Annotated in this window: 55 protein-coding genes and 5 tRNA genes (1 of these 60 only partly in view); 30 read left to right on the top strand and 30 right to left on the bottom strand. The window is 60.1% G+C overall.

Annotated elements, in window-relative coordinates; translation table 11 throughout:
* Positions 1-92: 92 nt before the first annotated feature.
* The 7 genes from KVH01_RS27045 to rluD form a co-directional block, all read right to left on the bottom strand.
* Positions 93-169, bottom strand: a tRNA-Pro gene (locus KVH01_RS27045).
* A gap of 94 nt (positions 170-263) precedes the next feature.
* Positions 264-339: transfer RNA gene (locus KVH01_RS27040), tRNA-Lys, on the bottom strand.
* Positions 340-344: 5 nt separating this feature from the next.
* Positions 345-421, bottom strand: a tRNA-Pro gene (locus tag KVH01_RS27035).
* 9 nt (positions 422-430) lie between these two features.
* Positions 431-506 (bottom strand) — tRNA-Asn (locus tag KVH01_RS27030).
* A gap of 294 nt (positions 507-800) precedes the next feature.
* Positions 801-3,365 carry an ATP-dependent chaperone ClpB gene (gene clpB, locus KVH01_RS27025; protein WP_043049306.1) on the bottom strand — a complete coding sequence of 855 codons (2,565 nt, stop codon included), beginning with the start codon at positions 3,363-3,365 and terminating at the stop codon, positions 801-803.
* 135 nt (positions 3,366-3,500) lie between these two features.
* Positions 3,501-4,226: a peptidoglycan editing factor PgeF gene (gene pgeF, locus KVH01_RS27020; RefSeq protein WP_217883542.1), complete on the bottom strand. Its 726-nt coding sequence runs from the start codon at positions 4,224-4,226 to the stop codon at positions 3,501-3,503.
* Positions 4,223-5,185 (bottom strand): 23S rRNA pseudouridine(1911/1915/1917) synthase RluD, encoded by a 963-nt coding sequence (gene rluD, locus KVH01_RS27015; protein ID WP_043049304.1) that lies wholly within the window; start codon positions 5,183-5,185, stop codon positions 4,223-4,225. The genes pgeF and rluD overlap by 4 nt, the downstream gene beginning before the upstream one ends.
* A 149-nt stretch (positions 5,186-5,334) precedes the next feature.
* Here rluD and KVH01_RS27010 point away from each other — a divergent pair, with 149 nt between their 5' ends.
* Both KVH01_RS27010 and KVH01_RS27005 read left to right on the top strand, forming a co-directional pair.
* Positions 5,335-6,360 carry an outer membrane protein assembly factor BamD gene (locus KVH01_RS27010; RefSeq protein ID WP_005784660.1) on the top strand — a complete coding sequence of 342 codons (1,026 nt, stop codon included), beginning with the start codon at positions 5,335-5,337 and terminating at the stop codon, positions 6,358-6,360.
* A gap of 126 nt (positions 6,361-6,486) precedes the next feature.
* On the top strand, positions 6,487-6,720 hold the full coding sequence (locus tag KVH01_RS27005; protein WP_043049303.1) for a PP0621 family protein: 234 nt from the start codon (positions 6,487-6,489) through the stop codon (positions 6,718-6,720).
* Here KVH01_RS27005 and thiO read toward each other — a convergent pair.
* The 5 genes from thiO to pilV all read right to left on the bottom strand — a co-directional run bounded on the left by thiO (position 6,707) and on the right by pilV (position 10,017).
* Positions 6,707-7,816, bottom strand: a complete 1,110-nt coding sequence (gene thiO / locus KVH01_RS27000; protein WP_217883541.1) for a glycine oxidase ThiO — start codon at positions 7,814-7,816, stop codon at positions 6,707-6,709. The genes KVH01_RS27005 and thiO overlap by 14 nt on opposite strands.
* 62 nt (positions 7,817-7,878) lie before the next feature.
* Positions 7,879-8,280: a type IV pilin protein gene (locus KVH01_RS26995; RefSeq protein ID WP_217883540.1), complete on the bottom strand. Its 402-nt coding sequence runs from the start codon at positions 8,278-8,280 to the stop codon at positions 7,879-7,881.
* 11 nt (positions 8,281-8,291) lie between these two features.
* Complete coding sequence (locus KVH01_RS26990; protein WP_225924385.1) at positions 8,292-8,816, bottom strand: pilus assembly PilX family protein; 525 nt, start codon at positions 8,814-8,816, stop codon at positions 8,292-8,294.
* 11 nt (positions 8,817-8,827) lie between these two features.
* Positions 8,828-9,535, bottom strand: coding sequence for a prepilin-type N-terminal cleavage/methylation domain-containing protein (locus KVH01_RS26985; protein ID WP_217883539.1), 708 nt, complete (start codon positions 9,533-9,535; stop codon positions 8,828-8,830).
* Positions 9,532-10,017 (bottom strand): type IV pilus modification protein PilV, encoded by a 486-nt coding sequence (gene pilV / locus KVH01_RS26980; RefSeq protein ID WP_217883538.1) that lies wholly within the window; start codon positions 10,015-10,017, stop codon positions 9,532-9,534. The genes KVH01_RS26985 and pilV overlap by 4 nt, the downstream gene beginning before the upstream one ends.
* 204 nt (positions 10,018-10,221) lie before the next feature.
* On the opposite strand from pilV, the gene KVH01_RS26975 reads away from it, so the two are divergent.
* Positions 10,222-10,803, top strand: coding sequence for a GspH/FimT family pseudopilin (locus tag KVH01_RS26975; protein ID WP_217883537.1), 582 nt, complete (start codon positions 10,222-10,224; stop codon positions 10,801-10,803).
* Here the strand turns inward: KVH01_RS26975 and ispH are convergent.
* The 6 genes from ispH to murJ all read right to left on the bottom strand — a co-directional run bounded on the left by ispH (position 10,757) and on the right by murJ (position 18,275).
* Positions 10,757-11,704, bottom strand: a complete 948-nt coding sequence (gene ispH / locus KVH01_RS26970) for a 4-hydroxy-3-methylbut-2-enyl diphosphate reductase (protein WP_043049291.1) — start codon at positions 11,702-11,704, stop codon at positions 10,757-10,759. The genes KVH01_RS26975 and ispH overlap by 47 nt on opposite strands.
* A gap of 178 nt (positions 11,705-11,882) precedes the next feature.
* A complete protein-coding gene (locus KVH01_RS26965) occupies positions 11,883-12,320 on the bottom strand; it encodes an FKBP-type peptidyl-prolyl cis-trans isomerase (protein ID WP_200893576.1) in 438 nt (145 codons plus the stop codon).
* Between the two features lie 7 nt (positions 12,321-12,327).
* Positions 12,328-12,840, bottom strand: coding sequence for a signal peptidase II (lspA, locus tag KVH01_RS26960; RefSeq protein WP_043049287.1), 513 nt, complete (start codon positions 12,838-12,840; stop codon positions 12,328-12,330).
* Complete coding sequence (ileS, locus tag KVH01_RS26955) at positions 12,833-15,664, bottom strand: isoleucine--tRNA ligase (RefSeq protein ID WP_217883536.1); 2,832 nt, start codon at positions 15,662-15,664, stop codon at positions 12,833-12,835. Before ileS ends, lspA begins: the two co-directional genes overlap by 8 nt.
* Positions 15,665-15,678: 14 nt before the next feature.
* On the bottom strand, positions 15,679-16,617 hold the full coding sequence (ribF, locus tag KVH01_RS26950; protein ID WP_043049285.1) for a bifunctional riboflavin kinase/FAD synthetase: 939 nt from the start codon (positions 16,615-16,617) through the stop codon (positions 15,679-15,681).
* Between the two features lie 119 nt (positions 16,618-16,736).
* On the bottom strand, positions 16,737-18,275 hold the full coding sequence (gene murJ, locus KVH01_RS26945; protein ID WP_043049284.1) for a murein biosynthesis integral membrane protein MurJ: 1,539 nt from the start codon (positions 18,273-18,275) through the stop codon (positions 16,737-16,739).
* A gap of 253 nt (positions 18,276-18,528) precedes the next feature.
* On the opposite strand from murJ, the gene rpsT reads away from it, so the two are divergent.
* Positions 18,529-18,807, top strand: coding sequence for a 30S ribosomal protein S20 (gene rpsT / locus KVH01_RS26940; RefSeq protein ID WP_003188401.1), 279 nt, complete (start codon positions 18,529-18,531; stop codon positions 18,805-18,807).
* Between the two features lie 276 nt (positions 18,808-19,083).
* Here the strand turns inward: rpsT and KVH01_RS26935 are convergent, their stop codons facing one another.
* Entirely contained in the window at positions 19,084-19,569 is a 486-nt protein-coding gene (locus tag KVH01_RS26935) for an FKBP-type peptidyl-prolyl cis-trans isomerase (protein ID WP_043049282.1), read from the bottom strand.
* Here KVH01_RS26935 and KVH01_RS26930 point away from each other — a divergent pair.
* The 3 genes from KVH01_RS26930 to KVH01_RS26920 all read left to right on the top strand — a co-directional run bounded on the left by KVH01_RS26930 (position 19,538) and on the right by KVH01_RS26920 (position 22,937).
* The gene (locus KVH01_RS26930; protein ID WP_080889073.1) at positions 19,538-19,858 is read left to right on the top strand and encodes a DUF3565 domain-containing protein; all 321 of its coding nucleotides are present in this window, start codon (positions 19,538-19,540) and stop codon (positions 19,856-19,858) included. The two genes, KVH01_RS26935 and KVH01_RS26930, sit on opposite strands and share 32 nt — an antisense overlap.
* A gap of 79 nt (positions 19,859-19,937) precedes the next feature.
* Positions 19,938-22,037 (top strand): phosphate acetyltransferase, encoded by a 2,100-nt coding sequence (pta, locus tag KVH01_RS26925; protein WP_043049280.1) that lies wholly within the window; start codon positions 19,938-19,940, stop codon positions 22,035-22,037.
* Positions 22,038-22,937 carry an acyltransferase gene (locus KVH01_RS26920; RefSeq protein ID WP_217883535.1) on the top strand — a complete coding sequence of 300 codons (900 nt, stop codon included), beginning with the start codon at positions 22,038-22,040 and terminating at the stop codon, positions 22,935-22,937.
* Between the two features lie 176 nt (positions 22,938-23,113).
* Here the strand turns inward: KVH01_RS26920 and cysN are convergent, their stop codons facing one another.
* From cysN to KVH01_RS26905, 3 genes are all read right to left on the bottom strand, one after another.
* Positions 23,114-25,012 carry a sulfate adenylyltransferase subunit CysN gene (gene cysN / locus KVH01_RS26915; protein ID WP_217883534.1) on the bottom strand — a complete coding sequence of 633 codons (1,899 nt, stop codon included), beginning with the start codon at positions 25,010-25,012 and terminating at the stop codon, positions 23,114-23,116.
* A gap of 9 nt (positions 25,013-25,021) precedes the next feature.
* On the bottom strand, positions 25,022-25,939 hold the full coding sequence (cysD, locus tag KVH01_RS26910; RefSeq protein WP_043049276.1) for a sulfate adenylyltransferase subunit CysD: 918 nt from the start codon (positions 25,937-25,939) through the stop codon (positions 25,022-25,024).
* Positions 25,940-26,117: 178 nt separating this feature from the next.
* On the bottom strand, positions 26,118-26,876 hold the full coding sequence (locus KVH01_RS26905) for a Nif3-like dinuclear metal center hexameric protein (protein ID WP_043049274.1): 759 nt from the start codon (positions 26,874-26,876) through the stop codon (positions 26,118-26,120).
* 101 nt (positions 26,877-26,977) lie between these two features.
* Between KVH01_RS26905 and algW the strand changes: the two genes are divergently transcribed.
* Positions 26,978-28,138, top strand: a complete 1,161-nt coding sequence (gene algW, locus KVH01_RS26900; RefSeq protein ID WP_043049273.1) for a Do family serine endopeptidase AlgW — start codon at positions 26,978-26,980, stop codon at positions 28,136-28,138.
* 110 nt (positions 28,139-28,248) lie between these two features.
* The gene (locus KVH01_RS26895) at positions 28,249-30,345 is read left to right on the top strand and encodes a TonB-dependent siderophore receptor (RefSeq protein WP_217883533.1); all 2,097 of its coding nucleotides are present in this window, start codon (positions 28,249-28,251) and stop codon (positions 30,343-30,345) included.
* 127 nt (positions 30,346-30,472) lie between these two features.
* On the opposite strand, the gene hemH is transcribed toward KVH01_RS26895, so the two are convergent.
* Both hemH and KVH01_RS26885 read right to left on the bottom strand, forming a co-directional pair.
* Complete coding sequence (gene hemH / locus KVH01_RS26890; RefSeq protein ID WP_217883532.1) at positions 30,473-31,498, bottom strand: ferrochelatase; 1,026 nt, start codon at positions 31,496-31,498, stop codon at positions 30,473-30,475.
* Positions 31,499-31,512: 14 nt separating this feature from the next.
* Positions 31,513-32,412, bottom strand: a complete 900-nt coding sequence (locus tag KVH01_RS26885; RefSeq protein WP_217883531.1) for a TIGR01777 family oxidoreductase — start codon at positions 32,410-32,412, stop codon at positions 31,513-31,515.
* A gap of 213 nt (positions 32,413-32,625) precedes the next feature.
* On the opposite strand from KVH01_RS26885, the gene KVH01_RS26880 reads away from it, so the two are divergent.
* The 12 genes from KVH01_RS26880 to KVH01_RS26825 all read left to right on the top strand — a co-directional run bounded on the left by KVH01_RS26880 (position 32,626) and on the right by KVH01_RS26825 (position 42,616).
* Entirely contained in the window at positions 32,626-33,612 is a 987-nt protein-coding gene (locus KVH01_RS26880; RefSeq protein WP_217883530.1) for an NAD(P)/FAD-dependent oxidoreductase, read from the top strand.
* Positions 33,609-33,824 carry a TIGR02450 family Trp-rich protein gene (locus tag KVH01_RS26875; protein ID WP_217883529.1) on the top strand — a complete coding sequence of 72 codons (216 nt, stop codon included), beginning with the start codon at positions 33,609-33,611 and terminating at the stop codon, positions 33,822-33,824. The genes KVH01_RS26880 and KVH01_RS26875 overlap by 4 nt, the downstream gene beginning before the upstream one ends.
* Positions 33,825-33,937: 113 nt before the next feature.
* Complete coding sequence (locus tag KVH01_RS26870) at positions 33,938-34,897, top strand: YbgA family protein (RefSeq protein ID WP_217883528.1); 960 nt, start codon at positions 33,938-33,940, stop codon at positions 34,895-34,897.
* A gap of 3 nt (positions 34,898-34,900) precedes the next feature.
* Entirely contained in the window at positions 34,901-35,830 is a 930-nt protein-coding gene (locus KVH01_RS26865) for a MerR family transcriptional regulator (RefSeq protein ID WP_094775124.1), read from the top strand.
* Positions 35,831-37,273: a deoxyribodipyrimidine photo-lyase gene (phrB, locus tag KVH01_RS26860; protein ID WP_217883527.1), complete on the top strand. Its 1,443-nt coding sequence runs from the start codon at positions 35,831-35,833 to the stop codon at positions 37,271-37,273.
* Positions 37,266-37,688, top strand: a complete 423-nt coding sequence (locus tag KVH01_RS26855) for a nuclear transport factor 2 family protein (protein WP_217883526.1) — start codon at positions 37,266-37,268, stop codon at positions 37,686-37,688. The genes phrB and KVH01_RS26855 overlap by 8 nt, the downstream gene beginning before the upstream one ends.
* On the top strand, positions 37,685-38,467 hold the full coding sequence (locus tag KVH01_RS26850) for an SDR family NAD(P)-dependent oxidoreductase (RefSeq protein ID WP_217883525.1): 783 nt from the start codon (positions 37,685-37,687) through the stop codon (positions 38,465-38,467). Before KVH01_RS26855 ends, KVH01_RS26850 begins: the two co-directional genes overlap by 4 nt.
* Positions 38,464-39,711, top strand: a complete 1,248-nt coding sequence (locus tag KVH01_RS26845; protein WP_217883524.1) for an NAD(P)/FAD-dependent oxidoreductase — start codon at positions 38,464-38,466, stop codon at positions 39,709-39,711. Before KVH01_RS26850 ends, KVH01_RS26845 begins: the two co-directional genes overlap by 4 nt.
* Positions 39,708-40,517: a DUF1365 domain-containing protein gene (locus KVH01_RS26840; RefSeq protein WP_217883523.1), complete on the top strand. Its 810-nt coding sequence runs from the start codon at positions 39,708-39,710 to the stop codon at positions 40,515-40,517. Before KVH01_RS26845 ends, KVH01_RS26840 begins: the two co-directional genes overlap by 4 nt.
* Entirely contained in the window at positions 40,504-41,775 is a 1,272-nt protein-coding gene (locus KVH01_RS26835) for an SAM-dependent methyltransferase (protein WP_217883522.1), read from the top strand. The genes KVH01_RS26840 and KVH01_RS26835 overlap by 14 nt, the downstream gene beginning before the upstream one ends.
* Positions 41,768-42,259 carry a DUF2878 domain-containing protein gene (locus KVH01_RS26830; RefSeq protein WP_217883521.1) on the top strand — a complete coding sequence of 164 codons (492 nt, stop codon included), beginning with the start codon at positions 41,768-41,770 and terminating at the stop codon, positions 42,257-42,259. Before KVH01_RS26835 ends, KVH01_RS26830 begins: the two co-directional genes overlap by 8 nt.
* A 54-nt stretch (positions 42,260-42,313) precedes the next feature.
* Positions 42,314-42,616, top strand: a complete 303-nt coding sequence (locus KVH01_RS26825; protein WP_003188364.1) for a YkgJ family cysteine cluster protein — start codon at positions 42,314-42,316, stop codon at positions 42,614-42,616.
* A gap of 108 nt (positions 42,617-42,724) precedes the next feature.
* Here KVH01_RS26825 and KVH01_RS26820 read toward each other — a convergent pair whose 3' ends face one another.
* The 6 genes from KVH01_RS26820 to hemA form a co-directional block, all read right to left on the bottom strand.
* A complete protein-coding gene (locus tag KVH01_RS26820; RefSeq protein WP_043049248.1) occupies positions 42,725-43,243 on the bottom strand; it encodes an acyloxyacyl hydrolase in 519 nt (172 codons plus the stop codon).
* Positions 43,244-43,353: 110 nt separating this feature from the next.
* Positions 43,354-44,148, bottom strand: a complete 795-nt coding sequence (gene murI, locus KVH01_RS26815) for a glutamate racemase (protein WP_217883545.1) — start codon at positions 44,146-44,148, stop codon at positions 43,354-43,356.
* Positions 44,141-44,896 (bottom strand): molybdopterin-synthase adenylyltransferase MoeB, encoded by a 756-nt coding sequence (locus tag KVH01_RS26810; protein WP_217883520.1) that lies wholly within the window; start codon positions 44,894-44,896, stop codon positions 44,141-44,143. The genes murI and KVH01_RS26810 overlap by 8 nt, the downstream gene beginning before the upstream one ends.
* The gene (prmC, locus tag KVH01_RS26805; protein WP_217883519.1) at positions 44,890-45,720 is read right to left on the bottom strand and encodes a peptide chain release factor N(5)-glutamine methyltransferase; all 831 of its coding nucleotides are present in this window, start codon (positions 45,718-45,720) and stop codon (positions 44,890-44,892) included. The genes KVH01_RS26810 and prmC overlap by 7 nt, the downstream gene beginning before the upstream one ends.
* The gene (prfA, locus tag KVH01_RS26800) at positions 45,721-46,803 is read right to left on the bottom strand and encodes a peptide chain release factor 1 (RefSeq protein WP_043049242.1); all 1,083 of its coding nucleotides are present in this window, start codon (positions 46,801-46,803) and stop codon (positions 45,721-45,723) included.
* Positions 46,800-48,089, bottom strand: coding sequence for a glutamyl-tRNA reductase (gene hemA, locus KVH01_RS26795; protein ID WP_043049241.1), 1,290 nt, complete (start codon positions 48,087-48,089; stop codon positions 46,800-46,802). The genes prfA and hemA overlap by 4 nt, the downstream gene beginning before the upstream one ends.
* Positions 48,090-48,405: 316 nt before the next feature.
* Between hemA and KVH01_RS26790 the strand changes: the two genes are divergently transcribed.
* The 9 genes from KVH01_RS26790 to KVH01_RS26750 form a co-directional block, all read left to right on the top strand.
* Positions 48,406-50,130: a tetratricopeptide repeat protein gene (locus KVH01_RS26790; protein WP_217883518.1), complete on the top strand. Its 1,725-nt coding sequence runs from the start codon at positions 48,406-48,408 to the stop codon at positions 50,128-50,130.
* A gap of 4 nt (positions 50,131-50,134) precedes the next feature.
* Positions 50,135-50,752 carry a lipoprotein insertase outer membrane protein LolB gene (gene lolB / locus KVH01_RS26785; RefSeq protein ID WP_217883517.1) on the top strand — a complete coding sequence of 206 codons (618 nt, stop codon included), beginning with the start codon at positions 50,135-50,137 and terminating at the stop codon, positions 50,750-50,752.
* Between the two features lies 1 nt (position 50,753).
* Complete coding sequence (gene ispE, locus KVH01_RS26780) at positions 50,754-51,602, top strand: 4-(cytidine 5'-diphospho)-2-C-methyl-D-erythritol kinase (protein WP_217883516.1); 849 nt, start codon at positions 50,754-50,756, stop codon at positions 51,600-51,602.
* A 37-nt stretch (positions 51,603-51,639) separates the two neighbouring features.
* Positions 51,640-51,714, top strand: a tRNA-Gln gene (locus tag KVH01_RS26775).
* A gap of 46 nt (positions 51,715-51,760) precedes the next feature.
* Positions 51,761-52,702 (top strand): ribose-phosphate pyrophosphokinase, encoded by a 942-nt coding sequence (locus tag KVH01_RS26770; RefSeq protein WP_003208392.1) that lies wholly within the window; start codon positions 51,761-51,763, stop codon positions 52,700-52,702.
* 138 nt (positions 52,703-52,840) lie between these two features.
* Positions 52,841-53,446 carry a 50S ribosomal protein L25/general stress protein Ctc gene (locus KVH01_RS26765; RefSeq protein ID WP_043049236.1) on the top strand — a complete coding sequence of 202 codons (606 nt, stop codon included), beginning with the start codon at positions 52,841-52,843 and terminating at the stop codon, positions 53,444-53,446.
* Between the two features lie 167 nt (positions 53,447-53,613).
* Positions 53,614-54,198, top strand: a complete 585-nt coding sequence (gene pth / locus KVH01_RS26760; protein WP_217883515.1) for an aminoacyl-tRNA hydrolase — start codon at positions 53,614-53,616, stop codon at positions 54,196-54,198.
* A 22-nt stretch (positions 54,199-54,220) separates the two neighbouring features.
* Positions 54,221-55,321, top strand: a complete 1,101-nt coding sequence (gene ychF, locus KVH01_RS26755; protein WP_217883514.1) for a redox-regulated ATPase YchF — start codon at positions 54,221-54,223, stop codon at positions 55,319-55,321.
* 375 nt (positions 55,322-55,696) lie between these two features.
* Positions 55,697-55,896 carry the start of a sigma 54-interacting transcriptional regulator gene (locus KVH01_RS26750; RefSeq protein ID WP_217883513.1) on the top strand. The gene runs 718 nt beyond the window's last position, so the window shows 200 of its 918 coding nt (coding positions 1-200); the start codon lies at positions 55,697-55,699; its stop codon lies beyond the right edge, outside the window.

Raw genomic sequence — 55,896 nt, 5'->3', positions numbered from 1 at the left:
GCAACCCCCCTCCCACACTTGCTTTGCGGTGAACTCAGGATTCGCGCGCGCAAAAAAAATCCCCGTATCTTTCGATACGAGGATTTTTAATATGGTCGGGGTAAGGGGATTCGAACTCCTGACATCCTGCTCCCAAAGCAGGCGCGCTACCGGACTGCGCTATACCCCGGTAAAAAAAAGGCGACCTTTCAGTCGCCTTCTTCGATCAGCGCTTTTGGCCTCTGATCTTAAGATTCGATTCCAGCCTGGACTGGTCTCAAAAATGGTGGGTCGTGTGGGATTCGAACCTACGACCAATTGGTTAAAAGCCAACTGCTCTACCAACTGAGCTAACGACCCAAATATGGTCGGGGTAGGGGGATTCGAACTCCCGACATCCTGCTCCCAAAGCAGGCGCGCTACCGGACTGCGCTATACCCCGGTTTGAAATTGGCTCCGTGACCAGGACTCGAACCTGGGACCCAATGATTAACAGTCATTTGCTCTACCGACTGAGCTATCACGGAACTACATATTTCAAATTTACTGCTGTGTAACCTTCTCTTCGACTTGTCCGTATCGCTACGTTCATGTGTCTGAGGCGCGCTATTCTACAATCTTAAAAACCCCTGTCAACCCTTTAAATTGCTTTTAAGACAATGATTTGCGCTTGTTTCTGATTTCTTCTTGGGGAGAAGAAACCCGTGGGCTGACGTTGCTGCGGGGCGCACTTTACAAGCCTTTGCCTTACAGTTCAACGCCCTATCGAAAAAAAAGGCTCCGCAATGCGGAGCCTCCTCTTATAACACCGGGCGCCGGGCTCAGTGGAAGACGATTTCGTCGTCTTTCACCGTTGCCGTGACGCGGGTGCCAGGCATAAAGCTGCCCGACAGGATCAGTTGCGCCAGCGGGTTCTCGATCCAGCGCTGGATCGCACGCTTCAGAGGCCGTGCGCCATACACCGGGTCGTACCCCACCGCGATCAGCTTATCCAATGCCTCGCTGCTCAGCTCCAGGTCCAGCTCGCGTTCAGCCAGGCGGCTGCGCAGGCGGCCCAGTTGGATCTCGGTGATACCCGCGATCTGATCCCGTGCCAAAGGCTCGAAGATCACCACCTCATCCACCCGGTTGATAAACTCCGGACGGAAGTGCGAGGTCAGCGCATCCATGACCGCAGCACGCTGGGCTTCACGGTCGCCCACCAGTTCCTGGATCTGCGTCGAGCCCAGATTGGAGGTCATCACGATCACCGTATTACGGAAGTCCACGGTGCGCCCGTGACTGTCAGTCAGGCGACCATCCTCCAGCACCTGCAGCAAGATGTTGAACACATCCGGGTGAGCCTTCTCGACCTCGTCCAGCAGGATCACCGAGTAGGGCTTACGCCGCACGGCTTCGGTCAGGTAACCGCCTTCCTCGTAGCCCACGTAGCCTGGTGGTGCGCCGATCAGGCGGGCCACCGAGTGCTTCTCCATGAATTCGGACATATCGATCCGTACCATGGCCTCTTCAGTATCAAAGAGGAACTCGGCCAGCGCCTTGCACAACTCGGTCTTACCCACGCCGGTCGGGCCGAGGAACATGAACGAGCCGCTCGGGCGATTCGGATCGGACAAGCCGGCCCGCGAACGCCGCACCGCATTGGATACCGCCACCACGGCCTCTTCCTGGCCAATGACGCGCTGATGCAGCAGGCTTTCCATCTTCAGTAGCTTGTCGCGCTCGCCTTCGAGCATCTTCGACACCGGAATACCGGTCCACTTGGAGACTACTTCGGCAATTTCCTCCTCGGTCACCTTGCTGCGCAGCAACTGGTTCTCAGGCTTGCCATGCTGGTCAACCATCTGCAGGCTGCGTTCCAGATCAGGGATCACCCCGTATTGCAACTCGGCCATGCGGTTCAGGTCGCCTTTGCGGCGCGCCGCTTCCAGTTCCTGGCGGGACTGCTCGATCTTTTGCTGGATCTGCGCCGACCCCTGTACTTCGGCTTTTTCCGAGGTCCAGATTTCTTCGAGGTCCGAATACTCACGTTCCAGGCGGACGATTTCTTCCTGGAGTTTTTCCAGGCGCTTCTTCGCCGCCTCATCCTCTTCTTTTTTCAACGCCTGGGATTCGACCTTCAGTTGAATCAGGCGCCGATCCAGGCGGTCGAGCACTTCCGGCTTGGAGTCGATCTCCATGCGGATACGGCTGGCTGCCTCGTCGATCAGGTCGATGGCCTTGTCCGGCAACTGGCGATCAGTGATGTAGCGATGGCTCAACTTGGCCGCCGCAATAATCGCGCCGTCGGTGATCGCCACCTTATGGTGGACCTCATAGCGTTCTTTCAGGCCACGCAGGATCGCGATGGTGTCTTCTTCGCTTGGCTCTTCCACCAGGACTTTCTGGAAGCGACGCTCCAGTGCGGCGTCCTTTTCGATGTACTGGCGGTATTCGTTGAGCGTGGTCGCACCGACGCAGTGCAGTTCGCCCCGCGCCAAGGCTGGCTTGAGCATGTTGCCGGCGTCCATGGAACCTTCACCTTTACCGGCGCCGACCATGGTGTGCAGTTCGTCGATAAACAGAATGATCTGGCCTTCCTGCTTCGACAATTCATTGAGCAACGATTTCAGGCGCTCTTCGAACTCACCACGGAACTTGGCGCCGGCAATCAGCGAGCCCATGTCCAGGGACAACAGGCGCTTGCCTTTCAGGCCGTCCGGCACTTCACCATTAATGATGCGCTGGGCCAGGCCCTCGGCAATTGCGGTTTTACCCACACCAGGCTCACCGATCAGCACCGGGTTGTTCTTGGTACGACGTTGCAGGACCTGGATGGTGCGACGGATTTCGTCGTCACGACCGATCACCGGGTCGAGCTTGCCTTCTTCGGCGCGCTTGGTCAGGTCGACGGTGTATTTGTCCAGGGCCTGGCGCGACTCCTCATGGTTGGGGTCGTTCACCGCCTCGCCGCCACGCAGGTTGTTGATGGCGTTTTCCAGGGCTTTCTTGCTCACGCCCTGGCCCAGCAACAATTTGCCAAGCTTACTGTTGTCGTCCATGGCGGCGAGCAACACCAGCTCGCTGGAAATGAATTGGTCACCTTTCTGCTGGGCCAGGCGGTCGGCCTGGTTGAGCAGGCGCGCCAGATCCTGGGACATGTTCACGTCACCGGTAGGGTTCTGGATTTTCGGCAGTTGGTCGAGCTCTTTGCTCAACTCCTTGCGCAGGCTGTTGACGTCAAAGCCCACCTGCATCAGCAAGGGCTTGATGGAACCACCTTGCTGTTCCAGGAGCGCCTGCATCAGGTGCGCAGGCTCAATCGCCGGATGGTCGAGGCCGACCGCCAGGGATTGGGAATCCGATAAGGCCAACTGCAATTTGCTGGTTAAACGATCAATACGCATTAGTCACCTTCCTTTTGAGCAGGCCGGAGCTATGAACAAACACATCCTGAATGAAGAAACCTGCCAGATACCCTTATAGATGGGGTGGATTCTGGGGGTTTCAAGCGGCGAATGTTTGATACAGGTCAGGACAGTCTAGCGTTCAAGCCAGATAAGGGAGGCGAATCGGCCCGTACGCGGGCTGCGGCGATAAGAAAAGAAGCGCGGGTCGGTCACGGTGCACAAACCGCCACCATATACAGCGGTGACGCCGCGTATTGCCAGACGCAGGCGCGCCAGCTGGTAGATGTCAGCCATGACCCTGCCGGGATTGTGGCTGGGAACAAAGGCTTCAGCGGTGGCCGGCAGTTGCTGCATGAACGCCTCACGCACTTCCAGGCCGACCTCAAAGGCTTGCGGACCAATGGCAGGACCGAGCCAGACCAAGACGTCTTCGGGAGCGGTATCCAGGCTTTCGAACGCGGCCTCCAGCACGCCAGCCGCCAAGCCACGCCAACCGGCATGGGCTGCGGCAACCCGGGTACCCGCCCGATTACAGAACAGCGCAGGCAGGCAATCGGCTGTCATGGAGGTGCAGGCGATGCCAGGGGTGCTGGTCCAACTGCCATCTGCCTCGACAATACGGCCCGGATCAGCCTCAACCACGTTAGTACCGTGGACCTGGCGCAACCAGGCTGGCTGAATATTGAACGCGTGGGTCAGACGGCGGCGATTTTCAAGGACGGCCTCCAGGCTGTCCTCGACGTGATCGCCCAGGTTGAGGCTGTCGAACGGCGCCAGACTGACGCCGCCCGCTCGGGTGGTGACGCAGGCTTTCACCCCGGCCGGCGCGGGCCAGTCAGGAATCAGCCAGTCATTCATCCGACAAACGCCTCGCGATCCTGCTTGAGCAGCGACAACAACCAGACCAGATCGTCTGGCAGCGGCGATTCCCAGCTCATTCGCTTACCGCTCGTCGGATGATCCAGCTCCAGGAAACGGGCATGCAGTGCCTGGCGCGGGAAGGATTTCAGCGATTCAACCATGGTTTGGCTCGCCGCCGGCGGAATACGGAAGCGACCGCCGTAGGCAGGATCTCCGACCAACGGGAAGTTGATGTGCGCCATGTGCACGCGAATCTGGTGGGTGCGCCCGGTTTCCAGCTTGACCCGCACATGGGTGTGGGAACGGAAACGCTCCAGCACACGGTAGTGACTTACGGCCTGCTTGCCGCCTTCCATCACCGCCATACGCTGGCGCTGCTGGCCGTGGCGACCAATGGGTGCGTTGATCTTGCCCCCGGCCACCACCACGCCGATCACGATGCACTCGTAGATACGACTGACGCTGCGGCTCTGCAATTGAGTAACAAGCTGCGTCTGCGCCTGGATGGTCTTGGCCACCACCATCAGGCCGGTGGTGTCCTTGTCCAGGCGGTGCACGATGCCGCAGCGCGGGACATTGATAATGTCCGGCACGTGGTGCAACAGAGCATTGAGCAAGGTGCCATCAGCATGCCCGGCGGCCGGGTGAACCACCAGGCCTGCGGGTTTGTTGATGACCAGGATGTCGTCGTCTTCATAGACGATATCCAGCTCGATGTCCTGGGCGACCCATTCTCCCTGGGCTTCCTGCTCGGCAGTCAGCTCAAGAATCGCACCGCCATGGACTATGTCTCGCGGGCGGATAACCGCTCCATCCACAGTCAGGCGGCCGTCTTTGATCCAGGCGGAAAGGCGCGAGCGCGAGTGCTCAGCGAATAATTGTGCGGCGACTTGATCGAGGCGTTGGCCGCCCAATTCGGACGGCACCTCTGCGCGAAGTTCAATTTTATCGGACATGCTCAGACTAGGCGTGGCACAGCCTTTGGTTTCGGCTGCGCGCTTGTGGTTAAATACGGCGTCTTTTGCCCCGAGGCTTTCAACGGGGCGCTCATCATAACAGGACGGCCCCGCCCAAGACAGCGGCCGTCATAGGGACGCAAGCCGCCATGCAAGTGAAACACCTGCTGCTGATCGCCATCCTCGCCATGACTGCTGCTTGCTCGTCAACAAAGGACGTCGTCGACGAAAACCTGAGCGAAGTCGAGCTGTACCAGCAAGCTCAGACAGACCTGGACAATAATAGCTACACCAGCGCCACAGCGAAGCTGAAGGCCTTGGAGTCGCGTTACCCGTTCGGGCGCTATGCCGACCAGGCCCAGCTTGAGCTGATCTACGCCAACTACAAGAACGCCGAGCCGGAAGCTGCCAAGTCCGCGGCCGAGCGTTTTATCCGCCTGCACCCGCAGCACCCGAACGTGGACTACGCCTACTACATGAAGGGCCTGACCTCGTTCGACCAGGACGTTGGCCTGCTGGCGCGCTTCCTGCCGCTGGACATGACCAAGCGTGACCCGGGTGCTGCCCGCGACTCCTACAACGAGTTCGCCCAGCTGACCAGCCGCTACCCGAACAGCCGCTACGCGCCGGACGCCAAGCAGCGCATGATCTACCTGCGCAACCTGCTGGCGTCCTACGAGATTCACGTAGCCCACTACTACTTGACCCGCCAGGCGTACGTCGCGGCAGCCAACCGTGGCCGCTATGTAGTGGAGAACTTCCAGGAAACCCCATCCGTGGGCGACGGCCTGGCAGTCATGACCGAGGCTTACCAGCGTCTGCACCTCGATACCCTGGCAACCACCAGCCTGGAAACCTTGAAACTCAACTACCCTGACCACCCCAGCCTGAAAGACGGCCAGTTCGTGCCTCAGGTGGCCGAAGCCGACAACCGCTCGTGGCTGAGCAAGTACACCCTGGGCCTGATCGAATCCCGCCCACCGCTGCCGCCGGGCGAAACCCGCGCCAACCAGGACGTGATCAAGCAGTACCAGGACGCCAAGGACGCCATTCCTTCGGACCTCAAGCCTCACGACGAAAACGGCGACGTTATCGAAGAAGAGGAGCCGCAGGCCCTTGGCAACAACGAAGACCGTTCATGGTTCAGCTACATGACCTTCGGTGTGTTCGACTGATTGTTCGACGCAACGCAAAAGGGAGCTCTGAGGAGCTCCCTTTTTTATGAGCGAGTATTTATTGCGCTGTGCGCCCGTGGTCACCTTGGCTAAACTGACGCATTCCTTGCCGAGAAACTGCCCATTATGCTTCGTCTACTGTTCTGGATTGCCGTCATTGCTGCCGCGGTATGGTTCTGGCGCAAATTCAAAAACCCTACAGCTCGCCAGCAGCGGCCTGCTGAGCCGAATGCGGCGCTGATGGTGCGTTGCGCCCACTGCGGCGTGCATCTGCCGCAGGATCGCGCACTGAGTTCAAGCCAGGCGTGGTATTGCACCCAGGCACACCTGGAACAAGGGCCGAAGTCTATCCAGCGTTGAGGCGACCGGCGGGCGAGTAAGGCGCGGGATCGATGATCGGGGCCCGCGCCAACAGCAAGTCGGCGAATAACTGGCAGGAGGCCGGCGCTAGCACCAGGCCATTGCGGTAATGCCCGCAATTGAGCCACAACCCGTTGAACCCAGGAACCTCACCGATATACGGAATACCCTCCGGCGAGCCAGGCCGCAACCCTGCCCAATGCCCGACCACCTCGGCGGCCGCCAAAGCCGGAATCAGCTCCACCGCAGACGCCTTGAGGCTTTCCAGCGCGGTTTCGGTCGGTGTCTTGTTGAACCCCTCATGCTCCAATGTGCTTCCGATCAGGATGTGCCCATCACGTCGCGGGATCGCATACCGCCTCTTGGCCAAGACCATGCTGGATAAAAAGTCAGACGCACATTTGTACAGAATCATCTGGCCTTTGACCGGCTCTACGGGTAACGCCAAGCCCAGCGTGCCCAGCAATTGCCCACTCCAGGCACCGGCAGCGAGCACCACCTGATCACCTGGAACCTGCCCTGCAGCGGTATTGACGCCCACCACGCTGTCGCCCTCGCGGACAAATCCTTGTACTTCGCAATGCTCCTGTATTGTCACACCCGGCAACGCCAGCAGCGCAGCCCTCAGGGATTTGACCAGGCGTGGGTTGCGTACATTGGCCACGTCAGCCATGTAGATCGCCCGGGAATAGCCGCCTCCCAATACCGGCACTGCATCATGGGCCGCCGACACATCCACCTTGCTTAATGGCCGTCCTTCACGTGCAGCCCAGGCCAATGCTTGACCTTCATCATCCAGGTCAAGCCAGTACAGGCCCGTGGTATGCACCTCGGGATCCACGCCGGTAGCGGCAAACAAGCGCTGCGCCAGTTGCGGGTAAAAATCCTGGGACCAATGGGCCAAGGCGGTGACCGCCGGGCTGTAGCGCCAGGGATACAACGGCGAAACAATCCCGCCACCTGCCCAGGAAGACTCCTGCCCAAGCCCCGCACGCTCCAGCAGTATTACCGCCAGCCCTTCCCTGGCGAGGTTGTACGCGGTCAACAGCCCGATTACTCCGCCGCCGACAATCACCACTTGCTGTTGCTTAGCCATTATTCGATCCAGCCGATAAACAGGGAAAGACGCGCCCGGCGCCCACTCTTCAAGCACGCTCATCATTGCCCCCAGCAGAGCTTGCGCGACATATCAGGCGCCGCTCCCGGATTACTTCGCATACCGGTGCTGGTCAAGCTGAAGGCTGCACACGCATCACCCGCCATCAACGAATCCACAACAGGCGTAGCGAGCAGGTCAAAATCCTGAGGGTTTAAAACAACACTGATTCTATAGTGATCATTGCCCGCACTGACGCCGCTTGCATCAATAAAAGTGCCGTTTCTCGTATGAAAACGCTCCAAGTGTTGGGCTTGCTCGCTCAACAACGCGACGATTTGCGCTCGATAAACCTTTTTAACCTGGCCGGTATACCCAGGATAGGTAACCCCAGCCAGCAACGCGATGATCGCCACCACGATCAGTAACTCGATCAGGCTAAAGCCCCGGCTATCCATGCCCATTCTGTTGCTCCCTATTGAAGTTGCCGCCATAAGACCCGTCGAAACCTGACGCTGCCTCCCTCCTCCACCCGTGCGTAGACCGTCTCCAGCACCGTGCGTGATTGACCTGCAAGCCCGACAGCGGTTACCCGGAACAGTGCCGCCGGGGCATGAGCCGGTAGATGGACCACACCGGCCCCCATACCCAGCGCTTGAACGCCATAGAATCCACCCTTCAGCGCAACCCAAGAGACCGCAGATACAGGATTGGGGCCGGCGCGCACCAACGAAAAAGCTTCAACGGGCGGCGCACAGGTGATGACCGAGTGGCAGGTGGGCAACGCCCCGCCTGTCCTCTGTACCACCCATTCGCCCAACCTCAAGCCGCTTTCGGCATGTTGAAATGATTGATTGCGATGCCACAGGCTATTCGCGACTTTTTGCTGGGATACCGCCCCCTGCATGGATGACAACCCCACCAGCGACAACAGCAGCAGGAATACCAGACAGATCAGCAACACCATCCCGGCCTGCCGCAGATGAAGTCCGCCAAGCATGATCAACACGCCTAACCCAGCCGATTTCGCAGCGCGGCCACGACGCTGTAGCTCTGATCCTTCACCCGCCCTGAGGGGTCTTGCAACGTCATACTGATGCGCACGCTGCGTATCAACGATGGGTCAACGGGGTGGCTGTCGTAACGCACCACCACCGTTGATGCCGGCTGGGTCGTCATGCCAAAGCTGATGTCGAATGCCCGCACGTTATCCATCAGTACGGCTTTCGCAGGCGTTGCCGGCGTACTGATCTTCAACTGGCCTGTTTCGTAGGTGTAGGTGAGCTGGCGTATGCCAAAGCGGATCTGGCCAGGTGCGGCGGCAGGCGGTGCCCCGGCATAAGCCTGGGCCACCTCCTTGCAGTCGGACATTACCGTCCAATCGGGCTTGCCAACACCCTCACCGACGCTCGCCGTAACTAATGTGAGTGACTTTGCACTCGCCGAAGCCTCCCAACTTATCGGTCGGTCAAAAGCGGCAGGCGCGTTGTCGATGACGGCAGTGGCCAGGCACCCCAGCATGCCTGCCTGGCGTATGTCCTGGGTAATCTTGCTCAGGACAAACCGCGCGTCATCCTGCATCACCATTGCGGCCTGCTGGCTGGCATGGGTCAGTCGCGAGCTGATCAACACCTGGCCCGCACCCAGCACCAGCGCTAGCCCTACGGCGAGTGCCAGCAACAATTCCACCAGGCTGAAACCTCGAGCAAGACGATTCATTGCAACGCTCCCTGATCACTGGCGATACGACTGGTGAGGGTGAAGGTTTCCCGGGCTCCAGGCCTGTTTGCGACCCGAGCGTCCTGCCAGCTGATGCTGATGGTGACCTCGTGCCCACTCAAAGCCACTGACCCCTTAGCGTCTTCGCCAGCAAAACCAATGATATTGGCCTCGAAATCGTGCAGGTCCAAGTCACGCACACTCGCAGTCGAAGTGCTGCGCGGCGCGGGCTCGGCGCTGCCCCACGAGTAATCTGCACCGGCGTTGGCGCGAATGCGGTCAAGCATGTCGTAGGCGATAAAACTGGCTTGGCTGGTCATCCTGGCGCTGTCGGTGTACTTGAGCGCATTGAGCTGGAGCACTGCAGCGCCCATCAGACCAATGGCCAGGATCAGCAGCGCTACCAGCACCTCGATCAAGGTCATGCCGGATTGGCGCCGCTGGAAAGCGCGCAGGAAAAATCGATTCGGGCAGGCGGGCATTACCGTCGTCATCCATGTCGAAGGCCGAAAAAGCAGGCAAAACCTGCTGTGCGACCCAAGACTAGCGTCGGTTTTCGAGCGGCGCTGCTCCAGGAACAAAGGGAAATACTTTGGACATAAAGGCCATCATTCACCGGCAAGGACGCAGGGCTATACCTAGACCTGCAACTTGAAAACCCAATGGCGTCCACGGAGGGAACGCACATGAAACAACGAGGATTCACCCTGATCGAAATGCTGCTCGGGCTGATCGTGACCAGCTTTCTCGCACAACTGGCCGTACCAGGCTTCAAAGGGTTACTTGAATCACAGCAGCGACAAAGCTTGGCCCAATCACTCGCTGCTGGCCTGCGCTACGCACGCACCGAGGCCATCGCGCGCAATCAGGCGGTGGTCATTCACGCGCGGGACGAGGACTGGAGCCTGGGGTGGCGGGTGATACTGGACGTCAATGGGCGTGGTCACCTGGACGAAGATAACCCGGTATTGCTGGAACGACAGGACAGCGGGCATGTGCTTATCGCGGGCAATGGCCCGGTCACGAACCAGGTGCGTTTCAGTGGTTTGGGGGAGCCGGTCTTTGCCGGCGGGGGCTTCCGTGCCGGCACCGTGCATGTGTGCGACACAAGCCAGGCACAGAGCCTGTACCAGGTAGTGCTGGCGCCCAGCGGACGCATCAGCCTGCGCAGTGTGAAAACCGAGCAGGCATTATGCCGAGGCTATACCAGCACGTCGGGCGTCAGAGCAGCGAGCGGACCCGCAGTTCCTTGGGCATGGAGAACGTGATGTTCTCTTCACGACCAGCCAGCTCATCAGCACCCGTGGCTCCCCAGGCCTGCAACTGCTGGATCACGCCGCGCACCAGCACTTCCGGGGCCGAGGCGCCCGCGGTGATGCCAATCCGCTCGACACCCTCGAACCAACTACGCTGCATGTCTTCGGCGCCATCGATCAGGTATGCCGGTGTGGCCATGCGTTCGGCCAGCTCACGCAAGCGATTGGAGTTGGAGCTGTTGGGGCTGCCGACCACCAGCACCACATCGCACTCATCCGCCAGTTGCTTGACCGCATCCTGGCGGTTTTGCGTGGCGTAGCAGATGTCGTCCTTGCGGGGGCCGCCAATGGAGGGGAAACGCGTGCGCAGGGCATCGATTACGCGGCTGGTATCGTCCATGGACAAGGTGGTCTGGGTCACGAATGCCAGGCGATCCGGGTTGTGCACCTGCAAGTTGGCGACGTCTTTTTCGTCTTCAACCAGGTAGATGGCGCCGCCGTTACTGGCGTCGTACTGACCCATGGTGCCTTCGACTTCCGGGTGACCGGCATGGCCGATGAGGATGCATTCGCGGCCGTCACGGCTGTAGCGCGCCACCTCGATGTGCACCTTGGTCACCAGCGGGCAAGTGGCATCGAATACTTTAAGGCCACGGCCAGCCGCTTCGGTACGTACCGCCTGGGATACACCGTGGGCACTGAAGATGACGATAACGTCGTCGGGCACCTGGTCGAGCTCTTCGACAAAGATCGCGCCGCGTGCGCGCAGGTCTTCGACCACGAATTTGTTATGGACGACTTCATGGCGCACATAAATCGGCGGCCCGAAGACTTCCAGGGCGCGGTTGACGATTTCGATCGCCCGGTCCACGCCGGCGCAGAAGCCACGGGGGTTGGCGAGTTTGATTTGCATGCTGTGCCTCGTGTCTTGCAGCCACGTTGAGTCGAATTTAACGCTGACTCAACCGACAATGGAGATCAAAGGTGGGAGGGGCTTGCTCCCGATAACGGTATATCAATCTGCACATACTTAGCTGATACACCGCTATCGGGAGCAAGCCCCTCCCACATTTTAGACCGTGTACGGTCAGTTACAGCGCTTTGACGTTGATGATCTCGACGTCAAAGGTCAGCGTTTTGCCGGCCAACGGATGGTTGAAGTCGATGGTCACTTGCGCGTCATCGAAAGCTTTCACCACGCCAGGCAGTTCGGTATTCGCCGCATCATTGAAAATCACCAGCAAGCCTTCGGACAGGTCCATGCCTTCGAACTGCGAGCGCGGGATGATCTGCACGTTTTGCGGATTGGGCTGGCCAAAGGCGTTTTCCGGCAGGATCTGCAGGTTACGCTTGTCGCCAGCCTTAAAGCCGAACAGCGCCGCTTCAAAACCCGGCAACAGGTTACCGTCGCCCACCTTGAAAGTCGCCGGAGCTTTGTCGAAGGTGCTGTCGACCGTGTCGCCGTTCTCCAGGCGCAGTGCAAAATGCAGAGTGACTTCCGTGTTCTGGCCGATGCGTTGCTCAGCCAATACCTGATCAGTCATTGACGGTCTCTCCGGTTTTCTTGCTCTTGAACATATCCAGCGCCAGCATGATTGCACCGACGGTGATGGCGCTGTCAGCAAAGTTGAACGCCGGGAAATAATGGCGGTTCTGCCAATGCACCAGGATAAAGTCGATCACATGCCCCAGGGCAATGCGGTCATACAGGTTGCCCAGCGCGCCGCCCAGCACCAGGGCCAGGGCGATAGCCAGCCAGGTGTCGTCGCGACCCAGGCGCTTGAGCCAGATCACCAGCACTGCACTGACCACCACGGCGATCAGGGCAAACAACCAGCGCTGCCAGCCACCGCCGTCAGCCAGGAAGCTGAAGGCGGCGCCGGTGTTGTAGGCCAGGGTCCAGCTGAAGTAATCCGGGATCACCACGATTTGCTGGAACATCTCCAGGGAGCCCTCGAAGTGAGCCTTGCTGACCTGGTCAATGACCAGGACCAGCAAACTCAATACGAGCCAGCCCAGACGTCCAAAACGACTGGCTGAGTTAGGCATAGTGGCGAACCTCGCCAGCACCGCTGATGTTGTCTACACAACGGCCGCAGATTTCCGGGTGCTCAGGGTTCACGCCGACGTCTTCACGGCAGTGCCAGCAACGGGCGCACTTGGGGAAGGCCGACTTGACCACTTTGAGCTTGAGGCCCGGTACTTCGGTCGCTACGGCATCCGCCGGGGCCTGGGCGAAAGGTGCCAGGCTCGCGGTGGAGGTGATCAGCACGAAGCGCAGTTCGTTGCTCAGCTTGGCCAGGTCGGCAGTCAGGCCGTCCTCGGCAAACAAGGTGACTTCGGCTTGCAGGTTGCCGCCCACGGCCTTGGCCGCACGCTGGACTTCCAGCTCCTTGTTCACCGCAACCTTGACCGCCATGACGCCTTCCCAATACTCGCGGCCCAGTTCGAAGTCGGCCGGCAGTTCGGTCAGGCCTTCGTACCAGGTGTTGAGCATGACCGACTCGTTACGCTCGCCCGGCAGGTATTCCCACAGTTCATCGGCGGTGAATGCCAGGATCGGTGCGATCCAGCGCACCAGCGCTTCGCTGATGTGGTACAGCGCAGTCTGCGCCGAACGGCGCGCCTTGCTGTTGGCGCCGGTGGTGTACTGGCGGTCCTTGATGATGTCGAGGTAGAAACCGCCCAGCTCCTGCACGCAGAAGTTGTGGATCTTGGAGTAGACGTTCCAGAAGCGATACTCGCCGTAGTGCTCCTGCAGCTCACGCTGCAGCAACAGGGTACGGTCCACGGCCCAACGGTCCAGGGCGAGCATGTCCTCGGCCGGCAGCAGGTCGGTGGCCGGGTTGAAGCCGGTCAGGTTCGACAGCATGAAGCGTGCGGTATTGCGGATGCGACGGTAGGCATCCGCGCTGCGCTGCAGGATCTGCTCCGAAACAGCCATCTCGCCCGAATAGTCGGTCGAGGCCACCCACAGGCGCATGATATCGGCACCCAAGGTGTCGTTGACCTTTTGCGGCGCGATCACATTGCCCAGGGACTTGGACATCTTGCGGCCGTTTTCGTCGACGGTGAAACCATGGGTCAGCAGCTCACGGTATGGTGCGTGGTCGTCGATGGCGCATCCGGTCAGCAACGACGAGTGGAACCAGCCGCGGTGTTGGTCAGAGCCTTCCAGGTACAGGTCGGCACGCGGGCCGGTCTCGTGGCCCATCGGATGCGAACCGCGCAGTACGTGCCAATGGGTGGTGCCCGAATCGAACCACACGTCGAGGGTGTCGCTGATCTTGTCATACAGCGGCGCTTCGTCGCCCAACAGTTCGGCGGCGTCCAGCTTGAACCAGGCTTCGATACCTTCCTGTTCGACACGCTGGGCCACGACCTCCATCAGTTCGACGGTACGCGGGTGCAACTCGCCGCTTTCCTTGTTCAGGAAGAACGGGATCGGCACGCCCCAGTTGCGCTGGCGGGAGATGCACCAGTCCGGACGGTTGGCGATCATCGAGTGCAGGCGCGCCTGGCCCCAGGCCGGGACGAACTGGGTGTCTTCGATGGCCTTGATCGCACGATTGCGCAGGGTCTGGCCCTGGACCGGCTCCTTATCCATACCGATAAACCACTGCGCGGTGGCGCGGTAGATCAGCGGGGTCTTGTGGCGCCAGCAGTGCATGTAGCTGTGCTTGATGGTTTCGGTGTGCAGCAGCGCACCAACTTCCGACAGCTTATCGATGATCGGCTGGTTGGCCTTGAAGATGAACTGGCCGCCGAAGAACTCCAGGGACGGCACGTAGACGCCATTGCTCTGCACCGGGTTCAAGATGTCGTCGTTGACCATGCCATAGGCTTTGCAGGTCACGAAGTCGTCTACGCCATAGGCCGGTGCGGAGTGAACGATGCCGGTGCCGGCGCCCAGTTCCACGTAGTCCGCCAGGTACACCGGCGACAGACGGTCATAGAACGGATGACGGAAGTTGATCAGCTCCAGCGCAGAACCGGTGGTGGTGGCGATCACCGAGCCTTGCAGCTCGTAACGCGCCAGGCACGACTCGACCATTTCCTCGGCCAGCACCAGCAGGCGATCACCGACGTCCACCAGGGCGTAGGTGAATTCCGGGTGCACGTTCAGCGCCTGGTTGGCCGGGATGGTCCACGGGGTGGTGGTCCAGATCACGATGGCGGCCGGTTTGCTCAGGCTCGCCAGGCCAAAGGCCTCGGCGAGCTTGGCGTCGTCGGCGATCGGGAACGCCACGTCGATGGTCGAGGACTTCTTGTCTTCGTACTCGACTTCCGCTTCGGCCAGGGCCGAACCGCAATCGAAGCACCAGTTCACGGGCTTGAGGCCCTTGAACACGAAACCGCCCTTGACGATTTCGGCCAAGGCACGGATTTCACCGGCCTCGTTCTTGAAATTCATGGTCTTGTACGGGTTGTCCCACTCGCCCAGCACGCCCAGACGGATGAATTCGGACTTCTGCCCTTCGATCTGCTCGGTGGCGTAGGCACGGCACAGTTCGCGGGTCTTATCCGCGCCCAGGTTCTTGCCGTAGGTCACTTCGACTTTGTGTTCGATCGGCAGGCCGTGGCAATCCCAGCCCGGGACATATGGCGCGTCGAAGCCCGAAAGGGTCTTCGAGCGGATGATCATGTCCTTGAGAATCTTGTTCAGCGCATGACCGATGTGAATCGTGCCGTTGGCGTAAGGAGGGCCGTCGTGCAGAACGAATTTCGGACGATCCTTGCCAATTTCGCGCAACTTTCCGTACAGGCCAATACTGTCCCAGCGCTGCAGGATCTGCGGTTCGCGCTGTGGCAGGCCGGCCTTCATTGGGAAGGCGGTGTCCGGAAGGTTTAGCGTGGCTTTATAGTCGGTCATTTAAGGCTCTTCGGTTAGCGATGGGCGCTAGGTGCGGCTAGTGCACGGGCGGCGGCGACATCCGCATTGATCGCCGTTTTCAACGCCTCCAGGGAGGCGAAACGCTGCTCTTCACGCAGCTTCTGGTGGAAAACCACCGTCAAACGCCGGTCGTATAAATCACCGGCAAAATCCAAAAGGTGAACTTCCAGGTGGGCCTTGCCATCACCTGCAACCGTGGGCCTGACGCCTATATTGGCGACTCCCGGCCACGATTGGCCGTCGATATCGACGCTCACCAGGTAAACCCCGGTCAAGGGTACACGACGGCGCTTGAGTTGCACGTTGGCAGTTGGCGTGCCCAATTGGCGCGCCAGCTTCTGGCCGTGCAATACCCGCCCGGCAATGCGGAACGGGCGACCGAGCAAACGCTCGGCCAAGCCGAAGTCGGCAGCAGCCAGCGCGTTACGCACCTGGGTGCTGCTCACGCGCAGACCGTCCAGTTCGACGGTTTGCGCGGCTTCGACGGTAAACCCTTGGCTGGCGCCGGCATGTTGCAGGAAATCGAAATCCCCGACCCGGTCACACCCGAAACGGAAGTCGTCGCCGACTTCCAGGTGTTGCACCCCCAGGCCCTCCACCAGGATACGGTCAACGAACTCGGTTGCGCTGAGGCTACGCAAGCGCTGGTTGAAAGCCAGGCAGAGGACGCGGTCCACACCCTCTTCGGCCAGCAGTTGCAGCTTGTCGCGCAAGCGCGCCAGGCGGGCCGGCGCCGTTTCCGGGGTAAAGAACTCCCGCGGTTGTGGCTCGAAAATCACCACGCAGCTGGGCACGCCCAACTCGACCGCACGCTCGCGTAGCCGGGCCAGGATAGCCTGGTGGCCACGGTGAACACCGTCAAAGTTGCCAATAGTGGCGACGCAGCCCCGATGCTCGGGGCGCAGGTTGTGAAGACCTCGAACCAGCTGCATAACGCGCTTCTTGCTCATAAAGTGGTCGATTATAACCACACCCAGCCCCGGACGACAGGCAACAGCGCAGGCCAAATGGGTCGATTCGATAAAACACCCGTTTTATCGCGGCAAACTCTCTATCCCAGCGACTTGCGATTGAAATGCCGCAGGCGGAAACCTTGCAACAGCAACATGCCGAAGTACACCGCCGCGCCCGCGACCACCAATACACCCAGGCGCATGAAGCGCTCCAGCATATCGCCATGACCCCAGGCCGGCATTACGTGCATCAGGCCAACGAGCACGGCGGACATCGCGGCGACTGCCACGAGCAACTTGAGGGCGAACATTCCCCAACCCGGCTGTGGCTGGTACATCTGCTGTTTGCGCAGTTGGTAAAACAGCAGACCGGCATTGATACAGGCGCCGGCACTGATCGCCAACGCCAGCCCGGCATGGGCCAAAGGCCCGATAAATACCAGGTTGAGCAGTTGCGTGACGATCAGCGTGAAAATTGCGATTTTCACCGGGGTGCGGATGTTTTGCTGCGCGTAAAAACCAGGTGCGAGCACCTTGATCACAATAATGCCGAGCAGGCCGACGGAGTAGGCAACCAGCGCGTGCTGGGTCATCAAGGCGTCATGCGCATCGAATTCTCCGTATTGGAACAGCGAGACCGTGAGCGGTTCGGCGAGGATCCCCAGGGCCAGGGCGCATGGCAATACCAGCAGGAAGCACAGGCGCAGGCCCCAATCGAGGATACGCGAATACTCCTGGCGGTCCTTGCTGGCGTAGGTGCGCGCCAGGGTCGGCAGCAGGATCGTGCCCAACGCCACGCCAAGCACGCCGGACGGCAACTCCATCAGGCGATCGGCGTAGTACATCCACGACACCGACCCCGAGACCAGCAGCGAGGCAAATGCGGTGTTGATGATCAGGGAGATCTGGCTCACCGACACCCCGAGGATTGCCGGCAGCATATTGCGCATCACGCGCCAGACACCGGTGTCCTTGAGATTCAGGCGCGGCAGCACGAGCATGCCGATTCTCTTCAAGTGCGGCAGCTGGTACAGCAATTGCGCCAGGCCACCGGCCAGGACCGCCCAGCCCAGGGCCATGACCGGCGGATCGAAATACGGCGTGAGGAACAGCGCAAAAATAATCATGCTGACGTTAAGCAGAGTCGGCACGAAAGCAGGTACCGAGAAACGGTTCCACGTATTGAGGATCGCCCCGGCCAGGGACGACAGGGAAATCAGCAATATATAAGGAAAGGTCACTCGCAGCAGATCAGTGGTCAGTGCGAATTTTTCCGGAGTATTGGCAAATCCCGGGGCGGTGGCCCAGATCACCCAGGGTGCGGCGAGCATGCCGACCAGGGTCACCAGCATCAGCACCAGGGTCAACAGGCCCGAGACGTAGGCAATAAAGGTGCGGGTCGCCTCCTCGCCCTGCTGGGTCTTGTATTCGGCAAGGATCGGCACGAAAGCCTGGGAAAACGCGCCCTCGGCGAAGATCCGCCGCAACAGGTTAGGGAGTTTAAAGGCAATAAAGAAGGCATCCGTGGCCATGCTGGCGCCAAAGATGCGCGCCAGCAGGGTGTCACGCACAAACCCCAAAACCCGGGAGATCATCGTAATAGAGCTGACGGCAGCCAACGATTTGAGCAGATTCATTGAAAGAGTTTGCGCCTATAGATAAAGAGCAGGCGAACAAAGCGCCTACTTATGCGATACTGCGCGCCTGCAACAGCACAGAGCCAAAGCTCGCGAGTTTACAGGTCAAGCGCCGGAAATAAATCACCCGCCTCTTCAGATCGACCACTCAGCAGTTCGCATCAGCCGCCCTTGACAACCCATCAAGTCATCGGCATGATTCGCGGCCTATTTTGTTTGCTATTTCCTAAAAAGTCTTTCGAGGAGCTCGACGGTGGCCAACACACCTTCCGCCAAAAAACGTGCAAAACAGGCTGAGAAGCGTCGCAGCCACAACGCCAGCCTGCGTTCCATGGTTCGTACCTACATCAAGAATGTAGTTAAAGCCATCGACACCAAAGACGCTGAAAAAGCCCAAGCTGCTTACGTTCTGGCCGTGCCAGTTATCGACCGTATGGCCGATAAAGGCATCATCCACAAGAACAAGGCCGCTCGTCATAAGAGCCGCCTGAATGGCCACATCAAGGCTCTGAGCGTTCCTGCTGCTGCCTAAGTGGTAACAACTGCCACGCAGCCCTGGTTGCGAAACAGTTAAGAAATGCCCCGTACCGAAAGGTCCGGGGCATTTTTGTTTGCCCACAGATTCATCACAAATCCCTTTGTGGGAGGGGGCTTGCTCCCGATAGCGGTGTGTCAGTCAGAATATCTGGTACTGATACACCGCTATCGGGAGCAAGCCCCCTCCCACAAGGAGATTACGGTGAACTTCAGATAAAAAAACGCCCCGAACCAGTCGGGGCGTTTTTGCTATCTATTGATCAAACCACAATCAATGGTGATGACCGCCTTCACCGTGGACGTGGCCGTGGGCTACTTCTTCCTGGGAAGCGTCGCGAATGGCAACGATCTTCACTTGGAAGTTCAGGCGCTGGCCTGCCAGAGGGTGGTTACCGTCGACGGTCACGTCGTCGCCGTCCAGGTCACGGATGGTGACGATCTGCATTTGGCCGTCCGGCGCGGAAGCGTGGAACTGCATGCCCACTTCCAGCTCGTCAACGCCTTCGAACATGCTGCGGCTCAGGGTGCTGACCAGTTCGGCGGAATATTCGCCGTAAGCATCTTCAGGCTCTACGGCGACGGTCAGTTCATCACCGACGTCTTTGCCTTCCAGGGCCTTTTCCAGGCCCGGGATGATGTTGCCTGCGCCTTGCAGGTAGACCAGCGGCGCGCCGCCGGCTGAGCTGTCGATGACCTCACCAGCGTCGTTGGTCAGGGTATAGTCGATGGAGACAGCCTTGTTAGCGGCGATCGTCATGGGGCGAGACCTTTTGCATAAGAATGAAGAACGGACAAGTCTAAACAAGGATTTGCCCGAAAGCGAACAGAACCCGGACGGACGGGGCCGATCAACGGCATCCTGCATCACCGGTTTCCATCAGGACGACGACCGGCATTGGGTCGCCGAACTGTCCTGCGGGCACACCCAGCACTTGCGCCACCAGCCGCCATGGCAGTCACGCGCCTGGGTACTGGACCCCGCGCAACGCCTTGAAAAAATAGGCCAACCCTTTGCGTGCGGCTGGTGTGCGCAAGCGCAAGAATAACGCTAACCTTGGCGCCTGATCCGCGGTAGGCACTCAAACATAGAGCGCCACCCAAGCCATGCACCTCCAGAGAATCCGCATGCAGACTTTTTTTATCGCGCCCACCGATTTTGGTGTGGGCCTGACCTCCATCAGCCTTGGGCTGGTGCGCACCCTGGAACGGGCCGGACTTAAGGTCGGCTTTTTCAAACCGATTGCCCAGCCTCACCCGGGCGATACCGGCCCGGAACGCTCCACTGAACTGGTGGCACGCACCCACGGGCTCAAACCGCCCCAACCCCTGGGCCTGGCCCACGTAGAGCGCATGCTAGGCGACGGCCAGCTCGATGAGCTGCTGGAAGAAATCATCACCCTCTACCAACAGGCCGCCGTGGGCAAGGACGTGCTGATCGTCGAAGGCATGGTGCCGACCCGCAGCGCCAGCTACGCCGCACGGGTCAACCTGCACCTGGCCAAGAGCCTGGATGCGGAGGTAATCCTGGTCTCGGCCCCGGAAAACGAAGTGCTCACCGAGCTTTCCGGCCGGGTGGAATTACAGGCGCAATTGTTCGGCGGCCCGAAAGACCCGAAAGTGCTGGGCGTGATCCTCAACAAGGTGCGCACCGATGAAAGCATGGAGGCCTTCTCGGCGCGCCTGAAAGAACACTCGCCGTTGCTGCGAAGCGGTGATTTCCGCCTGCTCGGCTGCATCCCCTACCAACCCGAACTCAACGCCCCGCGCACCCGTGACGTGGCTGACCTGATGGGTGCGCAGATCCTCAACGCCGGCGACTACGAAAGCCGGCGCATGACCAAGATCATCATCTGCGCGCGCACCATGCGCAACACCGTGGAGTTGCTCAAGCCCGGCGTGCTGGTGGTAACCCCAGGGGATCGCGACGACATCATCCTCGCCGTCAGCCTGGCCGCGATCAACGGCGTGCCGCTGGCCGGTCTGCTGCTGACCAGCGACACCCTGCCCGACCCACGCATCATGGACTTGTGCCGTGGCGCCTTCCAGGCCGGGTTGCCAGTGCTGTCGGTGAGCACCGGCTCCTATGACACCGCCAACCAGCTCAATAGCCTCAACAAGGAAATTCCCATTGATGACCGCGAGCGTGCGGAGATCATCACTGACTTCGTCGCCAGCCATCTCGATGCGCGCTGGCTGCACCAGCGTTGCGGTACGCCACGGGAAATGCGCCTGTCGCCGGCCGTGTTCCGCTACCAGTTGATCCAGCGCGCCCAGGCCGCCAACAAGCGCATCGTGTTGCCCGAAGGCAGCGAGCCGCTGACCGTCCAAGCCGCCGCCATCTGTCAGGCCCGGGGCATTGCCCGTTGCGTGCTGCTGGCCAAGCCGGCGGATGTGGAGGCGGTCGCCCGCGCCCAGGGCATCGAACTGCCCGAGGGCCTGGAGATTCTCGATCCGGACCTGATACGCCAACGCTACGTCGAGCCAATGGTCGCCTTGCGCAAGTCCAAGAGCCTCAACGCACCCATGGCCGAGCAACAGCTGGAAGATACTGTGGTGATCGCCACCATGATGCTCGCCCTGGACGAAGTGGACGGCCTGGTCTCCGGGGTTGTTCATTCCACTGCCAATACCATTCGCCCTGCCCTGCAGCTGATCAAGACCGCGCCCGGATGCACCCTGGTATCGTCGGTGTTCTTCATGCTGTTCCCCGAGCAGGTGCTGGTGTATGGCGACTGTGTGATGAACCCACACCCAAGCGCCGCGGAACTGGCGGAAATCGCCCTGCAAAGCGCCGATTCCGCCGCCGCATTCGGCATCACGCCACGGGTGGCGATGATCAGCTATTCCAGCGGTGATTCGGCCAGTGGCGAAGAAGTGGAAAAAGTCCGCGAAGCCACCCTGCTCGCCCATGAGCAGCAAAGCTCGCTGCTGATCGACGGCCCGCTGCAATACGACGCCGCCGCCAACGAAAACGTCGCCCGGCAACTAGCCCCCAATAGCCAGGTCGCGGGCAAGGCCACGGTGTTCGTGTTCCCCGACCTGAATACCGGCAACACTACTTACAAAGCCGTACAACGCAGCGCCGATTGCGTAAGCCTGGGGCCGATGCTCCAGGGCCTGCGCAAGCCAGTGAACGACCTGCCGCGCGGCGCCCAGGTAGACGACATCGTATACACCATCGCCCTGACGGCGATCCAAGCCGCCAACCGACCTATGGATATCTAAATGCTGGATTTTCTACCTGCCGCCGTGCGTGGCGTGATCGCCTCGTTGCTGTTGGCGCTGAACACGATCCTGCTGTGCTCGTTCCTGTTTATCGTCGCACTGTTCAAGGCGTTGCCGTTCGCCAAGCGCTTCAGCGAATGGCTGATGAACCATACCCATGAAGCCTGGGTGACCAACAACAAGGGCTGGATGAACCTGGTACGGCGCACGCGCTGGCACCTGACTGGCCTCGAGGGGTTGGACTACCAGCACTCCTACCTGGTGACCAGCAACCACCAGAGCTGGGTTGACATCATGGTGCTGCAATACGTGCTCAATCGGCGTATTCGCCCATTGAAGTTCTTCCTCAAGCAGGAATTGATCTGGGTGCCGGTGATCGGCCTGGCCTGGTGGGCACTGGGTTTTCCTTTTATGAAGCGCTATAGCAAGGCTTACTTGGAGAAGCACCCGGAAAAGAAAGGCAAGGATCTGGCGACCACCCGCAAAACCTGCGCGAAATTTCGCGACAACCCGGTGGGCATTTTCAACTTCGCCGAGGGCACGCGGTTTACGCCGGGCAAGCATGCGCAGCAGAACTCGCCGTTTCGCTATTTGCTCAAGCCCAAGGCCGGCGGCATTGCGTTTGTGCTGGATGCCATGGGGGAACAATTGAAGTCACTGGTGAATGTGACCATTCACTACCCTGGCGGACGCCCAGGGTATTGGGATTTGCTGTGCGGGAATGTGAAGGACGTAGTGGTGCACTTTGAAGAGGTGCAGATTCCGGCCGAGTTTATCGGCAAGAATTATGAGCAGGACGGGGAGTATCGGTTGGCGTTCCAGGGGTGGATTAACCAACTGTGGGAAGCCAAGGATGCGTTGCTGGATCAGCTTCACACCGAATTCCCAAGCAAGCGATGATCAACCTGTGGGAGGGGGCTTGCTCCCGATGAGGGAGTATCAGTTGATGCAGCCGTAGCTGACCCGCCGCTATCGGGGGCAAGCCCCCTCCCACATTTGACCGCGCTCGATCTTGAAGATGTAAAAAAAGCCCGCCACCGAGTCATCGGTGGCGGGCTTTTTTGTAGCGCCAACCCTTAGATCGCGCCGCGCTGGCGCAACAACTCCAGCACTTGCTTGACACTGCCTTCCAGCGACAAGGCCTGGGTGTCGATTACCAGGTCGGCATTCAACGGCACGTCGTACGGGAAAGATTCACCCGGAATGTTATCCCCACCCGCCGCGTACAAACCTTGCGGATCACGCTCGGCGCATACCAGCGGCGAGGCCTGCACATAGACCGTCAGCAAACGGTCAGCGCCGATCAGCGCCTTGGCCTGCTCACGGCCTTCGGCATCCGGCGCAACGAATGCGGCCAGGGTCAGCAAGCCAGCCTCATTGAACTGACGCGCGACGTGAGCCGCACGGCGCCAGTTTTCGGTACGCCCGGCACGGTCCTGAGGCAAGCCCTTGTTCAGGTCGTGACGCAGGTTCTGGCCGTCCAGTACAAACACCGCACGCCCCATGTCAAACAGCTTGCGCTCAACCGCGTAGGCCAAGGTGCTTTTGCCAGCGCCGGACAGGCCGCTGAACAGCACCGTGGCCGGCTGCTGACCGAAACGCAGGGCGCGCTCTTCGGTGGCGACGTGCGCGAGACTGCCGTGCTGCGCAGAACCGCCATGATTGACCGGCGGCGCGATGATCATGCCCGCAGCCACAGTGCCGTTGGTCAAACGGTCGATAACGATAAAGGCGCCGGTGGTGCGGTTACTGTCATAGCCATCCAACGCAATGGCGGCGTCGAGACTGACCTTGACCCGGCCGATTTCGTTGAGTTGCAGCGAACTCGCCGGGCCTTCGGCCAGGGTGTTCACATCCACGCGGTGCACGATGCTGGTGATGGAGCCCGGCACGTAGCTGGTGGCGCGCTTGATATCGTATTTCTTGCCCGGCAACATCGGTTCTTCGGCCATCCACACCAGCATGGCGTCGAAGGCGTCGGTCACTTGTGGCACGTTGTCGGCATGCACCAGCAGGTCGCCACGGGAGATATCGATCTCGTCTTCCATGGTCAAGGTCACGGCCTGGCCTGGGCCGGCGTTTTCCAGCTCACCTTCGAAGGTGACAATGGATTTGACCCGGCTGCTCTTGCCCGACGGCAGCACCACCACTTCATCGCCCTTGTGCACGATGCCGCTGGCCAGGGTGCCGGCGAAACCACGGAAATTCAGGTTCGGACGGTTGACGTACTGCACCGGGAAACGCAGGTCGGTGTAGTTGCGGTCATTGGCGATCTCGACGGTCTCGAGGATCTCCATCAGCGACTGGCCGGTGTACCAGGGCGAACGCTCGCTCTTGTTCACCACGTTGTCGCCCTTGAGCGCCGACATCGGTACAAAGGCCAAGGTGCTCGGCTTGAACGCGATACCTTCGGCGAACTTCAGGTAATCGGCCTTGATCGACTCGAAGACGCTCTGGTCAAAGCCATTGATGTCCATCTTGTTGACGGCCACCACGATGTGCTTGATCCCCAGCAACGAAGCGATAAAGCTGTGACGCCGGGTCTGGGTCTGAACCCCATAGCGGGCGTCGATCAGGATGATCGCCAGGTCACAGGTAGACGCACCCGTGGCCATGTTGCGGGTGTACTGCTCATGGCCGGGGGTGTCGGCGATGATGAATTTGCGCTTGGCGGTAGAGAAGTAGCGGTAGGCGACATCGATGGTGATGCCCTGCTCACGCTCGGCCTGCAGGCCGTCGACCAGCAAGGCCAGGTCGATATCGTCGCCCGTGGTGCCGGATTTCTTCGAATCGCGGGTGATGGCTTCCAGGTGATCTTCGTAGATCATCTTGGAGTCGTGCAGCAGGCGCCCGATCAGGGTGCTCTTACCGTCATCGACGTTGCCGCAGGTCAGGAAGCGCAACATTTCCTTGCGCTCGTGCTGGGCCAGGTAGGCGAGGATGTCCTCGCTGATCAAATCAGATACGTGCGACATGACAACCCCTTAGAAATAACCCTGACGTTTTTTGTCTTCCATGGAGCCGGCGCCATCGTGATCGATGACCCGGCCCTGGCGCTCGGAAGTTCGCGTCAGGAGCATTTCCTGAATGATGTCCGTCAGCGTCTCGGCTTCGGACTCCACCGCACCCGTCAACGGGTAGCAGCCAAGGGTGCGGAAACGTACTTTCTTTTTGACGATGCGGGCTTTGTCTTCGTCGGACAGGTGCTCGAGGATGCGGTCGTCGTCGATCATGATCAACGTGCCGTTCTTCTCGATCACGTCGCGCTCGGCGGCGAAGTACAGCGGCACAATCGGGATGCCTTCCAGGTAGATGTACTGCCAGATGTCCAGCTCGGTCCAGTTGGACAGCGGGAACACACGGATCGACTCGCCCTTGTTGACGTTGCCGTTGTAGACGTTCCACAGCTCCGGGCGCTGGTTCTTCGGGTCCCAGCGGTGTTTGCTGTCGCGGAACGAGTACACGCGCTCTTTGGCACGGGATTTCTCTTCATCGCGACGGGCACCACCGAACGCTGCGTCGAAACCATGCTTGTCCAGGGCCTGCTTGAGGCCCTCGGTCTTCATGATATCGGTGTGCTTGGCGCTGCCGTGGGTGAACGGGTTGATGCCCTGCGCCACGCCATCGGGGTTGACGTGGGTAATCAGGTCCAGGCCCAGCTCTTCAACCATGCGGTCGCGGAACTTGTACATCTCCTGGAATTTCCAGCGGGTGTCGACGTGCATCACCGGGAACGGCAGCTTGCCTGGGAAGAAGGCCTTGCGTGCCAGGTGCAGCATCACGGCGGAGTCTTTACCGATCGAGTAGAGCATCACCGGGTTGTCGAACTCGGCGGCGACCTCGCGGATGATGTGGATGCTTTCCGCCTCCAGCTGTTTCAGATGCGTCAGTTTGTCGACCATGGTTACTCACGGAAAAACGATCTTATGGACGGCCAGCGGGCCGTGTTCGAGCGAGGCATGCTAGCACAGCACCTGCTTCTATTCAGGGCGCCAACTAGATCGAAACGGTATATGAATATGCCGTCGAGTTTGGCCTGAAATGGGGTCAAGAGTGGGAGGGGCTAGCTCCCTCCCACATTCAGATCGGGTTCGGGCAATCGATGAACAGATGCTCCAGGGCAAAGCGTCGCGCCAGGTAGTCGCCCAATGCCTGAACGCCGTAGCGCTCGGTGGCGTGATGGCCGGCGGCGATGAAGCTGATGTCGTTTTCGCGGGCGCTGTGGAAGGTTTGTTCGGAGGCCTCACCGCTCAGGTAGAGGTCGACACCGGCGGCAATTGCCTGGTCGATATAGCCCTGGCCACCCCCGGTGCACCAACCGACGCGACGGATCATCTGGCTACCTTCGATCAGCAGTGGCTCGCGGCCCATCACGTCCTGCACGCGGCGAGCGAAGTCCCGGGGCGATAGAGGCTCAGCCAGGGACCCAACCAGGCCGACGATCTTGGGGTTGCTCGGGTCCAGCGGGCCTTCGACGGTGATGTCCAGGTGACGCGCCAGTTGCACGTTGTTGCCGACATCGGCGTGCAGGTCCAAAGGCAAGTGGTAGGCCAACAGGCTGATGTCGTGCTTGAGCAGGGTCTTCAGGCGGCGCTGCTTCATGCCGGTGATGCAGGGGTTTTCGCCCTTCCAGAAATAGCCATGGTGCACCAGCACCAGATCGGCCTTGGCTTCGACGGCGGCGTCCAGCAATGCTTGGCTGGCGGTCACGCCACTGACGATGCGCATCACCTGCGGACGCCCCTCGACCTGCAGGCCATTGGGGCAATAATCAGCAATTTTTGCACTGCCGAGGTAGCGGTCCGCTTCCTCGACGAGGGTGGTAAGGGGGACGGCCATAAAAGACTCCTAAATATCCCGTTCGCAGGCCTCGCAGCCTCGTATAATGCGCGACATTATGGGCGCTCTCCCGTCCCCTGCAACCTGTCAGGACTTACTTGATGCTCAAGGCACTGCGTTTTTTTGGATGGCCATTGTTGGCTGGCGTGCTGATCGCGATGCTGATTATCCAGCGTTATCCCCAGTGGGTGGGCCTGCCTACCCTGGATGTGAACCTGCAACAGGCGCCGCAGACCAGCACGGTGGTGCAAGGCCCGGTGACCTATGCCGATGCGGTCACCATTGCAGCACCTGCGGTGGTTAACCTGTACACCACCAAGGTCATCAACAAACCCGCGCATCCATTGTTCGAAGACCCGCAGTTCCGCCGCTATTTCGGTGACAACGGTCCCAAGCAACGCCGCATGGAGTCCAGCCTGGGTTCCGGGGTGATCATGAGCCCCGAAGGCTACATCCTCACCAATAACCACGTGACCAGCGGCGCCGACCAGATCGTGGTGGCCCTGCGTGATGGTCGCGAGACCTTGGCCCGCGTGGTGGGCAGTGACCCGGAAACCGACCTTGCGGTACTGAAGATCGATTTGAAGAATCTGCCGTCCATCACCCTCGGCCGTTCCGACGGTTTGCGCGTGGGTGATGTGGCGCTGGCCATCGGCAACCCGTTCGGCGTTGGCCAGACGGTCACCATGGGCATCATCAGCGCCACCGGGCGTAACCAGTTGGGCCTAAACAGCTATGAAGACTTCATCCAGACCGACGCGGCCATCAACCCGGGCAATTCCGGCGGAGCGCTGGTGGATGCCAATGGCAACCTGACGGGCATCAATACCGCGATTTTTTCCAAGTCCGGCGGCTCACAGGGCATTGGTTTCGCGATCCCGGTGAAGCTGGCGATGGAAGTGATGAAGTCGATCATCGAACACGGCCAGGTGATTCGTGGCTGGCTGGGCATTGAAGTGCAGCCACTGACCAAGGAACTGGCCGAGTCGTTCGGCTTGACCGGCCGCCCGGGCATCGTGGTTGCCGGGATCTTCCGCGACGGCCCGGCGCAGAAAGCCGGCCTGCAACTGGGCGATGTGATCCTCAGTATCGACGGAGCCCCGGCCGGTGATGGCCGCAAATCGATGAACCAGGTGGCACGGATCAAGCCGACCGACAAGGTGGCGATCCAGGTCATGCGCAACGGCAAGGAGATCAAGCTGTCAGCGGAAATCGGCCTGCGCCCACCGCCGGCAACGGCACCGGTGAAAGAAGAACAATAGCCTACGCACATCAGGCGCCCGTTCGAGGGCGCTTGATGGACACGTTTCACAGCATTCACCCTCATTAGTCATGTTATATTGTTTCAATATCGTCATTGGAACGTTCTATCATGCCGTCTCGCAAGTTTGTGCCCTCGGCCGGCCTGGCCCTGGGTTTGCTGCTCGACCCTGCCTACGCCGAAGAAAACACCCTGGAACTGGACACCATCAGCGTGACCTCCGAGGCCTATGAATCCGCTACCGGGCCAGTCACGGGCTACCGCGCCACACGCTCGGCCAGTGCCACCAAGACCGACACCGCCCTGCGCGATATCCCACAGTCGATCAGCGTGATTCCGGCCACAGTGCTCAAGGACCTGGGCAGCACCAATGTGGAACGCGCCCTGGAATTTGCCGGCGGCGTGTCCAAGCAGAACAACTTCGGCGGCCTGACCCTCTACGAATACAGCGTGCGCGGCTTCACCACGTCCGAGTTCTACCAGGATGGTTTCAGCGCCAACCGCGGTTACCCGAGCACACCCGATACCGCCAATATCGAACGCATTGAAGTGCTCAAGGGCCCCGCCGCCAGCCTGTATGGGCGTGGCGACCCTGGTGGTACGGTGAATATCGTCACCAAGAAACCCCAGCCCGACGCCTTCACCACCCTGCAGACCAGCGCCGGTAGTTGGGACCGCTACCGCACCGCTTTGGACGTGAATACACCGCTGGACAGCGAAGGGCGCGTATTGTCCCGGGTCAACCTGGCGGTGGAAGACAACCACAGCTTTCGCGATCACGTCGACAGCAAACGGGTGTTCGTCGCGCCTTCATTCAGTTGGCAACTCGACCCCGACACCCATCTGCTCGTAGAAAGCGAATTTGTGCGCCACAGCTCCACCTTCGACCGCGGCATCGTCGCCAATACCGGCATGTCCCATTCAACCTTCCTCGGCGAGCCCAACGACGGCAATATTGATAACCACAACAATCGCATCCAGGCCGCGTTGGAACACTACCTCAACGATGCCTGGAAGCTGCGCCTGGCCAGCCACTACAAGCAAGGCAGCCTGTGGGGTGACGCGTCGGAAAGCCGCGCCCTGAATGCCGACGGCCATACCGTCGACCGCCGCTATCGTGAGCGCTCCAACGGTTGGCACGACAGCATCACCCAGCTGGAGCTGCACGGTAAGTTCGACATTGGCAGCTGGCAACATGAACTGCTGGTGGGTGCCGAATACGAGGACTACCGCAAGAAAGAGCGCGTCACCACCATCGGTGGCAGCCGCTATACCATCGATATCCACAACCCGATTTACGGCCAGGCCAAACCCAACGGAGAGCGCTCCGGCACCGATGTTTTCGAGCAAGTAAAAAGCCAAGCGCTCAACCTGCAAGACCAGATCATCTTCACTGACCGCCTGCGCGGCATGATCGGCGCGCGCTTCGAACATTTCGAACAAAGCACCGACGACTTCGCCCGCAACCACACCAAGAATCGCCAGACCCACGACGCCTTCACCCAGCGCGCCGGCCTGCTCTACCAACTCACGCCACAAGTCGGGGTATTTGCCAACGCGTCCACCTCGTTCAAGCCAAACAGCGGCCTGGATGCCGGTGGCAAATCCTTCAAGCCAGAAGAAGGCGTGGGCTATGAGGTGGGGATCAAGAGCGAACTGTTTGACGAGCGCCTCAGCGCCACCCTGGCCGCCTTCCATATCGAAAAGGAAAACGTTTTGGCCCTGGATCCGGCGACTGACACCAACCGCGCCATGGGCAAGGCCCGCAGCCAGGGCTTTGACCTGCAGGTGACCGGGCAAGTGACCGACGCCATACGCGTGATCGGCGCCTTCGCGTATATCGACGCCGAAGTGACCAAGGGCGACAAAGACATACCCACGGGCAGCCGCATTCTCGGCGTGGCCAAACGCAGCGGCAGTCTGTTGGGGGTGTATGAATTCCAGGATGGCGCGTTGCGCGGTTCGGACCTGGGTGCGGCGTTCACCTACGTGGGTGATCGTTCTGGTGAAGCGGGTACAGGTTTTGAGCTGCCGGCCTACCACACCGTGGATTTGCTCGCCCATTACAAGGCGACAGAGAATGTCACCGTGGGGTTGAACCTGAATAACCTGTTCGATGAGAAGTATTACGAGCGCTCCTACAGCAGGTACTGGGCCAACCCCGGCGAGCCGCGCAACCTCACAGTCAGCCTGACCCTCAATCTCTGACGAACATTGGACTAAATGTGGGAGGGGGCTTGCCCCCGATCGCAGTGTGTCAGTCAGTATATCTGTCACTGATCCACCGCTATCGGGAGCAAGCCCCCTCCCACATTTGAGTCACCGCAAGGCTTGACTACAAGGCAACGGGCGCTCGTTCGCACAGGGTATTAAGCGCCGCCGCCCACTGCGGGTCATCATTCAGGCACGGCACCAGCACCAACTCCTCGCCCCCCGCCGCGCGAAACTGCTCGCGACCGCGATCGCCAATTTCTTCCAGCGTCTCGATGCAGTCGGCGACAAACGCCGGGCACATCACCAGCAACTTTTTCACACCTTGCTGGGCCAGCGCTTCCAGGCGTGCCTCGGTATAGGGCTCGATCCACTTCGCCCGACCCAGACGCGATTGAAACGCGACCGACCATTTGCCATCGGGCAAGCCGGCACGCTCGGCAAAATCCCGGGCAACGCTGAAGCATTGCGCGCGATAGCACGTGGCGAGCACTTCAGGTGATGCATTCTTGCAGCAGTCGGCATCCTTGAAGCAATGCCCGCCGGTAGGGTCGAGCTTTTTCAGATGCCGCTCGGGCAAGCCATGGAAACTCAGCAACAAATGATCGTAATCCTGCGCCAGGTGAGCCTGGGTGCTGGTCACCAGGGCATCCAGATATTCCGGCTGATCATAGAAAGGTTGCAGGATCGAAAACTGGATATTCAGCTTCTTGTCGCGCACCACACGCTTGGCCTCCTCCACCACCGTGGTCACGGTGCTGTCGGCAAACTGCGGATACAATGGCGCCAGCGTGACGTTCTGGATGCCCTGGGCAGCCAGGCGCGTCAGGGTGGTTTCCAGGGACGGCTCGCCATACCGCATTGCCAGCTCCACCGGACCATGGGTCCACTGCGCGGTCATCTGCTGTTGCAGGCGGCGGCTCAGCACCACCAGCGGCGAACCCTCGTCCCACCAGATCGATGCGTAGGCATGGGCCGACTGCTCGGGACGCTTGATCAGGATCAGCGACACCAGCAAGCGCCTTACCGGCCAAGGCAAGTCGATGACGTAGGGATCCATCAGGAACTGATTGAGGTAGCTGCGCACATCGGCCACCGAAGTGGACTTTGGCGAGCCCAGGTTGACCAGTAACAACGCGTGATCCGTCATGCAACATCCTATCTCTAGAGGCGGCTGGACAAGTCGTCCAGAGCCGCACGCAATTCAGTGAACTGGAAAGTGAAACCCGCCGCCAACAGCCGCTCGGGCAGTGCCTTTTGCCCGCCCAGCAACAGGCCGGACAACTCTCCCAGACCAACCTTCAACGCGAAGGCCGGCATCGGCATGAACGCCGGGCGGTGCAACACCTGGCCCAGGGTCTTGGCAAACTCGCGGTTACGCACCGGGTGAGGCGCGCAGGCATTATAAGGACCGCTGGCGTCTTCCTTGTGCAGAAGAAAATCAATCAGGGCGATTTGATCCTTGATATGCACCCAGGGCATCCACTGCCGACCCTTGCCGATCGGCCCGCCCAGCGCCAGTTTGAACGGCAGCAACAGGCGCGACAAAAAGCCGCCCTCGGCCGCCAGCACCAGGCCAGTGCGCACCAGCACCACACGTATGCCCAGGGCTTCGGCACGCTGGGCGGTTTCTTCCCAGGCAATGCACAGCTGGCTGGGGAAATCATCCAGTACCGGGCCGCTGGCCTCAGTCAATTCGCGCTCACCGCCGTCACCATACCAACCCACGGCGGAACCGGAGATCAGTACCGTCGGCTTTTGCTCCAGCCCCTCCATCCACGCCACCAGGGATTCCGTGAGGCTGATGCGACTGCTCCACAGCAACGCCTTGCGTTTGTGCGTCCAGGGCCGATCGGCAATGGGCGCGCCCGCCAGATTGACCACCGCGTCCACCGTGCCAATCACCTCTTGCAGACGAGCGACCCCAAGCACCTTATCACCGCATACCTGGGCGACCGTTTCCGGTTGCCGACTCAACACCGTCAGGCGATGACCCTGGGCGAGCCAGTGCTTGCAGAGTTGACGGCCAATCAGGCCGGTACCGCCGGTCAGCAAAATATGCATGGGACTCTCCTCATGTAACGTTCGCCGCCGCTCACTGGTCTATTTTATAAGCAGGGATCAATTTGATAATCGAGCGTGACGGGTGTTTAAGCCTTAGCTTTAACCATAGGTCACGCCACACATTCAGGCACGCCAAAACTTATACCAAAAAACAATATTGTACAGCTATTGGTGTCGGCGTAGTCTGTACCCAACGGTAAAACGAGGCCTCCCATGACTGTTCCCATCGCGATCATTGGTGCCGGCATCGCCGGTCTCTCCGCTGCCCGAGCGTTACAAGACGCCGGGCACGCCGTACAACTCTTCGATAAAAGCCGCGGCAGCGGTGGCCGCATGTCCAGCAAGCGCAGTGACGCCGGTGCGCTGGACATGGGTGCGCAATACTTCACCGCCCGTGACCGGCGCTTCGTCAACGAAGTGCAGCGCTGGCAAAGCAACGGCTGGGCAGAGCAATGGAAGCCCCAGCTGTACAATTTCAAGTCCGGCCAACTGACGCCCTCCCCCGATGAACAGATCCGCTGGGTCGGTACGCCGCGCATGAGCGCCATTACACGCGCGTTGCTCGATGACCTGCCGGTGGAATTCGGTTGCCGTATCACCGAGGTATTCCAAGGTACGCAGCACTGGAATTTGCTCGACGCGGACGGCGGCAACCATGGTCCCTTCAGCCATGTGATCGTCGCCACGCCAGCGCCCCAAGCCACCACGTTGCTGGCCGCCGCGCCCAAACTGGCGAGTGCTGCAGCCGGCGTAAAGATGGACCCGACCTGGGCCATCGCCCTGGCATTCGACAAGCCCCTGGATACCCCGATGGAGGGCTGCTTCGTACAAGACAGCCCCTTGGATTGGCTGGCACGCAACCGCAGCAAACCCGGACGTGACACCGCTCTCGACACCTGGGTGCTGCACGCCACCAGCGCCTGGAGCAAGGCCCACCTGGACCTGCCCAAGGAAGCGGTGATCGAACACCTGCACGGTGCATTCGCAGAGTTGCTGCACAGCGCCATGCCCGCGCCGTCGTTCAGCCTGGCGCACCGCTGGCTCTACGCCCGGCCGTCCAGCAGCCATGAGTTCGGAGTGCTGGCCGATGCTGACCTGGGCTTGTTCGTCTGCGGTGACTGGTGCCTCTCCGGCCGTGTGGAGGGCGCCTGGCTCAGCGGCCAGGAAGCGGCGCGACGCTTGATCGAGCATCTGCAATGAATCGCATCAATCCCGCCAAACTGCTGCTGTCGAAATGGACGGCAGCACAGCCCCGCCGCAAGGAAAAACATTTTCTGGTCACTGAAATATTTCGTGACGAAGAAGGCACTGTGCTGGAGATCGAATTGCAAGCCATCCTGACCCTACGCGCTGAGCGCTTGCCCTGGCAAACGTTGAAAGACCCTGCGGCCTGGCATATGGGCTGGAAATAGCTCGCCTGCAAAAAACTTATACAAATTAATTGACTTGTACAACATCGAATCTATGATGAGGTGTAGTTGTACAGATTAATTGATTTGTACAGGATTATTGCAGAGGTTTGCTTATGTCCAGCAATGCAAAACCGAAGATCGCCATCAGTGCCTGCCTCCTGGGTGAAAACGTGCGCTTCAACGGTGGGCATAAACAATCCCTGCTGTGCACCCAGACCCTCAGCGACTATTTCGATTTTGTGCCGCTGTGCCCGGAAGTCGCCATCGGCCTGGGTATCCCTCGGGAGCCGATCCGCCTGGTGGGCGATCCTGCCGCGCCGCAAGCCGTTGGTACGGTAAACCGTGAACTCAACGTCACGCAGCCTCTGGACGACTACGGCCAGCGAATGGCGCGGGAACACACCGACCTGTGCGGTTACATTTTCATGCAGAAGTCGCCATCCTGCGGCCTTGAACGGGTCAAGATATACCGCGACAACGGCACGCCCGTCGACGGCGGCGGGCGCGGTATCTACGCCCGCGCATTCTGCGCCCGCCATCCCAACCTGCCGGTGGAAGAAGACGGCCGCCTGAATGACCCGGTACTGCGCGAAAACTTCCTGACCCGAGTTTTCGTGTACGCCAGTTGGCAGCAATTGCTGGCCGAGGGCCTCACCCGTCACCGCCTGCTGACGTTCCACTCGCGTTACAAATACCTGCTGATGGCCCACAGCCCGGCGCATTACAAAAGCCTGGGCCATTTGCTCGGCAGCATGGGCAAGGACGTCGATCTCCCGGCACTGGCCCACGGCTATTTCAGCGAGCTGATGACGGGCCTGAAAAAGTGCGCTACCCGCGGTACTCACACCAACGTGCTGCAACACATCAGCGGCTACCTCAAGCAGGCCATCAGCGACGATGACAAACAGGAAATGCAGACCGTTATCGGCCAATACCGCCACGGCATCGTGCCGCTGGTGGTGCCGCTGACCCTGCTCAAGCATCACTTTCGCCAACATCCGGACCGCTATATTGCGCAGCAGGCCTACCTGCAACCGCACCCGGAAAACCTCAGCCTGCGTAATGCGATCTAACCCATGAAACCTGCCCTGCTCGACGAACCCGGCGAAGACATTGCCCTGGCCCTGGAAAACGGCTGGTTGCCGATCCGCGAAGTGGCGCGCCAGACCGGCGTGAATGCGGTGACACTGCGCGCGTGGGAGCGCCGCTATGGCCTCATCGTGCCCCAGCGCACACCCAAAGGGCATCGGTTGTTCAGCGCCGAACACGTGCAACGCATCCAGGCCATCCTCACCTGGCTCAATCGCGGCGTGCCGGTCAGCCAGGTCAAGGGGCTGATCGACTCCGCCCAAGGCAGCCCGGAGCCGATGGAAAACGAGTGGCAGAGCCTGCGCCAGCACTTGGTGAGTGCCATCAGTGAACTGGCCGAACGCCGGGTCGATGACGCGTTCAACCAGGCCATGGCGCTGTACCCGCCGCGCACCCTGTGCGAGCAACTGATGCTGCCGCTGCTCAACGAGCTGGAACAGCGCTGGCAGGGCCAGTTCGGCGCGCAGATGGAGCGGGTGTTTTTCCTGTCCTGGTTGCGCAGCAAGTTCGGCGCACGGATCTATCACAACAATCGTCAACTCCACGGCGCGCCGCTGTTGCTGGTCAATCACTCCGACCTGCCCCTGGAACCCCACCTGTGGCTAAGCGCTTGGCTAGCCAGCAGTGCCGATTGCCCGGTGGAAGTGTTCGATTGGCCGCTGCCGGTCGGCGAACTGGCCCTGGCGGTGGAACACCTGCAACCGCGTGCGGTGCTGCTGTATTCGAGCAAGGCCCTGCAGGTGCCGGCACTCAGCAAACTGTTGGGCGGCATTAGTTGCCCAACGGTGATTGCCGGACCAACGGTGTGCATCCACCACGCCGAGTTGGGCGTATTAACCCAGGACATCCCCGAGTTGTCCGTGGCCGAGGACCTGTTGTCGGCCCATCAATTATTGATCCAGCGTGGAATTGTCTAAATGCATCTGATCTGGCTGCGCACCGACTTGCGCCTGCACGACAACACTGCCCTGGCTGCCGCGAGCCAGCGCGGCCCCGTCGCGGCTGTTTACCTGATCACCCCCGAGCAATGGCTGGCCCACGATGACGCGCCGTGCAAAGTCGATTTCTGGCTGCGCAACCTGCAGCACCTGAGCCAAGCACTGGGCAACCTCAACATCCCGCTGTTAATCCGCCACGCCGCGACCTGGGACCAGGCGCCGACGGTGCTGAGTCAACTGTGCCGCGAGCTGTCGGTGGAGTCGGTACACGTCAACGAGGAATACGGCATTCACGAGAGCCGCCGCGACAGCGCCGTGGCCCAGGCCCTGGAAGCGGACGGTGTGATCTTCCACAGCTACCTGGACCAACTGTTTTTCCAGCCGGGTAGTGTGCTGACCAAGACCGGCACCTACTTTCAGGTGTTCAGCCAGTTCCGCAAGGTCTGCTACAGCCGCCTGCACAGCGCCCTGCCCCGCGTGGTGCCGACGCCAAAGGCCCAGGCCGAACTTGGCGTGAAGAGCGACCCTGTGCCGACGACAGTCGAAGGTTTCCAAACACCCAGCGAAACCTTGCGTGCGCTCTGGCCCGCAGGCGAAGACGAAGCGCGCCGTCGCCTCGATGCCTTCGCCGATCAGCAGATCAGCTATTACAAGGACGAACGCGACTTTCCGGCCAAGCCCGGCACCAGTCAGCTTTCTGCCTACCTGGCCGCCGGTGTGGTTTCGCCGCGCCAGTGCTTGCACGCCGCGCTGCAAACCAACCAGGGCGAGTTCGAAAGCGGCGACATCGGCGCCATCACCTGGATCAACGAGCTGCTGTGGCGCGAGTTCTATAAACACATTCTGGTGGGCTACCCTCGGGTTTCCCGCCACCGCGCGTTTCGCCCGGAAACCGAAGCGCTGGCCTGGCGCAAGGCGCCCGAGGACCTGGCCGCCTGGCAACAGGCGCGCACCGGCTTGCCGATCATCGACGCGGCCATGCGCCAACTGCTGGAAACCGGCTGGATGCACAACCGCCTGCGCATGGTGGTGGCGATGTTCCTGACCAAGAACCTGCTGATCGACTGGCGCGAAGGTGAGCGCTTCTTTATGCGCCACCTCATCGATGGCGACCTGGCAGCCAACAACGGCGGCTGGCAGTGGAGTTCGTCCACCGGCACCGACTCTGCGCCGTATTTCCGGATATTCAGCCCGCTGAGCCAATCGGAAAAATTCGACGGCGACGGCGTGTTCATCAAACGCTGGCTCCCGGAGCTGGCCGCACTGAATAAAAAACAAGTGCACAACCCCGAAGCGGCTGGCGGCCTGTTCGGCGTGGCGGATTACCCGCGTGCCATCGTCGATTTGAAACAGTCCCGCGAGCGCGCCTTGGCCGCTTTTCGCCGGCTGCCTTCGCGACAGGAGATGGCCGAACATGAGTGACTTCCTGCGCCAGTTCGCCCACACCTTCGCCACGCTGGACAAGCACAATCTGCACCTGCTTGGCAGCCTGTACAGCGACGACATCGCCTTTGCCGATCCCCTGCATGAAGTCCAGGGCCTGCCCGCATTGCGGCGTTACTTTGCCGACTTGTACAGCAACGTCAGCCAGCTGGATTTTGACTTCCACGGCTTCGATACCGTGGCCGAAGGCGAAGGCTACCTACGCTGGACGATGCGTTTTCGTCACCCACGCCTGGCCGGCGGCCAGGTGATCGAAGTGCCAGGCTGTTCCCATTTGATGTGGCACGACACGGTTTACCGCCATCGCGACTATTTCGATGCCGGCGCCCTGCTCTATGAACATGTCCCCCTACTGGGTCGCGTTATTCGTTGGCTGAAAAGGAGAATGGGATGAGCCTTACACCGCCCCGTCGTTACTGGCTGACCGGCGCCAGCAGTGGTATCGGTGCCGCGCTGGCCGTGGAGTTGCTCGACAGCGGCGCCCACGTGGCGCTCAGCTCCCGCACTAAAGGCCCGCTGGAAGCGCTCGCCCATCGCTATCCGGGGCAAGTGCTGGTGGTGGCCGGCGACTTGACCAACAGCCAGACCGTGCGCGAGATCGGTGAGCGTATCAGCGAGGTCTGGGGTTCACTGGACACGGTGATCCTCAACGCCGGCACCTGTGAGTATGTGGACGCCCGGCAATTTGATGCCTCGATCATCGAACACGTGGTGCGTACCAACCTGCTGGCCAGCAGTTATTGCATCGAGGCCGGGCTGCCGCTGTTGCGCGCCGGGCGTACCCCGCACCTGGTGGGCGTGGCCAGCGCCGTGACCTACCTGCCCATGCCCCGCGCCGAAGCCTACGGCGCATCCAAGGCCGGCCTGCGTTACTTGTTCGAATCCCTGCGTATCGGCCTGTCGCCGGAAAACATCGATGTCACCGTGATCAGCCCAGGCTTTGTCGACACGCCGCTGACCGAACGCAATGATTTCCCCATGCCCTTGAGCTGGCCGGCCGACAAAGCGGCGAAACACATCTTCGCCAAGCTGGAAAAACGCCCGCTGGAAATCGCCTTTCCGGCCATGTTCATTGCCACCTTGTGGCCGCTGTCGAAGCTGCCCAACCGCGCGCAACTGATCATCGGCAAACGCATGCTGCGCAGCCCGCCACCGAAGAAGGACGACCTGTGAAGATCGCCATTATCGGCAGCGGCATCGCCGGGCTGACCAGCGCCTACCTGCTCAGCCGTCGCCACGACATTACGCTGTTTGAAGCCAATGACTGCATTGGCGGGCATACCCATACGGCCAACGTGACGGTCGACGGCAAAAGCTATGCGGTGGACACGGGCTTCATTGTGTTCAACGACTGGACCTACCCGAACTTCATCCGCCTGCTGGAACAGATCGGGGTCAGGTTCAAACCCACCGAGATGAGCTTTTCGGTGTGCGACCAAAGCACCGGCTTTGAGTACAACGGCAACAACCTCAACAGCCTGTTTGCCCAGCGCCGCAATATTCTGTCGCCGGGGTTCTGGGGCATGTTGCGCGATATCCTGCGCTTCAATCGCCAGGCGCCGCTGGACTTGCAGGAGCAGCGCATCAGCGCCGACATGACCCTGGGCGATTACCTCACCGCTGGCGGCTATGGCCCCAGGTTTATCCGGCATTACATCGTGCCGATGGGCGCGGCCATCTGGTCGATGTCCCTGGCCGATATGCTCAAGTTCCCGCTGCAATTTTTTGTGCGTTTCTTCAAGAACCACGGCTTGCTCTCGGTGAGCAACCGTCCGCAATGGTGCGTGATCGAAGGCGGCTCCAGCCGTTATATCGAGCCGCTGACCCGCAGCTTTCGCGAACAGATACGGCTCAATTGCCCTGTGCATAAGGTGCAACGCACCGACGAGGGTGTGGTTATCCACAGCCCGGCCGGCAGCGAAACCTTTGACCGCGTGGTGTTCGCCTGCCACAGCGATCAGGCCCTGGCCTTGCTCGATGACCCCAGCCAGGCCGAACAACAGATCCTCGGTGCCCTGCCCTACGCCGACAACGACGTGGTGCTGCACACCGACACGCGCCTGCTGCCCGACCGCAAACTGGCTTGGGCCAGCTGGAACTACCGGCTGGCAGGCAACACGCAACAACAGGCCGCCGTGACCTACGACATGAACATCCTGCAAGGCATCGACAGCGCCACCACCTTTTGCGTCAGCCTCAACCAGACGCCGATGATCAACCCGTTGAAGATCCTGGCGCGCTACACCTACGCCCATCCGCAATACAGCCTGGCCGCGGTGGCGGCGCAGGCACGCTGGGAAGAATTGAACGGCGTGCGCAATACCTTTTACTGCGGGGCCTACTGGGCCAACGGCTTTCACGAAGACGGCGTGGTCAGCGCCCTGCGCGTGGCCCAAGCCTTTGGGGAAACCCTGTGAACAGCGCCCTGTACAGCGGCTGGATCGCCCATCGCCGGTTCGCGCCCAGGGCCCACGCCTTTCGCTACCGCATCGGCCTGCTGTACCTGGACCTCAGCGAAGAGGATGAAGTGCTTGGCCTGTCGCCCATGGCCGGCCCAAGTCGCTTGGCACCCTTCGGTTTCCGCCAGCAGGACTATCTGCGTGAATTCACCCGCCACGGCATGAGCTTGAGCGATGCCGTGCGCCACGAAGTCGGCAAGGCCCTGGGGCATACACCCCGGGGCGTTATCTGCCTACTGACCCAGGCCCGCAGTTGGGGCCTGGCTTTTAATCCTGTGAGTTTCTTCTACTGCTTCGAGGCCGACGGACGATTGGCTGCGATCCTGTGTGAAGTGACCAACACACCTTGGCGCGAACGCTATCACTACGTGCTGCCGGCCCAGGCCCTCGGCGCCGATGAGCACCAGCATTTCGCCGTGGCCAAGGCCTTCCATGTGTCGCCGTTTTTGCCTCGCGACCTGGAATACCGCATGAGTTTCAGCCCGCCCGCCGCCCGGCTCGGCGTGCACATGGCCGATTGGCAAGGCACGCAGAAACTCTTTGACGCCACGTTGAGCCTGGAACGCCAACCTCTGAGCCGCGCCAGCCTGCATGGTTATTTATGGCGTTTTCCGTGGATGACCGCCAAGACCTGCCTGGCGATCTACTGGCAAGCCCTGCGCCTGCTGCTCAAGCACACACCGATTTTTCCCCACCGGGCCGCCGATGGTGCCTCTCGCACCGCAGTCGGGTACACCAAGGATCGCCGCCATGAAAACCCCTAGCTTATCGGTCAAGGCCAACCGGCTGAACGTCAACGGTGTGACCGCCGCCTTGTTGCGCAAGGGCGTGCTTCGCCAGTTCAGCCAATTGCGCCATGGTCAGTTGGTGATCATCGAGGACGGCGAGCGACAAGTCTTCGGCGCCCGGGAAGCGCACCTGCTGGGTGAAATCCAGATTCTCGACTCGGCGGCCTGGGGCCTGGTGGCGGCCAATGGTTCGATCGGCGCCGGCGAAGCGTTTATCCATGGTTATTGGACCAGCCCCGACCTCACCGCCGTGGTGCGGGTGATGGTCAGCAACCTGGAGGTGCTCGACGCCATGGAAGGCGGCCTCGCTCGCCTGGCCCGGCCGCTCACCCAGGGCCTGCACTGGCTCAACCGCAACACGCGCAAAGGCTCGCAAAAAAATATCGCCGCCCATTACGACCTGGGCAACGACCTGTTCGAAGAATTCCTCGACCCCACCATGATGTACTCGGCGGCGCAGTTCCTCACGCCTGATGACACCCTTGAGCAAGCCCAACTGAACAAGTTGGCGCGTATCTGCCAGAAGCTGGCGCTCAAGCCCAGCGACCATCTGCTGGAAATCGGCACCGGCTGGGGCAGCATGGCGCTGTATGCGGCGCAGCACTACGGTTGCAAGGTCACCACTACGACCTTGTCCAGGGAGCAGTTCACCTATACCGCGCAACGCATCCAGGCACTGGGCCTGCAAGATCAAGTGACCTTGCTGCTAAGCGATTACCGTGACCTCACCGGTACGTACGATAAGCTGGTGTCGATCGAAATGATCGAAGCGGTGGGCCATCGCTTCCTGCCCACCTATTTCAAGCAATGTGCCCATTTGCTCAAGCCCGACGGCCTGATGTTGCTGCAAGCCATCACCATCCGCGAACAACGCTTCGAACAGGCCAAGCGCAGCGTCGACTTTATCCAGCGCTATATATTTCCCGGCGGCGCCCTTCCCTGTGTACAGAACATGCTGCAGATCGTCAGCCGCGACACCGACATGAACCTGTTGCACATGGAAGACTTCGGCCTGCACTACGCCCGCACCCTGCGCCTGTGGCATGAGAACTTTCGCCGCGCCCATGGCCGTCTCACCGAGCTTGGCTACGACGAATACTTCCTGCGCCTGTGGGAGTTCTACCTGTGCTACTGCGAGGGCGGCTTCATGGAACGCACCATTGGTACGGCGCAATTGCTGCTGGCCAAACCGGCGGCGATCAATCCACCGCTGCTCGGGCGTTTCAGTGCTTAAATCCCTGGCCAACGCCGTGCTGTTTCAGTGCGGCTGGTTTGCCTGCGTGCTCGGCGGCGACAGCCGCTGGCTGCTGATCGGCATCGCGGCGCTGGGCGCGCACCTGCTGTGGATAAGTTCCTGGGCCAGGGAGGGGCAAGTGATTCTGGCCGTGACGGTGCTGGGCACACTGATCGATACGGCATTGCGTGGGCTTGGCGTGTTTGAGTTCAATACGCCGGGGCCGCTGATTCCGCTGTGGCTGATACTGTTATGGGCCTTGCTGGCCACCACCTTGCGGCATTGCCTGGCCTGGAGCGCACAGCCCTGGTGGCTGGCCAGCCTGCTGGGCGCAGTGGGCGGGCCGTTGTCTTATTACGCCGGCAGTCAATTGGCAGGCGTGAGCTTTACCTACGGCACGGCAACGACGCTGATCGGCCTGGCGCTGTTATGGGCCATGCTCTTTCCGCTGTTGCACAGGATTGCGCAGAGGCTGGAGCATTGACGCCTGTCCGAGCATTCATACGCATCTGACGCACTTGCCTTACACTGCGCGCCTATGACCAACATCCCTCACATTCAAATCACCGAACCCGTCACCTGCTCGACGTGCGCGGCCTGTTGCTGCCAGCTGGAAGTCATGCTGATCACCGACACTGGCGTGCCGCAACGTTTTATCGATACCGACGATTGGGGGGGTGAAGTGATGCTGCGCTTGGACGACGGCTGGTGCGCAGCGTTGGACCGCGACACGATGATGTGCACGATCTATGAGCTGCGGCCGCTGATTTGCCGGGAGTTCGAGATGGGGGCGCCGGAATGCCTTGAAGAACGCGAAGGGATTACCACGGCCTACCGCTGATGTTGTAGGAGCGAGCTTGCTCGCGAAAAACCTGAGAGCGCCGCGTTAAACCCGATTCGCGGCGTTATCGTTGAGGTTCTTCGCGAGCAAGCTCGCTGCTACAGTGCATTACAACGGCATGGTGTAGTGCAGCGAGTAGCTCTCTACCCCATCGTTATTGCTGCTGATACCGGCATTGGAATAGTGCGTGGCCCGAATGCCAACTTCATGCCCGCCGTTGAAGCGCAGACCGAAACCCAGGCGGTCTTCGAACTGAAAAGATTGGCCGATGTTGTTGTCTTCCAGACGGGTGCGGGAGAACAGCGCCACGCCGATACCGGCTTCGATGTAGGGCTTGACCGACTCGCCGGCAAACTCATACACAAACACCGGCGAGAACGACAGGCTGCTTGCCCCTGCACGGTCATCACCTTCCCAATACGTATAAGCGCCGCTCCAGTAGCCGGTCAGACGGCCAACGTTGCTTTGCATCCAGCTCTTATCCCAGTCCGAGGTCAGGCCCAGTCGATAGGTCAACGTCGAATCACTGGTGCTCCCCAACCCGAACTCCAGGCCAGCGGCCTGGGCTGAAACAGAGTGTCCCAACACAGCGGCCGCAATCGCAGCCAAACAGAACAAGCGCTTCATAAGAAACATCCTTTCCGAACGAAGTTATATGGTTTTAAACAGGCTAACTGGCTATAGAAACTGAGGCATAGACGGAAGTTCAGCTTTTTTCAGCGCATTTCACGAAATTTTCACGAAGCAAAGCTTCGCACAATTCCGGGATGTTTCCATAGTGTCGGTAGGATATTTCTTAAGTGAAACAGGTCACCGCTGGTCCAGAACTGTGCAGGTTCAGGATCGCCAGCGGCCAGCAGGTCGCGCTCACCCAATAAGCGCTTGAGCTGGCGCGCCACGGCGGCGCCGGTATCAATGAGGATGATGCTGGGGGGGAGCATCTGCGCCAGAAGTGGCTTGAGGAAGGGATAGTGGGTACAACCCAGGATGATGGTGTCGCAACCGGCACTGATCAGGGGTTCGACATAGCCCAGCAACAGCCTGTGCAACACAGGACTGTCCAGGTCGCCGGTTTCGATCAACTCCACCAGGCCCGGACACGGCTGGGTAATCACCCGCACATCGGTGGCGAAGCGGTCGAGCAACGCGGCAAATTTGGCGCTTTGCAGGGTACCGGTGGTGGCAAGTACACCGACGACGCCACTGCGCGTGGCAGCAGCGGCCGGTTTGACCGCAGGCTCCATGCCGACCAGCGGCCAATCAGGGTAGTCCTGGCGCAAATCGGCAACGGCGGCGACGGTGGCCGTATTACAGGCAATCACAAATGCCTTGGCGCCCTGCTCGCGAAAAAACTCGGCGACAGACCGGGAACGCTCAAGAATGAACGCCGGGGTTTTCTCACCATAGGGGATATGCCCACAATCGGCCACGTACAATAGTGACTCATGGGGCAATAACTGCTGGATTTCCTCCAGCACCGTCAGGCCGCCGATACCGGAGTCGAACACACCGATGGGCGCGCCCTTAACCATGCCGGGGCCCGCAAACGCTGCAGCCAGGGTCACGCTTGACGCGCAGCTCGCGAAAGCGCGTGGTCAGGGCATCGATCAGCAACAGCCGGCCCACCAGTGGCTCGCCAAAACGTGCCAGCAGTTTCAAAGCTTCCAGCGCTTGCAAGCTACCGACCAGCCCCACTAACGGCCCGACTACCCCGGCTTCGCTGCAGGTCAGCTCGGTGTCGCTGCCGTGCCCATATAAACAGTGGTAGCACGGGCTGTCGACGCGCCGTGGATCGAACACCGACAATTGCCCCTCCAGGCGAATCGCCGCGCCACTGATCAACGGCTTGTCGGCGGCGACACAGGCAGCGTTGACCGCTTCGCGGGTGGAGAAGTTGTCGCTGCAATCAAGCACCACGTCCACTGCGGCGACGGCGGCGGCCAGCGAGTCGGCATCCAACGCGGTGCGATGGGCGACCAAGGTGATTTCAGGGTTGATCGCGCTTAGGCGACGCTGGGCCGAATCGACCTTGGTCTGCCCTACGCTGTCGGTGTCATGGATGATCTGGCGTTGCAGGTTGGTCAGGTCGACGGTGTCAAAATCGGCCAGGTGCAACTCGCCCACGCCGGCGGCGGCGAGATACAGCGCAACCGGTGCGCCCAGGCCACCCAGGCCGACGATCAGCGCGCGACTGTGTTTCAGGCGCAACTGGCCTTCAACGTCGACATGCTGCAACAGAATCTGCCGGCTGTAGCGCAACAGCTCCTGGTCGGTCAGCACGGGCGGCGTCCCAGGCTGATGCGTTCGTGACCGCCAAGGTCAATGCGGCTGTGGAGGTTTTCGAACCCCTGGTCCAGCAGCAAGTCACGCACGGCCGCAGCCTGGTCGTAACCATGCTCGAGCAACAACCAGCCACCGGCATTCAGATGAGCCGGGGCTTGCTTGATGATCAGGCGCAAATCGTCCAGGCCATCATGCCCCGCCACCAGCGCGCTGGCCGGCTCGAAGCGCACGTCGCCAGCCACCAGGTGCGGGTCATTGTCGGCGATGTAGGGTGGGTTGCTGATGATCAGGTCAAAACTGTGGCCTTGCAAAGCGCTGAACCAATGGCTGTTCAGCACCGTGGCGTTGTTGAGGTGCAGGCGCTGGCGATTGCGCTCGGCCAGGGCCACGGCTTCCAGCACGCGGTCGACGGCCGTGACCTGCCAGGCCGGGCGCTCGCTGGCCAAGGCCAAGGCGATGGCGCCACTGCCAGTGCCCAGGTCGAGGACGTTGGCGCGCGTGGCGGGCAGCAACTCCAGGGCGGCCTCCACCAACAGTTCGGTTTCCGGACGCGGGATCAGCGTGTGCGGCGCGACCTCCAGGTCGAGCTTCCAGAAGCCCTGCTGGCCGAGGATATACGCCACCGGCTCGCCGCTGCGGCGGCGCTGCAGGTAGCCGGCAAAGGTCAGGGCATCTTCGCTGCTGACGATCTTTTCCGGCCAGGTATGCAAGTAGCTGCGCGACTTGCCCAGGGCAGCGGCCAGCAGCAGCTCCACGTCCAGGCGCGCAGTCGGTGAGTCGGGCAGGTCGGCGGCACGCAGCAGGCTGGCAATGATGGTCATTTATTCACCTATCGCCGCCAGTTGATCGGCCTGGTATTCGGCGAGCAACGGCTCGATCACCGCATCCACGCCACCGGCGAGAATCTCGTCCAGGGAGTATAGGGTCAGATTGACCCGATGGTCGGTGACCCGGCCCTGGGCAAAGTTGTAGGTACGGATACGCTCGGAGCGGTCGCCCGAGCCCACCAGCAACTTGCGCTCGCTGGCAATCGCGTTGGCCGCGGCGCTGGTCTGCTGGTCGTTCAGCTTGGCCGACAGCCAGGACATGGCCCGCGCACGGTTCTTGTGCTGGGAGCGTTCTTCCTGGCACTCCACCACGATGCCCGACGGCAAGTGAGTGATACGGATTGCCGAATCGGTCTTGTTGACGTGCTGGCCACCCGCACCGGATGAGCGGTAGGTATCCACGCGCAAATCCGCCGGGTTGATCTCAATCGCTTCCTGTTCGTCCGGTTCAGGCAACACTGCCACGGTACACGCCGAAGTGTGGATACGGCCCTGGGATTCTGTCGCAGGCACACGTTGTACGCGGTGAGCGCCGGATTCAAACTTCAGCTTGCCGTAGACGTTGTCACCCTCGACCCGGGCAATGACCTCTTTATAGCCGCCGTGTTCACCTTCGTTCTCGGACAGGATCTCGACCCGCCAGCCGCGTCGTTCGGCATAACGCGAGTACATGCGAAACAGATCGCCGGAGAAAATCGCGGCCTCGTCGCCACCGGTGCCGGCGCGGATTTCGAGGTACACGTTGCGCCCGTCGTTGGGGTCCTTGGGCAACAGCATGCGCTGCAGGTCGCCTTCCAGCTCGGCGAGCTTTTCCTTGGCTTCGCGGACTTCTTCCACGGCCATTTCGCGCATGTCCGGGTCGCTGTCCTTGAGCAGCGCCTGGGCGCCTTCGAGGTCGGCCTGCACTTTCGTGAGGCTTTTGTAGGTAGCGACAATGGGCTCAACTTCCGCGTATTCCTTGGAATAGGCGCGGAACTTGGCCTGATCGGAAATGACCTCGCCATCGCCGAGCAAGGCGGTCAGTTCTTCGAAACGGTCCTGGAGCACGTCCAGTTTATTGAGCAGTGACGCTTTCATTGCGGTTTTTTATCCGAAGAGCTGTCTGACGCGCCCTCACCGAGGGCAAAGAGTTCCTGGGCCATGGCCAGCGCATCGAGGCGGCCTTCGGCAGTAAGCTTTTTCAACTGGACGCTGGGAGCGTGGAGCAGCTTGTTGGTCAGGCCACGGGCCAACTGCATCAGCACCTCTTCGGCGCCGCTGCCGTTGGCCAGCATCCGCTGGGCCTTGAGCAGCTCTTCATCACGCAGGCGTTCACCCTGCTGACGATACGCCTTGAGCACATCCACCGCCGCCAGTTCACGCAGGCGCACCATGAAATCTTCGGCACCGGTGCTGACCATTTCCTCGGCGGCCTGGGCGGCGCCCTGGCGGCTCTTGAGGTTCTCGGCAACCACCTCATGCAGATCGTCGACGCTATAGAGGTAAACGTCGTCCAACTCGCCGACTTCAGGCTCAATATCCCGGGGAACGGCGATATCCACCATAAAAATCGGCTTGTGCTTGCGCAGCTTCAATGCGCTTTCGACCGCGCCCTTGCCAAGAATCGGCAACTGGCTGGCGGTGGAACTGATGACGATATCACTGCGTACCAATTCAGCCGGGATATCCGACAGCAGCACGGCGTGGGCACCGAACTGCTCGGCAAGGATGCTCGCTCGTTCAAGGGTACGGTTGGCGACCACAATGCGTTTCACGCCCAGGTCATGCAGATGACGGGCCACCAGGGTGATGGTTTCCCCGGCGCCAATCAGCAAGGCCTGGCTGCGCTGCAAGTCGCTGAAAATCTGCTTGGCCAGGCTCACGGCGGCAAACGCCACCGACACCGGGTTTTCGCCGATGGCCGTGTCGGTGCGCACCTGCTTGGCGGAATTGAACGTGGCCTGGAACAGCCTGCCCAACAATGGCCCGACAGTGCCGGCCTCACGCGCCACGGCATAAGCGGATTTCATCTGGCCAAGAATCTGCGGCTCGCCCAACACCAGCGAATCGAGGCCGGCCGCCACACGCATCATGTGACGAACTGCCGCATCCTCTTCATGCACATAAGCACTGGCACGCAGGTCATCGAGGCTCAAATGGTGATAATCGGCCAGCCAGCGCAGTACGACATCCGCGCAAAGATGTTCCTGCTCTATATAAAGCTCGCTGCGATTGCAGGTCGAAAGGATCGCAGCTTCGCGGCTGTCGGTGAGCCGGCAGAGCTGCTGCAGGGCCTCAACCAACTGCTCTGGCGTAAACGCCACGCGCTCGCGCACGTCTACGGAGGCAGTCTTGTGGTTAATACCGAGTGCGAGGAAGGCCATTCAATATCGCTGATGATGTCGGGAAGCCGACAATTGTCCTACTTCGAAAGATCCAGAACAACCACCGTCGTCTATTGTCCCTATACCTTATGCCTATCATCGCCCCTTTGTAGGAGCGAGCTTGCTCGCGAAAATCGTCAACGATAACGCGGTAAGCCTGACGCCCAGCGGCGCTCTCAGATTTTTCGCGAGCAAGCTCGCTCCTACAAAGGCAAGGCAAAAGGCAGCAATAGTCGTATTCCGAGTGCCCCGGTTATGTTTGGCCGAAGGCTTGTGTCATGATGATCCGACCGCAGGTTAGTCGTCCTCTTCCTATATGAATAGATCTTCCGCGTTGCTCCTTGCTTTTGTCTTCCTCAGCGGCTGCCAGGTCATGGCACCCGTGTCGCCGGACCCTACGCCGCCGGTAGAAGACAATACCCCCGCACCTGAAAAGCCCAAGGTTTATTCCTCGTTCAGTGAAGAAACGATCTACAGCCTGCTGACCGCTGAACTGGCCGGCCAGCGCAATCGTTTTGATATTGCGTTGGATAATTACGTGACCCAGGCCATCAACACCCAGGACCCAGGCATCTCCGAGCGAGCGTTTCGCATCGCCGAATACCTGGGCGCCGACCAAGCTGCGCTGGACACCTCGCTGATCTGGGCAAAAAACGCCCCGGACGACCTGGAAGCCCAACGTGCAGCTGCGGTGCAATTGGCACGTGCGGGCCGTTATGACGACTCCATGGTCTATATGGAGAAAGTCCTGCAGGGTAAGGGCGACACGCATTTCGACTTCCTCGCGCTGTCGGCCGCCGACACCGATCAGGACACGCGCAATGGCCTGATGAAAAGTTTCGACCGCCTGCTGCAAAAACACCCGAAGAACAGCCAGCTGGTGTTCGGCAAGGCCCTGCTGTTGCAACAGGACGACGAAGCCGACGCCGCGCTTAAGTTACTGGAGCAGAACCCACCGGAAGACGGCGAGATTGCGCCGATCCTGCTGCGCGCACGCCTGCTGCAAAACCTCAACCGCGGCAAGGAAGCGATTCCGCTGTTGGAAAAAAGCATCAAGAAATATCCGGACGACAAGCGCCTGCGCCTGACTTACGCACGCATGCTGGTAGAGCAGGACCGCATGGAGGACGCCAAAGTGCAGTTCGCCAACCTGGTCCAGCAATACCCGGACGACGACGAACTGCGTTATTCCCTGGCACTGGTGTGCCTGGAAGCCAAGGCCTGGGACGAGGCCAAGGGCTACCTGGAAGAACTGATTGAACGCGATAGCCACGTAGACTCGGCACACCTGAACCTCGGCCGCATCGCCGAAGAGCGCAACGACCCGCAGGCCGCCTTGCTGGAATACGCCCAGGTCGGACCCGGCAACGACTACCTGCCCGCCCAACTGCGCCAGGCCGACATCCTGATGAGCAACGGCCGCACCGACGAGGCGGAAAAACGCCTGGCTGCGGCCCGCGATGCCGAGCCGGACTACGCTATCCAGCTGTACCTGATCCAGGCCGAGACCTTGTCGGCCAACAAACAGGGCGAACGCGCCTGGAAGCTGCTGCAACAAGCCTTGCTGCAATACCCTGACGATTTGAACCTGCTGTATACCCGCGCCATGCAGGCGGAAAAACGCAATGACCTGGCCCAGTTGGAAAAAGACCTGCGCCTGATCATCAAGCGCGACCCGGACAACGCCATGGCACTCAATGCCCTGGGCTACACCTTGTCCGACCGCACCACGCGCTACGCCGAAGCCAAGGTATTGATCGAGCAGGCCCACCAGCTCAACCCGGAAGACCCGGCCGTACTCGACAGTCTGGGCTGGGTGAATTATCGCCTGGGCAACCTCGACGAGGCCGAGCGTTTGCTGCGCCAGGCACTGGAGCGTTTTCCCGATCAAGAAGTTGCCGCACACCTGGGCGAAGTGCTCTGGGCTAAAGGCAAGCAACGCGAAGCGCGACAAATCTGGGAAAAGTTCCTCAAGGAACAACCCGAAAGCCCCATCCTGCGCAGCACCATCAAGCGCCTGACCGGATCCGAGACCCTTTAAGCTTATGTTCTTGCGCCACATTATTGTTCTCAGCTTCATCGCCTTGCTCGCCGGTTGCGCGGGCATAGGCAGCCGCGAATCCGTTGAAGGCCAGGGCAGCCCTGCGCAATGGAAACAACACAAGGATCAGCTCAGCAGCATCGATGGCTGGCAGATCGAGGGCAAGGTCGGGGTTCGTGCGCCGAAAGACTCCGGCAGCGGCACCCTGTTCTGGCTGCAACGCCAGGACTATTACGACATTCGTCTCTCAGGCCCGCTGGGCCGGGGCGCGGCGCGCCTGACCGGCCGACCGGGGCAAGTGAGCCTGGAAGTGGCCAACCAGGGACGCTACGAAGCGACCTCCCCGGAAGAATTGTTGGAGCAGCAGATCGGCTGGAAACTGCCCGTCTCGCATCTGGTCTGGTGGGTGCGCGGGTTACCGGCGCCTGACAGCAAGAGTCGCCTGAGCCTCAACGGCGACAGCCGTCTGGCCACGCTGGAGCAGGATGGTTGGCAGGTGGAATACCTGAGCTACGTTGAACAGAAGGGTTATTGGCTGCCCGAACGCATCAAGCTGCACGGCACCGACCTGGACGTCACGCTGGTGATCAAGGACTGGCAACCGCGCAAGCTGGGGCAATAACGTGACTGAACGCCTGACCCTGCCCTCGCCAGCCAAACTCAATCTGATGCTGCACATCCTCGGGCGCCGTGAAGACGGCTACCACGAGTTGCAGACGCTGTTTCAATTCCTCGACTACGGCGATGAGCTGACCTTCGCCGTACGCGACGATGGAGTGATCCAGTTGCATACCGAATTCGAAGGTGTGCCCCACGACAGCAATCTGATTGTGAAGGCTGCGAAAAAACTTCAGCAACAATCTGGCACCTCGCTCGGCATCGATATCTGGATCGACAAGATTTTGCCCATGGGCGGGGGTATCGGCGGTGGCAGCTCAAATGCCGCGACCACATTGCTGGGCCTCAACCACCTGTGGCAACTGGGCTGGGACCACGACCGCCTGGCAGCAATGGGCCTCACACTGGGCGCCGACGTCCCGGTTTTCGTGCGTGGGCACGCCGCGTTTGCCGAAGGCGTGGGGGAGAAACTCACCCCTGTAGAGCCCGAAGAACCTTGGTATGTCGTGCTTGTGCCGCAAGTATCTGTAAGTACAGCAGAAATTTTTTCAGATCCGTTGTTGACACGTAACTCTTCTCCCATTAAAGTGCGCCCCGTTCCCAAGGGAAACAGTCGAAATGACTGCTTACCGGTTGTAGCAAGGCGTTATCCAGAAGTACGTAACGCTTTGAATTTGTTAGGTAAATTTACCGAAGCAAAATTAACCGGAACTGGAAGTTGTGTGTTTGGGGGCTTCCCAAGCAAAGCTGAAGCTGATAAAGTCTCGGCCCTTCTTACAGAGACCCTTACAGGGTTTGTAGCAAAGGGAAGCAACGTTTCGATGTTGCATCGCAAGCTGCAAAGTCTGCTCTAAAAGGAATCGAGTGCTGGGCACTCGTTGCAACAGATACAGGGGCGTCGCCAAGCGGTAAGGCAGCAGGTTTTGATCCTGCCATGCGTTGGTTCGAATCCAGCCGCCCCTGCCATTTTCTAATACTCATCCAGGTTACCCTCAGCCTCTAGGTACTGCGCGTGTCCAAGATGATGGTCTTTACGGGGAATGCCAACCCCGATCTGGCTCGACGTGTCGTACGTCAGCTGCATATCCCTCTCGGTGACATCTCTGTCGGTAAATTCTCCGACGGCGAAATTACAGCCGAGATCAATGAAAATGTCCGCGGTAAAGACGTCTTCATTATTCAGCCGACCTGCGCTCCGACCAACGATAACCTGATGGAACTCGTCGTGATGGCTGATGCCTTCCGCCGCTCCTCAGCGACTCGAATCACAGCTGTAATCCCTTACTTTGGTTATGCCCGTCAGGATCGCCGTCCGCGCTCCGCACGTGTGGCTATCAGCGCGAAAGTCGTTGCTGACATGCTGACCGTGGTGGGTATCGACCGTGTTCTCACGGTTGACCTGCACGCTGACCAAATCCAGGGGTTCTTCGATATTCCGGTAGATAACATCTACGGCTCCCCCGTCCTGGTGGATGACATCGAAGACCAGCGCTTTGAAAACCTGATGATCGTGTCCCCGGACATTGGCGGCGTCGTGCGTGCACGGGCTGTTGCCAAATCCCTGGGCGTGGACCTCGGAATCATCGACAAACGCCGTGAAAAAGCCAATCACTCTGAAGTGATGCATATCATCGGTGATGTCGAAGGGCGTACCTGTATTCTGGTTGATGACATGGTCGACACCGCCGGCACCCTGTGCCACGCGGCCAAAGCCTTGAAAGAGCACGGTGCGGCAAAAGTCTTCGCCTACTGCACGCACCCTGTGCTGTCGGGCCGAGCGATCGAGAACATCGAGAACTCTATGCTGGACGAACTGGTGGTGACTAACACCATCCCGTTGTCCGCTGCTGCTCAAGCCTGTTCGCGTATCCGTCAACTGGATATCGCACCGGTAGTTGCCGAGGCGGTCCGCCGCATCAGCAACGAAGAATCGATCAGCGCGATGTTCCGTTAAGGGTCAAACCTTCAGAGCACCTCACTGACGAAAAGCGCCCCGCCCCAACATTCTGTTGGGGCGGGGCTTTTTTGCCCATATCGCCTTTAGCGCTGGTCGCAAACGCTGGGGCGAATGTGGTTATTTTGGAGATACAACATGAACGATTTTACCCTGAATGCTGAAGTGCGTTCCGACCTGGGGAAAGGTGCGAGCCGCCGCCTGCGTCGTCTCGCAAGCCTGGTTCCAGCTGTAGTCTACGGTGGCGACAAAGCCCCTGAGTCCATCAGCATGCTGGCCAAAGAAGTAGCCAAACTGCTCGAAAACGATGCTGCCTACAGCCACGTTATCGAACTGAACGTTGGCGGCAAGAAGCAGAACGTTATCATCAAGGCCCTGCAGCGCCACCCTTCCAAGGGCCACGTACTGCACGCTGACTTTGTACGCGTTGTAGCCGGTCAGAAACTGACCGCTATCGTGCCTGTACACTTTGTTGGTGAAGAAGCTCCGGTCAAGAAAGGTGGCGTTGTTTCCCACACTGCTACCGAGCTGGAAGTAAGCTGCCTGCCGAAAGACCTGCCTGAATTCATCGAAGTCGACCTGTCGGCTGCTGAAATCGGCACCATCATCCACCTGTCCGACCTCAAAGCCCCTAAAGGCGTTGAGTTCGTTGCACTGGCTCACAACGACGACAAGGCTGTTGCCAGCGTCCACGCGCCACGTGTTGTAGCAGAAGATGAAGCCGGCGAAACCGCTGCTGAGTAATAGACTCTGCAACGAAGGAGCTTGAGGGAACATCGCGGACCGAAACGTAGCGAGAAAGCGGGCGATAACGCGAAGTTTATCTCTGGATAAGTGAGCTCCTGTCGTCCACTTTCGCCGCACGCCGGTGTAGCGATGTTATCCACAACTCCAAAGGAAGGGCCCCTGTCGTGACTGCCATCAAACTGATCGTTGGCCTGGGAAATCCAGGCGCCGAATACGAACAGACCCGGCATAACGCAGGGGCCCTTTTTGTTGAGCGCATCGCCCACGCCCAAGGCGTCAATCTTGTGGCCGATCGCAAATATTTCGGCCTGACCGGGCGCTTCTCGCACCAGGGTCAGGATGTTCGTCTGCTGATTCCCACCACCTACATGAATCGCAGCGGCCAGGCTGTCGCGGCGCTTGCGGGTTTCTTCCGGATCAAACCCGAAGAAATTCTGGTGGCCCATGACGAACTGGACCTGCCACCCGGGGTTGCCAAGCTCAAGCAAGGCGGCGGGCATGGTGGGCACAACGGCCTGCGCGACATCATCACGCAGTTGGGCAATCAGAATACTTTTTACCGTCTGCGGCTCGGCATTGGCCACCCAGGCGTTGCCAGTATGGTTTCAAATTTCGTCCTGGGTCGTGCGCCACGCGCCGAACAGGAAAAACTCGATGCCAGCATCGATTTTGCCCTCGGCGTGCTGCCGGATATCTTCGCCGGTGAATGGAACCGCGCGATGAAAAACCTGCACAGCCAGAAGGCCTGACTCTTACCCGAGGGGAAACACCATGGGATTCAATTGCGGCATCGTCGGCCTGCCCAACGTCGGCAAATCCACCCTGTTCAACGCCCTGACCAAGTCCGGTATTGCGGCGGAGAACTTCCCCTTCTGCACCATCGAACCCAACAGCGGTATCGTGCCGATGCCGGACCCACGCCTGGAGGCTTTGGCGGCAATCGTCAACCCCAAGCGCATCCTGCCGACCACCATGGAATTCGTCGACATCGCCGGTCTGGTTGCCGGCGCATCCAAAGGCGAAGGCCTTGGCAACAAGTTTCTGGCCAACATCCGCGAAACCGATGCCATCGCCCACGTGGTCCGCTGCTTTGAAGACGAAAACGTGATCCACGTCTCCAACAGCGTCGACCCGAAACGTGACATCGAGATCATCGACCTGGAACTGATCTTCGCCGACCTCGACAGCTGCGAGAAGCAGCTGCAGAAAGTCGCTCGCAACGCCAAGGGTGGTGACAAGGACGCCGTGGTCCAGAAGGGCCTGCTGGAGCAGTTGATCGCTCACTTCACCGAAGGCAAGCCGGCACGCAGCCTGATGAAGACCATGGGTACCGACGAGAAGGCCGTGATCAAGGGCTTCCACCTGCTGACCACCAAGCCAGTGATGTACATCGCCAACGTCGCCGAAGACGGCTTCGAGAACAACCCGCTGCTCGACGTGGTCAAGGTCATCGCCGAGGAAGAAGGCGCCATCGTCGTTCCGGTGTGCAACAAGATCGAAGCAGAAATCGCCGAGCTCGATGACGGCGAAGAAAAGGACATGTTCCTCGAGGCCCTGGGCCTGGAAGAGCCTGGCCTGAACCGCGTGATCCGTGCCGGCTACGAGATGCTCAACCTGCAGACCTACTTCACCGCCGGTGTCGAAGAAGTTCGCGCATGGACCGTCAAGGTCGGTGCTACTGCGCCACAGGCCGCCGGCGTGATCCATACCGACTTCGAAAAAGGCTTCATCCGCGCCGAAGTCATCGCCTATAACGACTTCATCCAGTACAAGGGTGAAGCCGGAACCAAGGAAGCCGGTAAATGGCGCCTTGAAGGCAAGGACTATATTGTCAAGGACGGCGACGTCATGCACTTCCGTTTCAACGTCTAAGCTCGCGCTCTAGACCCTGTACCGAACAAAAAAAGCCGATGCATTGCATTGGCTTTTTTGTGGCTGCTTGTTTCAGTATTCGGACCATGTACAAATTCAGCTTATGAAAAAAACACTCAGCTAGAGCCCAAAAACAACTTACCCACCTAATCCTTCCGCCTTTAAGTTTTGTCCTACGCCAAACACACTATAACTACCAAAAAAAACACTTGAATAAAACATCGTACTGAAATAGCTGATGATTTTCGCGTTACCTTTTCAGCTTTTTCACATTAACAGGCACGATGACTTTTTTGATTATTTAGGCTCTACTTGCTCCACGCCAACAGCGTTCTATCAACAGTGAAGTGATAGCGATAGTGGAGCAACTGGACTATGTCAGCTTCGTACACAATAACAAATGAGACATACCTCCCCTCCGTTGAAGCCTTGGACATCGAGCGTACACTTAAGAATACGGCCGCGCTCGATATCGATATTTTGTTGCTGGGAGAAACCGGTACCGGCAAGGATACCCTGGCCCAACGGGTCCATCGTTTGTCGGGGCGACGAGGTCATTTTGTTGCGGTGAACTG

It is taken from the genome of Pseudomonas khavaziana (assembly GCF_019145205.1).
Taxonomy (GTDB): Bacteria; Pseudomonadota; Gammaproteobacteria; order Pseudomonadales; family Pseudomonadaceae; genus Aquipseudomonas; species Aquipseudomonas khavaziana.
This window is presented reverse-complemented; position numbering and strand designations above follow the sequence as displayed.

Bases quoted from the DNA above. Each gene is read 5' to 3' on its own strand.
- clpB (WP_043049306.1), bottom strand. From the start codon at position 3,365: ATGCGTATTGATCGTTTAACCAGCAAATTGCAGTTGGCCTTATCGGAT.
- pgeF (WP_217883542.1), bottom strand. From the start codon at position 4,226: ATGAATGACTGGCTGATTCCTGACTGGCCCGCGCCGGCCGGGGTGAAA.
- rluD (WP_043049304.1), bottom strand. From the start codon at position 5,185: ATGTCCGATAAAATTGAACTTCGCGCAGAGGTGCCGTCCGAATTGGGC.
- KVH01_RS27010 (WP_005784660.1), top strand. From the start codon at position 5,335: ATGCAAGTGAAACACCTGCTGCTGATCGCCATCCTCGCCATGACTGCT.
- KVH01_RS27005 (WP_043049303.1), top strand. From the start codon at position 6,487: ATGCTTCGTCTACTGTTCTGGATTGCCGTCATTGCTGCCGCGGTATGG.
- thiO (WP_217883541.1), bottom strand. From the start codon at position 7,816: ATGGCTAAGCAACAGCAAGTGGTGATTGTCGGCGGCGGAGTAATCGGG.
- KVH01_RS26995 (WP_217883540.1), bottom strand. From the start codon at position 8,280: ATGGGCATGGATAGCCGGGGCTTTAGCCTGATCGAGTTACTGATCGTG.
- KVH01_RS26990 (WP_225924385.1), bottom strand. From the start codon at position 8,816: ATGCTTGGCGGACTTCATCTGCGGCAGGCCGGGATGGTGTTGCTGATC.
- KVH01_RS26985 (WP_217883539.1), bottom strand. From the start codon at position 9,535: ATGAATCGTCTTGCTCGAGGTTTCAGCCTGGTGGAATTGTTGCTGGCA.
- pilV (WP_217883538.1), bottom strand. From the start codon at position 10,017: ATGCCCGCCTGCCCGAATCGATTTTTCCTGCGCGCTTTCCAGCGGCGC.
- KVH01_RS26975 (WP_217883537.1), top strand. From the start codon at position 10,222: ATGAAACAACGAGGATTCACCCTGATCGAAATGCTGCTCGGGCTGATC.
- ispH (WP_043049291.1), bottom strand. From the start codon at position 11,704: ATGCAAATCAAACTCGCCAACCCCCGTGGCTTCTGCGCCGGCGTGGAC.
- lspA (WP_043049287.1), bottom strand. From the start codon at position 12,840: ATGCCTAACTCAGCCAGTCGTTTTGGACGTCTGGGCTGGCTCGTATTG.
- ileS (WP_217883536.1), bottom strand. From the start codon at position 15,664: ATGACCGACTATAAAGCCACGCTAAACCTTCCGGACACCGCCTTCCCA.
- ribF (WP_043049285.1), bottom strand. From the start codon at position 16,617: ATGCAGCTGGTTCGAGGTCTTCACAACCTGCGCCCCGAGCATCGGGGC.
- murJ (WP_043049284.1), bottom strand. From the start codon at position 18,275: ATGAATCTGCTCAAATCGTTGGCTGCCGTCAGCTCTATTACGATGATC.
- KVH01_RS26930 (WP_080889073.1), top strand. From the start codon at position 19,538: ATGGAGACAGCCTTGTTAGCGGCGATCGTCATGGGGCGAGACCTTTTG.
- KVH01_RS26935 (WP_043049282.1), bottom strand. From the start codon at position 19,569: ATGACGATCGCCGCTAACAAGGCTGTCTCCATCGACTATACCCTGACC.
- pta (WP_043049280.1), top strand. From the start codon at position 19,938: ATGCAGACTTTTTTTATCGCGCCCACCGATTTTGGTGTGGGCCTGACC.
- KVH01_RS26920 (WP_217883535.1), top strand. From the start codon at position 22,038: ATGCTGGATTTTCTACCTGCCGCCGTGCGTGGCGTGATCGCCTCGTTG.
- cysN (WP_217883534.1), bottom strand. From the start codon at position 25,012: ATGTCGCACGTATCTGATTTGATCAGCGAGGACATCCTCGCCTACCTG.
- cysD (WP_043049276.1), bottom strand. From the start codon at position 25,939: ATGGTCGACAAACTGACGCATCTGAAACAGCTGGAGGCGGAAAGCATC.
- KVH01_RS26905 (WP_043049274.1), bottom strand. From the start codon at position 26,876: ATGGCCGTCCCCCTTACCACCCTCGTCGAGGAAGCGGACCGCTACCTC.
- algW (WP_043049273.1), top strand. From the start codon at position 26,978: ATGCTCAAGGCACTGCGTTTTTTTGGATGGCCATTGTTGGCTGGCGTG.
- KVH01_RS26895 (WP_217883533.1), top strand. From the start codon at position 28,249: ATGCCGTCTCGCAAGTTTGTGCCCTCGGCCGGCCTGGCCCTGGGTTTG.
- hemH (WP_217883532.1), bottom strand. From the start codon at position 31,498: ATGACGGATCACGCGTTGTTACTGGTCAACCTGGGCTCGCCAAAGTCC.
- KVH01_RS26885 (WP_217883531.1), bottom strand. From the start codon at position 32,412: ATGCATATTTTGCTGACCGGCGGTACCGGCCTGATTGGCCGTCAACTC.
- KVH01_RS26880 (WP_217883530.1), top strand. From the start codon at position 32,626: ATGACTGTTCCCATCGCGATCATTGGTGCCGGCATCGCCGGTCTCTCC.
- KVH01_RS26875 (WP_217883529.1), top strand. From the start codon at position 33,609: ATGAATCGCATCAATCCCGCCAAACTGCTGCTGTCGAAATGGACGGCA.
- KVH01_RS26870 (WP_217883528.1), top strand. From the start codon at position 33,938: ATGTCCAGCAATGCAAAACCGAAGATCGCCATCAGTGCCTGCCTCCTG.
- KVH01_RS26865 (WP_094775124.1), top strand. From the start codon at position 34,901: ATGAAACCTGCCCTGCTCGACGAACCCGGCGAAGACATTGCCCTGGCC.
- phrB (WP_217883527.1), top strand. From the start codon at position 35,831: ATGCATCTGATCTGGCTGCGCACCGACTTGCGCCTGCACGACAACACT.
- KVH01_RS26855 (WP_217883526.1), top strand. From the start codon at position 37,266: ATGAGTGACTTCCTGCGCCAGTTCGCCCACACCTTCGCCACGCTGGAC.
- KVH01_RS26850 (WP_217883525.1), top strand. From the start codon at position 37,685: ATGAGCCTTACACCGCCCCGTCGTTACTGGCTGACCGGCGCCAGCAGT.
- KVH01_RS26835 (WP_217883522.1), top strand. From the start codon at position 40,504: ATGAAAACCCCTAGCTTATCGGTCAAGGCCAACCGGCTGAACGTCAAC.
- KVH01_RS26825 (WP_003188364.1), top strand. From the start codon at position 42,314: ATGACCAACATCCCTCACATTCAAATCACCGAACCCGTCACCTGCTCG.
- KVH01_RS26820 (WP_043049248.1), bottom strand. From the start codon at position 43,243: ATGAAGCGCTTGTTCTGTTTGGCTGCGATTGCGGCCGCTGTGTTGGGA.
- murI (WP_217883545.1), bottom strand. From the start codon at position 44,148: ATGGTTAAGGGCGCGCCCATCGGTGTGTTCGACTCCGGTATCGGCGGC.
- prmC (WP_217883519.1), bottom strand. From the start codon at position 45,720: ATGACCATCATTGCCAGCCTGCTGCGTGCCGCCGACCTGCCCGACTCA.
- prfA (WP_043049242.1), bottom strand. From the start codon at position 46,803: ATGAAAGCGTCACTGCTCAATAAACTGGACGTGCTCCAGGACCGTTTC.
- hemA (WP_043049241.1), bottom strand. From the start codon at position 48,089: ATGGCCTTCCTCGCACTCGGTATTAACCACAAGACTGCCTCCGTAGAC.
- KVH01_RS26790 (WP_217883518.1), top strand. From the start codon at position 48,406: ATGAATAGATCTTCCGCGTTGCTCCTTGCTTTTGTCTTCCTCAGCGGC.
- lolB (WP_217883517.1), top strand. From the start codon at position 50,135: ATGTTCTTGCGCCACATTATTGTTCTCAGCTTCATCGCCTTGCTCGCC.
- KVH01_RS26765 (WP_043049236.1), top strand. From the start codon at position 52,841: ATGAACGATTTTACCCTGAATGCTGAAGTGCGTTCCGACCTGGGGAAA.
- ychF (WP_217883514.1), top strand. From the start codon at position 54,221: ATGGGATTCAATTGCGGCATCGTCGGCCTGCCCAACGTCGGCAAATCC.